Raw genomic sequence first — 57,671 nt, forward strand, 5'->3', positions numbered from 1 at the left:
GGCCCGAACGCTGGCGCGAACCGGCTGATGTCAAACGAATATCAGCCGTTTGGCGCGAGCCATCTGAAGAAACGACGCTTAACTTAGCGGTATTGGGCTCAAGCCTGCACACCAACACTCATACCCGTACCGTGGGGAGCTTGATCACTCCGATTCGGGCTCGGCGTCGGCCGCTGTGTTTTCCTCTTTTACCGCGGCGGGCTGGGGCTCGATCGCTTTTTCCTCGTTCTGGCGACGCTCTTCTTCACGATCCTTCATTTCTTGGGCGAGCGCCTCTTGGGCAGCCTTCAGCTGGCGGTTAGCCGCTTGCACGCGTTTTTTCAGATTCGCGTTCTGCTCTTGGGCTTGAACGAGCTGCTCTTTCGCTTTGGCCGCCGTCTGACTGGCGGCTTTCTCGGCCTTCGCGGCAGCCTGTTTGGCCTTCGCAGCCGCCTCTTTGACCTTTGCCAACTCATTCGTCGTCGCGTCGGCCCGCTTGGTCTGCTCGGCCAACATCACAGCTTGTTCGTCCAACTCGGCTTGCAGCTTTTCCGCCAGTTGCTCGGACGCTGCGAGCGCCTCGTCTTTTTCAGCCGCTTCGGCTTTCATCGTTTCCAACTGCTCACGCAGCGCGACCAGTTCGGTCGTCAGCATGATGTTGAGTTCGCTGGGTTGATCGACGTGCGACGACGTCCCACAGGCTGCGGGGACACACGCGGACTTGCAGGGTCGCCGCAGCAGACGGGCGAGCGGACCGCCACAATCGGCGGCGGCACAATTCGTCACCGCACAATCGGTCACGAGCAGTGCCACGAGGGTGAACGTTGCGGTCAGGGTGGTTTTCATCGTCTTGGCTTGATCGGGGGGGATAGGGGTGGGATGGCCGGCGACACTCCGACGCGGGACACCCCTCTATCCTAATCAGGAATCTCAGATGTAAAGACGGGACGTGAAAGAAGCCCCAACGGACTGAGATCGCCCCCGCGACAAACTGTCGTCACGGCCATGGCGAGAAACCAACGTGGGATCAGCTTTCAGTCGGCCGTGCGGGCACGCCAGACCGAAAGCCGTCTCCCAGGTTGGTGCTTGACAGGCCGACCGGATAGCGAATTGACCGTACCACACTACGGATGCTTCGCTGTCCGGCGACCTTGCCAAGTGCATCATTTGATGAACAGCATTTCCTGGTACGTCGGCAGCGGCCAGATGTCATCGGCCACGACTTCCTCCAGCTTGTCCACCGTTTCACGCAGGGCCAGCATCGACGGCAAGATCGCGTCGCAGCAGTGCCGGCACTCGTCGTCCGGCGTGGTGGCCGAGACGTCGTTGATCGCGTGCTCGAGCGTTGCGATGCCTTCCTGCAAGGCCTTGACCAGCGCCGTCATCGAATCCAACGTGTCGGTATCAAAGTCATAGCCGACGGCTTTGAGGTTGGCACACGTCGATGCCAATTCGTTTTGATACCGAATCGCCGCCGGGAAAATCAGCGTGCGTGCGATCGACAGTGCCAGACTGGCTTCGACACTGACGGTCATGCAGTACTGTTCCTGGTAGGTTTCCAAACGGCTTTCCAGTTCCCGCTCAGACAACACACCGTATTTGCCAAACATCTCGATGGTCTCGGGCGTTGCCAATTGCGGCAACGCGTCGGCCGTCGTTTTCAAATTCAGCAGCCCGCGTTTTTCGGCTTCCTTGTGCCACTCTTCCGAGTAGCCGTCGCCGTTGAAGATGATCGGCGAACACTCCGTGATGATCTCGGAGAGCAGCGTCTGGATCGCGGCGTTGAGTCCATCGGGATTCTTGGCGATCGCTTCTTCCAGCTTCGTCGCGCAGTAATCGATCGATTCGGCGATGATCGTGTTCATGGCGACCAAGGGACCTGAAATCGATTGGTGCGATCCGACGGCGCGAAACTCGAAGCGGTTCCCGGTGAAGGCAAACGGGCTGGTGCGGTTGCGGTCGCCGGCGTCCTTGGGCAACGGCGGCAAGACATCGACGCCTACCTCCAATGTCCCCGACGGCAACGAGCTGTTCGCACCACCGCCCTTGATTTGTTCAAACACGTCGGTCAACTGATCTCCCAGGAAAATCGAGATGATCGCCGGAGGTGCCTCGTTGGCGCCGAGACGGTGGTCGTTGCCGGCACTGGCGACGACGGCCCGAAGCAATCCCTGGTGCTTGTGGACGGCACGAATGATGGCGGCGCAAAAGACCAGGAACTGGGCGTTGTCATGCGGGGTTTCACCCGGATCCAGCATGTTCCCTTGCGAGGAACTGCCCAGGGACCAGTTGACGTGTTTGCCCGAACCGTTGACACCGGCGAAGGGTTTTTCGTGCATCAAGCACACCATGCCATATTTCTCGGCCGTCTTACGCAGCGTCAACATCATCAACTGCTGGTGATCCGCCGCGACGTTGGCCGATTCGAAAACCGGTGCAACCTCAAATTGCCCCGGGGCGACTTCATTGTGACGCGTCTTGACGGGAATCCCCAACTTGAACAGCTCGCGTTCGGCCTCGCACATGAACGCCAACACGCGTTCGGGAATCGCGCCGAAATAGTGGTCGTCAAACTCCTGCCCCTTGGGCGGTTTGGCACCGAACAGCGTTCGGCCCGCATTGAGCAAGTCGGGCCGCGCGTAGTAGAAGTTGCGGTCGACCAGAAAGTATTCCTGTTCCGGGCCGGCCGTCGATGCCACGAACGCGCCGTCGTTGTGGCCAAAGATTTTCAGGATTCGCTGAGCCTGTTTGTTGAGCGCCTGCATCGAACGCAACACCGGCGTCTTCTTGTCCAGAGCCTCCCCCGTCCAAGAAACAAACGCCGTCGGAATGCACAACGTCGTCCCGTTGGGGTTCTCTAAGATGTAGGCCGGACTGGTGACGTCCCAAATCGTGTACCCACGTGCCTGGGAGGTGACGCGAATCCCGCCGCTGGGGAAACTGGATCCGTCGGGCTCGCCCTGGCAGAGTTGCTTACCGCTGAATTCGGAAAGAGTGCTGCCGTCGGAAGTCGGCGAAAGGAAACTGTCGTGCTTTTCGGCCGTCGCACCGGTCAACGGATAGAAGACGTGGGCATAGTGTGTCGCGCCTTTTTCCATCGCCCAGTCTTTGATCGCCGACGCCACGACGTCCGCAATTTCCGGATCGAGCTTCTCCCCTGCATCGATCGTTCGGATCAGCGATTTGAACACGCTTTTCGGCAATCGATCTTTCATCACCGACTTGGTGAAGACGTTGGTCGAGTAGTACTCTTGGGCCGGAACATCGACAAAATCGATCGTTTGCGGGCTCGCAATGCGATTGATGACCGCGGCAACCGCGGTGCGTCTCGGAGTCGATCCGCCGCCGCTCGTGCTGGAGCCGCCGGCGGCACCTTTGGATGGGCTGGTGTCAACGGGATTGGCAAATGCTGTGCTCATGAAAAATCCTGATCATCAGGCGCTGTGAAAAAGTGGGGAAATCGACCAATGGCCTTCCATGATTTCGAACGACGTAAGCTCCACAGAAGGTTCGCCTGAGTGCCTGACGAGCGATTCAACGTGATTCGATAAAGACGGGGGACGCAATTCATTTCCAGTCCCTCCGACTCATAAGGCACGTCTCGTACCGAGGCGGCACGCGACTGCTCCAGCTCCGCGGCTGGGGAACCTAAGAAGTCATTCGCGACCAATTAAGGGCATCAAACAGACCCTTGGGAAAGACTTGCGACGTCGCTGCGGCCAACCAACGCTGACGGGTTGCGGAGAGAATAGGCGACCGCTGCTTGATTTCTGCGCCATCGCATCCTCCCCCATCACCCCATTCTTCCAAAAAGGTGTCGGACACCTTTTTTACTCTCGCGATCCCAAGCCGACGATTTCTAACAACCGCAGCGCGTTGGTCGTGGGGCTGACGCCGGAATGCATCTGATAGTCAAACGTCATCTGCTCGTTGCCCGAAGCGTCCGGTGTGATCGTTTCGCGAAAGTGCACGATCTCCGACACCGCCTGCAATTCCGGTTCGTCGGCAAGCTCCAAATCGTGCGTGCTGATCGCTCCGATCGCGCCACATTGGATCAAATGACGCAAGACCTGGGTGACGGCAATTTGGCGTTCCCGCGAATTGGTGCCCTGCAAGATTTCGTCGAGCAGAAACATCGAGACACAGCGTTTGTTGGATGCCATTGCCCGGGCCCGATCGACGACCCCTTTGAGCCGATGCAGTTCCGCCATGTAGAACGAAACACCTTCGGCCAGATTATCACGGACGCGAATGCTGGTTGCCAATTCGGTCGAAGGCAAACTCAGTGACGTCGCACACACTGGCGCGCCGGCGCCGGCCAAGGCAACGTTCAAACCGACGCTCCGTAGCATCGTGCTCTTGCCCGACATGTTGCTACCGGTGACCAGCAGCACGGTCCCGGCCGGCCCGACCGTGACGTCGTTGCAAACGCGACTGTCATCAGGTAGCAAGGGATGCCCCAGCCCTACGGATTGGAACACCGCCGATTGGATTTCATCCGCGCCGGCGTCGGTCCAGTGCGGAAAGACCCACGCGGGGTTCTCGTCGCAAACCGCCGCCAGCGACATCAGCGTCTCCAGTTCCCCGAACGCGTCAAACCAACGCGGCACCGATTGGGAATAGGTTTTCTGCCAGGCTTCCAGTTTTTGCAGAACTCGAATGTCCCACAATGCGAGAGCCTGCAGCGGCAAATACAGCAGGAACGTGGACGCGGACGATCGCAACGATCCGAGCGATGCGACGCGTGCCAGGGCGTTCATCCCGAGGCGCGCTGACTGTTCCGGGTCATCCAACAGGACGTGATGAAGATGGTCAAGTCGATCTTCCGAAGACTGTTCGTCGGTCTGACCAGCTCCTTCGCTTTCCAACCATTCGGCGGCGGAGAACAGCTCGCGATACGCGTCGACCGACTGACGACTGGCCATCGCGATCGAAAAGATCTGATGCACCGGCCCCAGCATGACCGTGGTGATGACGACGTTGATCACGACCAACCCGATTGCCACCGCGAGCGCGATCTGTGCGACGAAGGTCGGCACCACGCCGATCCGCGAGGCGATCAGCAGCAGGACGGAAACGATCGCCGCCACGGCGGAAGTGTTCGCCCAAGTTGACAGCCAGCCGTTCTTCTCCAGCCACGAATCGGATTGCGACCAGCGGATGAATTCATCAGGGTCTCCGGTTCCCTCGCCGACATGCGCGGCCAGGGAATAAAAACGAAAACGATCTTCTCTCCGCGGCGTCAAACGGCGGACCGCTGCACTGCGGCCCCGCGCGACCTCTGCGTCGGCGACCCCGGTCAACCAATTCGCCAACGTGCGCACTCCGATCGTGGTCCCGGTCATGGAGACCAATTGGAACAGCGAACTTTTGCCGAGCAAATCCAAATCATCGGCGACGTCTTTTTGGTGCTCTTCCAGCTGGACGGTCTTCAACTTCGCCCGCGTTGTTTTCCAATCCAATGCGTCCCAGTCCCGGCGGGTCCGCGCCAGCAATCGCTCGGTCACCTTGTTCGCCCGCGTCTGCTCAGCCATCGCGTCGCGAATCGGTTCGTTCAAAATCGCCGCGACCAGAAAGCCGGCCAGCAAGCCAAACCCGACGACCCAGCCCGGTGTCCCGAGTTGGGCAAAGAACGTGAACGCGAGCACGGCCACCGCGGCGCCGAACAACGCCAAGCGGATCATCGCAAACAGGGAATCTCGTGAGCGAAGTGCTTCCAGCCGTTCTGCCGACGCTTGGAGAAGGCTTTGGTAGCGGTCCGCGGCGGGCTCTGCCGCCTGGCTCTGTGGAGAATCAACCATGTTCGCTTCTTGCTCTTGCTAGACCGTCTGGATTCCGCCGGCAGTCCCTGATTGCCGCACCGCCTCGGATCGTCCCCGCTGGACGACCTTCAACGCAACCCGATCCTGTAAGTTCGGCCGAAAGATAGTCAGCAACAGCAGTGGCAGGAACCACGCGATGTACAACCCGCCGCCATAGCCATGCCAAAACTGAACCGCGACCATCACCGCGGCCGAACAACCGATCAGGGTGCCCAGGTTTTTTGGCGACGGCCAAGCTGCGAACAGCGTGCAAAGAATGCCAAAAGCGACGATCACCGGCAACCGCCAGCGAGGATCCCAGCCCAGCCCCCAAATCCCCCGCGGCTCCTTTGTCGGCAGGAACAACCCAAACATGCGACGCAAATGGTCGACCAGCGAATCGGTGCCGCCGAAGGTCAACAGCATGACCAGGATCGCCAACGTCACGATCACGCCGATGGCAAACCGACGGACGCCACGCTGCCAATAAAAACTGCACCACAACGGCAACAAGAACAACGGGTAATAGACCAGACCGGCCGCCAGCCCCAGAAAGATCCCTGCAAAAACCGGTCGCCGATAATTGAGAACCGCCCACAACAACAGTGCAGCCGGCAGCGCATGATCCACACGACCGGTCATCTGCGCCGTGTAGGGAAGCATCAAATACAACAGCGAGCAACCGACGCCGCTGCGCAAGTTGCCGAAGTGACGATTGCCGATCAACACCAGACCCACGATGATCGCCAAGTGCGCCGAAATCGCCAGCACCTTTGCCAGAATCGTCCAGCTCCGCTTGCTCTGGTCCAACTCATCGGCCGTGGGTTCCTCTTCGCCGCCAAGCGCCTGGCTGACCGGACGCGTCGTGATCGTCGGCAAGCGATGCATCAACGCATACCCCGGGCCCAACTCCGGACCCTGCCAGACGCTCATCCGCGGCGTGCTGGTGGCGACGTTGACCATCATGAAGACAAACAGGCAGATGCTGATGAAGTACAACCCGCCGACGGTCAGGTTGGGGTCCAACAACGGACGCCGCACCATCAGCGGGTCGATCATCAAGCGGATCAAAATCAGCATCTCGACCGCAAACAGCATGATGAACCCGCTGCGTTGCAGTTGCTTGGCCGAAAGCTCGGCATCGGATTCGGTCTGGCCGGGATCCAACGACGTCGCTTCCAACCGCTCATCGAGCGCATGCCGTTCTGTCACCAACGGCAGGTTGGTTTCTTCGTGGATCGTCGGCGGCACGCTGCCGGTTGGGCCCGCCGATTCCGAGCCGTCCGTCTGCATGACATTGACGGTGACCAAGACCGACGCCGAATCTGAAATGAAAGGCCGGCCTGCCGAATCGGAGGGTTCCTGTTCCCGCAAGGGCGAGGGGACGATGTGTCGGGGACGGGCCGACTCGGTGTCCGGATCCGCTTGACCGCGCGTCGCAATCTCACCCGATTCCATCTCCCGGAGATGCCGCCGCCGGCCCTCATGAACCATCAGCAATCCTGGCGCCAGCAAAATCAGCAGGACGATATCCAGATTGCGGATACTCCAGAACCGGTGAAAGACGAAGTACAACCCGATCGTCAGGAACGATGAAAGATAGACCCAGGTCGTCGGGTCCGGCCGCTTGTAATAAAGCAGAAACTCGCTCATGGGACGTTTGCGACGGTGTCCTACCGTCCGCCTCGGTCAAACCCGTTGGAAGAATCGCAGCAAAAGTCGTTCCAATACAATCGCCCTAGCATACGTGCCCCGGCCGGGCGTGAAAACCACCGTCAAAGATCACCGTGAAAAACGGTGTGCCGGAAAAGCTGCCGGCGGACGCCTCGGCGATCACCCGTGCCACGTCAGCAACACCACGCCCAGCAAAATGACGGCGACACACGCCGATTTGGCTCGGAAATTCGCTTCACTGAGCGCTTTTGCCCCAAATCCCAACGCGATCACCACGCTGCTGCGGCGGACGACCGAGACCACCGAAACCAGCGCCTCGGGGTCGGAAAGTGCGACGAAATAAAACCAGTCGGCCAGAATCAACAACGGACTGACCAACGCGATGCTCCACCGCCACTGAAACGGCTGGGAAGTCCGCCCGCCGACGGCGGCGGGCGGACGCTGTGACCCCGCAGAACGTTTCGGCGCATCGAACCGATGCCACCAGATCGCCAGCGGCACCATCACCGGTACCAAATCAATCGTAAACCAGGCCTGCATCGTGACCGGATCGAAGCCAGCCGTCTGCAGCAACCATTTGTCATAGATGGAACTGCACGCCCCCAATAAGGTGGCCGCCGTCATCAAGGCCACCCAGCGGTTGCGCGTGAACCGGATCCCTTCACGACGGCCGACCAACGTGAATCGCCAAAATCCGATCAGCACGATGACGATGCCCGTCCATTGCAGCGGCGTCGGACGTTCTCCGAAAAACAAGATCGCAATCACAATCGTCCAAAACGGGCTCGTGGCGCGAATCGGCGCAGCGATCGAAAGCGGCAAATGCTTCAGCGCCGAAAACGCAAACGTCCATGACGCGCCCACCAGCACGCTTTTCGATGCGATCAATCCATGTTCGCGCCAACTCAGCGGACCGACGACGAACGAGTCAAACGGGATGGTCTCCCTCCAGAACGTCGACCACACCAGCAGCGGCAAATACAGCACCGCACCGATCGAGACACTGACCAGCAACACGATCGGAACCGCATTGGCCTGGACCGACCACTTCTTGGCGGCGTCGTACACCCCTAACAAGACGGCCGAAACGATGCTCAATAAGATCCAATTCATGCGTCAGAGCATGAAGGTAAACCGCGGCGCTGGAAACCACCAAAATTGCAAGGCCGCACCGAGATGCATTGTCCGAGCCCGTAGGTGATGCTGTGCATCACACACGCTCGGAATGTTCCAGCCAACCGCCTTCCGTGCCGAAGCAGGTGGCATGACCCCGACGGGGTGTCCATTGTTAGCGGTAGGGCGCAAGCCCTCCGGTCTTGTAACGCGTCGTCGACGCCGAAACCGGACGGCTCGCGCCGTTCCGCCAACACCAGCGGTGGCCTAGCCCCGACGGGGTCATTGTTAGCGGCAGGGCGCAAGCCCTCCGGTCCGTTAACGCGTTTTCAACGCTGCCACCGGACGGCTCGCGCCGCTCCGCTAACACCAGCGGTGGCATGACCCCGGAACGGGGTCAAAGCCAGTAGCCGGAGGTGAGCGCAGCGACACCTCCGGACCTTCGGCGCCCCGCACGACGCGACCCCGGAGGGTGTCGAAGCAAATCGCGTCTGAACCTGCGGACCCGGCCTGCCGCCCTGAGTGAACGAGCATCCCGATCAACGCTTTCGGCAAGGCGGACTGCCGCACCGCCGGCGGATGGATTCGCTGCGACCCCGTCCGGGGTCGATGGGAATCTCGCGACGGATTCCCCGGAGGTGGCGCTGCGCTGACCTCCGGCTACTCGCTGTCATCCCTCCGGGATATCGGAATCGCTCCGCGATTCGTTGACAGATTTATTAGCGGTAGGCCGCGAACCCTCCGGTCTTGTCGATCTAAAAAAAATAGCACGGTCGCTTTCACGACCGTGCTATCGGTAGATACGGATCACGTTCTGTTCGGACCGCACGCACAGCGCGTTCCGCCTTCAACGCAACCAGCAATCGGCGCTCAGTTGAGCATCTTGTTGACGACTTTCATGACGCCGGCAACGTTGACCTTTTCGGCGCTGTTGAACTTACGTGCCGCGACGACTTTGCTGTCGTTGGCCAGGACGACGGTGATGGCCGCTTTTTCGTCGATCTTGTAGTTGCTCGGTCCGGTCACGTTATCTTTGGCGATGACTACGGGCACGGAGGTCGCGCCGGAGGTCTTGGCGACTTTGGCGGCGGTATCTTTCAGTGCCGAGGCGTCTTCGCCCATCAACGTCACAAAGCCTTTCAGTTCGGCGTCTTCGTTCGCTTTGACGGCCGCATCAATTTCCTTGACCAATTCGTTGAGCTTGCCACCGGTGTCGCGTGCGAACACCATCACCATCGGGCGTGAACCATACTTGCAGCGATAGCAAAGCTGCTCACCTTGCTCGACACCGTCATCCTCGGCACCGGCAACTTTGGTGACGTAGAACGCGCCGATCGAATCGCCGGCCTTCAAACCTTTCGCGGCTTTCTTCTTCGTCTGCTCCTCAGCCGAAACCACCGAGCAAACCAGCAAACCAAAAACAGCCAAAGGCAACATCAAACGAGACATACGTTGAATCTCCAACAGGAAGGGAGGCAAAAAGGGGGGACGTTTTCTCTTTCATTGAGAGGGGTCCCGCGAGACCGCTCTCTCGGAAATGGGCAGAGCATCTTACCATCCGCCAGCACGATCCGCATAATCGCACCCCAAAATCAGAAAAAAAGTGGTGATTAGGTGCAGGTGTCGGTTGCCAGCACTTCGACGGCGCGCCACCGCCGCAGCGTCTCGCCTTTTCTCCCTCACCGGCGAAGTTTCCAACTCCCGCGATCTTGAACCGGTCAATCGGCCCCACTGCGGATTTACAGACCGGTACAATCGACGCCTGTTCAGTTTTATTCTTCTCCCACGGGCCGCTTCACGGACGATTGCCAGGTGTTTTGTCACGGCCAAGGCAAATGACTCGACCGATCCCAATCCGCTCTCGCTCGTCCATCCGTTTCTCCTCACGACGACACCATCGGGCCGTCGCCGGTCGTCCCCTGCGGCTGGAAGTTTTGGAGCGGCGCTGCCTGCTTGCCGCACAGCTTTCCGTTGACATACCATCAGATCGTGACGGAGATTCCCCCGAGGCGGTGTGGACCTCGTTTGACGCCCGCGTTGCGCCGGAACGCGGCGTGCTGGGAAACGATGTCGGCGAAATTTTCTGGGGCGGCAAGACCGTGAAGGTTGTGCAAGGCCAATGGATTGTGCACCTGGACCGACCCGCCGCCCCGCCAAACCCGGACGGGTTCTCAGCCACTTCGACGGCCGAGTCGCGTTCAAACAATCCCTTTGACCGCTATGACACCCGCGGTGCGAGCGACCTTGCCCGCCGATTGCTCGCGCGACGCAACCCGATACGGCGGATCGCGCAGAGCGACAACACCGATCAATGGGTGTATGCGTTTGAAGACGTGATCATGGCCAGAGCGATGCTGGATGCGTTTTCACAAATTCCGGAAGTCCGCCGCGTTGAACCCAACTTTAGCGTCAAACTTGATTTGACTCCCAACGACCCCTCATTCAGCTCACTGTGGGGACTGAACAACGGCTCGGATGTGGACATCGATGCGCCCGAAGCCTGGGAATTGACAACCGGATCCGGCAGTCTGGTCGTTGGTGTCATCGATACCGGCGTCGATTACACGCACCCCGACCTTCGGAACAACATGTGGGTCAATCCGATCGAATGCCCGGCGGGCAATGGGACTTGCGTATAAGACGGCATCGACAATGACAACAACGGCTATGTCGATGACATCTATGGCTGGGACTTTTACAACGACGACAACGATCCGTTCGACGATCACAGCCATGGGACGCACGTCGCCGGAACGATTGCGGCGGTTGGCAACAACTCCGAAGGCATCGTCGGGGTCAACTGGAACGCCAAAATCATGGCGTTGAAGTTTATCGGTCGCGGCGGAACCGGGCGGACGTCGGGGGCCGTCGAAGCGATTCAATACGCCAACATGATGAAACGCGACTACGGAGTCGACATCCAACTGACCAACAACTCTTGGGGCGGCGGCAGCTACTCACAATCACTGTACGATGCGATCGAAGCGAACCGCAGTCAAGGGATGTTGTTTGTCGCGGCGGCGGGGAATGATTCCGAGGACAACGATACAACGCCGCACTATCCGTCCAGCTATGACCATGACAACATCATCGCGGTCGCATCGATCACCTCTTCCGGATCGCTTTCATCATTCTCAAACACGGGACCGACAACCGTCGATGTGGGTGCCCCCGGCTCGAACATCTTCAGTACCGTGCCGGGCGGTCAGTACGGCCGCAAAAGTGGAACGTCGATGGCCAGTCCACATGTCGCCGGTGTTGCCGCATTGGCGTGGTCGACGGACAAGAATGCGAGTTACACCCAGGTTCGCGATGCCGTCCTTGGCGGTTCGGTCGCCTTGCCGTCACTCATCGGCCAGACCGTCACGGGCGGACTGGTCAATGCCTTGGGCGCTGTCGAGCGGATGGGGTTCTTCGCCACCGCCGCGTTTCCCACCGAGTCTCAATTGCTCGACGTCGCCCCCACTCAATTCACGATCGATTTTTCTGACGCGGTGAATCTGGCCAGCGTGAACGCCAGTGACTTGAGAGTCAATTCGATCCCGGCGGACAGCTTCTCGTTTGTCGATAACGACACCGTTGACTTCCAATTCAGCTCGACCCCGGTGACCACCGAAGGCGCACAGACGCTTTCGATCACCGCCGGCACCGTGGCCCAGGCATCGAGCGGCGCTGGAGTGGCCGGATTGGACAATGCGTTCTATTTCGACCCGACTCCGCTGCGTGTTGCACGCACGACTCCCGATGCCGGCGGGCTGCTGTCGGTGTCCGCTCTGACGCTGACGGTCGACTTTACCGAGCCTTTCTCCCCCGGTTCGCTTTCACATCAGGACATCGTGCTGAGCGACGGTCGAGTGGACAGCTACACGATCCTGGATGACGACACGGTCCGCTTTACCTTTGCCAATTTCTACAACGAATCCAACCTGTCCGTTTCGATCGCCCCCGGCGCGATTACCGACCGCGACGGTTTTCCCATCGAAGGATTCTCGCGGACATTCGTGCTGGATCTCAGTTCGATCGATCTCTCTGATCGCTTTGAAACGTTCGGAGCCCCCGGAGTTGGCATCCAGGCCGCAACGGTTTCCGGGCTTTTCCATGAAGCGGGTGACACAGACGAATACTCGATCGAGATGGAAGCCGGGCAGATTGCCGGCATCGTGGTGACGCCTCGATCGGACACGCCGCCGAATGCCAGCCACGCCGACTTGCGGGTCATCGACCCGAGCGGATCTCAAGTCGTGCTCGCCTCGGCCGCACCCGGCGAACCCACGCTGCTGTCAAGCTTTCGTGCCGCCAACGCGGGCACCTATCGTCTCTCCGTGGAAAACATGGCGTCGGCGGCTGGTCAATACGAATTGGAAATCCGCGTGGGATCGGCCATCGAAACAGGCGACTCGGCGACGTCCGGCGCGGGCGGCAATGACTCGCTGGCCAACGCGGAGTCGATCGCGTCAGCTTGGATTGCCGGCCCATCGCACGACCAAGTGACTGTCAGCGGAAGTCTCGATGGCAGCTCGACGCCGGACTGGTATCGATTGAGCCCGCCCGGCGGCTCGCAGGTTTCGTTCCTGCTGCAAGTGCCCGAAGAATCCGACGCCGCGCTCTCATTGCACCGCAGCGACGGATCCACGATCGCGACCGGCATCCGTGACGGGGACGAATTGCAAATCGATGCGGAGCAATCCGCCGTCGGCCAAGACTGGTTTGTTCAGATCAATGGTGTCGGTCCAGCCGACTATGTGTTGTCGGCAATCGTCGACGCGAGTTTTGAACACGACCAGTCGGGCGCTGACCGCAACGGTTCGGTGGTCAACGCGCAAGCCTTTGGCAGCACCGGTCGGATCGTCGGACACGTCGGTGGAACGGGATCGTCGGGCCCGGGAATCGGCATTCAATCGCAATCGATCGACACCTCACCGGTGATGGAACTGATCTCGCTTGATTCTGCTCCCGAGGGCGATCAAATCCGCGACGTCATCTACACGCCCGACGGCCTGCACTACTTGATCGCACATCCCTACAGCCATAACGTGCTGGTCTATGAATCATCGACCGGAAACGTTGTCGCGGACATCGCGACCGGCCGCGTGGTCGATGTCGAAGTGACGCCCGACGGTGCGTATGCGTTGACCGCCAACACCGACAGCGGAACGGTCTCGGTCATCAACCTGACCAACTTCACGAAGGTCGCCGACATCCCCCTCTCGGCCTCGTGGCCGTATCGCGTGCACGTCACATCCGACAGCACTCAAGCGATCGTGGCCAGCGGTGACGACAAGTTCGCCATTGTCTCCCTCGCCACGATGCAGGAAACCCGCGCGTTTTCCGTTCCCGGCCACGGACAGATCTCCTGGCAAACAGGTCTTGAATCCGAGCGATTGTTGCGCCGCTACAGCGACTTCGTGATCTCGGGTGACGATCTCAACATCGCGATTCCGGTCTTGATCGACGATGACGGGTCCGTTGACATCTACCAGCTCTCGACGGGTAACCGATTGGCTTCCATCGCGGTCCCCAACGGCAGACCCAATCTGGCTATCAATTCCGATCGATCACGGGTCTTTGCGACCAGCCGAAACGGTGTGACCGACAGCACCATCACCGAAATTGATTTGTCGACCAACGTCAAACTGCGCGACATTGCGGGTCCCGACCTGTGGGACGATTACACGTTGCTGACGCCGGACGATCAATACCTGGTGGCGGGCGGATTCAACGCGTTGGTCTTCATTGATTTGGCCGATGGCTCGGTCAGCAGTTCCATTGACCAAGGATCGACCAAAGCCTTTGCCTTGACCCACGACGGCCAATTCATCCTCTCGCGTCAAGTGATCGATGTCGCCACGCAGACAAAAGTGGGCAGTCTGCCGACCTTCTTGTGGCACGAGTTGGTCGTGACCAGTCCGACCGAATTGAAAGGGATCCAAGCGTCGACCTGGGCGGATGAAGATTACACGGTCATCGACCTCAGCGGATCGACACCCTCTGTGCTGGCCGATCGCGCGGCCGGGGCGGCGGACGAAGGCGACACGGTGATGGGACTGCAGCTCTCGGCGGATCAGACCATCGCCGTCACCGCCAACTTGGATTCGAATAATTTGTCGGTCATTGATTTGGTTACCAACACCGTCACCCGCTACATCGACCTCGGCTTTGAACCGAACAGCCTGGCGATCACGCCCGACGCAACCTATGCCGTGGCGGCATCGTCCTACGAAGCCAACTATCCCGTTGCATTTGTCAACTTGATCACCGGTGCCGTCGAGGCGACCTTGCCAGTGAGCACGCGACCACGTGACGTTGCGATTTCGAGCGATGGCACGAAGGCCTATGCCGTCTCCACCGGTGCGAACGACTCAGACGCGATCCATTTTTTTGACGTCAACGGTGCCGCGACGCAGGCCACCAGCGTCTTGCCTGTGGGGAACACAGCCAACGGCACGATATCCTCCTTCACCCGACTAACGCTGTCTCCCGATGGCAGCATCTTGGCGGTCCCGGTTTCACGAGATGGCGAACTGGTGCTCGTCGATACGGCCGACGAGACCGAGATCGCCAGGGTCCGCGCCGGTTCGTTTCCCACCGAAGCCATTTTTTCTCAGGACGGGAAAGTCGTTTACGTGCAAAGCGAGAACGGCGGTTCGGTGGCATCGGTATTGGTCGATGGCGCCAACACCTCGATTCGCGGGACGGCCGTCGGCTTGGAACGGAACGTCGCGATGACTCTCGATTCATCGGGAGCCTACCTGTACATCGCCGGGCGCGACGCCGGAGCGATGGCGGTCGTGTACGTGGTGGACGCGTCATCGATGGATCTGGTCAAAACGATTGATCTGGGCACTCGGGGGTCTCCTCGTCGACTTGTTCGGGTCGACGATTCGATCCAAGTCGTGATCTCGCCCTGGGGCTCCACCGACGTCCCCAACGGATTGCCCCAAGACATCCTGGTTCGGGTCTTTGCCGATGGGCCGAATTCATCGTTCATCGATCAGGCAACGCTCGCCGGACAGTCCAGGTTGATCCGACACAGTGATTCACTTCGCAAGACGGTCGTCGCCTTGCATGATGTCGATGCGTTGCAACTCGTTGACTACTCGGGCGTCGATTATGGCGACGAAGACTATTTCCGCTTCCTTCCACAAGTCGGCGATGAGGTGACGATCTATCTGCAAGTGCCTTGGACCGAACCGGGTTTGATCGATAACCCGTTGAACGTCGGATTTGAAGTGCTCGGGCCGGGCGGATCATCGCTGGGCACGATTCTTTTGGACGACAACGTCGACGATCAATTTCAATTCACCGCAACCAGCGATGCCTCGCACACCGTGCGCGTGTTCGCGCGCAACTTAACGTCCGGTGAGTATTTGATCGATATCGCAGGGGTCACCGAATCAGACACGGGGATGGACTTCGGTGATGCCCCCGCTCCGTACCGAGTTCTGGATTCCCAAGGCGGCGCGAAACACGTCGCGACCGGGCCTCGACTCGGCGCACGTCGCGACGGAGAGGCGGACGGTGTGCCGTCGGCGCAGGCCGATGCGGACGATCTGGCCGGCGAAGACGATGAAGACGGTGTCACGCTGGAGAACCTGCGAATCGGATCGAATACAGCGTCCATCGTGGTCGACGCGCAAAACGTCAGCGGACAAGCTTTCATCGACGCCTGGATCGACTTCGACCATGACGGGGTCTGGGGCGGAGCGTTTGAACGGATCGCCGATTCGGTTCCGGTCACTCAGGGGATCCACACGATCGAGTTCATGGTGCCACCCTCGGCGGCGGGCAACGACGCTTATGCGCGGGTCCGCATCAGTTCGACCGGCCAGTTGGCTCCCGGCGGCGAGGCCAGTGACGGCGAAGTCGAAGACTATCGGGTTGCGATTCTTCCGCCAGCCGCTTCGTCGAGCGACTTCACACGCGAGATCATCTTCGAAGATGCGAACGTCCGAGGTTCGAGTCTTGCCGCGGTCGACCTGGACGGCGACGGCGACACGGACATCGTTTTTCCCGATGGACCGTTTTCAAACTTGGTCTGGCTAGAGAATGACGGAACCGGGCGGTTCACATCCAGACAAATCAGCAGCGGGCTCACCGCATCCCGAGTCGCCGTCGGCGACATCGACGGAGACGGACACGTCGATATTGTCGCGGCGTCACCCTTCTCGAACAGGGAAGTCGCGTGGTTTCGGAACGACGGCGCCCAGAATTTCCAAGAAATGACGATCGCTTCTGGAATCAATCAAGTGGAACAACTGGTGCTGGCAGATTCCGACCAAGATGGCGATTTGGACGTGTATCTGATGACGTACCGATCCGACGCGACCGTGTTGCACTTCGAGAATCAAGGCGGCGTCTTCGTCGCGCAGACGCTACTGACAAACGTCTCGGCCGCAAACATGGAAGTGATCGATGTTGACCGAGACGGCGACCTGGACATCGTCGCCGGCGATGACGGACTCAGCTGGTTCGAAAACACCGCAACCGGGTTTAGTCAGGTCGTGCTAGACGCCGGTTATTACTCCCAGGTGCACGCGGCCGATCTGGACGGAGATCATGACATCGACATCGTTGCCGCTGAAGGTTCGGTGCTGAGATTGTTTCTCAACGATGACAACCAAGCGTTCAGCCAAGTGGTCATCGGCAATGTGTTTGCCCCGCGGGCGATCCGCAGCGGCGATCTCGATGGCGACGGCGATACGGACCTGGCCTTCGCTTTGCAAGGCGGCAGCCCCACCGCGCCCCACACGCATTTGTGGCTGGAAAACCAAGGCAATCATCAGTTCGCCCGACACTTGCTGGCCGAAAAACCGCTAGGCGGCAGCGACATGATTCTTGCCGACTTCGATGGTGATTCCGATCTGGACATCGCTTCGGATCGCTATCCCAACGGAATGCATTGGTTCGAAAACATCGACGGCATTGCCCCCAAGATCCTTGCCCAGGCACCCATGGCAGGGACGGCCATGGTCGATCCGAGTGCGAACTTGGCGTTGACGTTTGACAGTGACGTTTTCAAGGGCGCCGGCGATATCCGCATTTTCTTGGCGAGCAACGACTCGGTCCTTGCGACGATCGATGTCGACTCACCCTCGGTGACGATCAACGGCAACGTCGCCACGATCGATCCTCCAGAGGACTTGCCGATCAATGCCGCCGTCTACGTCTTGGTCGAGCCAAGAGTTTTTCAAGACGGGCAAGGCGACGCGTTCCAGGGCATCACCGACGAGCGTTGGACGTTCGAAACGGCCGACACCGGTGTCGATTTCGGTGACGCACCGGATACGGCCAGTGGCGTTGGTCCCGGCGATTATCAATCCACCGCCGCCGACGGTGGCCCCACCAACGTCCTCACCCCCGGACTGTACCTCGGCTACTTTGCCGACGGGGATGACGGGACGAATCAGAATACCGTCGCGACGGCGGATGATCGCGACGCAGCTCGCGACGACGAAGACGGCGTGATGAGCCCTTGGGATTTGATGCTGACGACCGGCGTCGCCCCCACCATTTCCGTGGTCGCGACGAATCTGACGGCACAATCCGCCGAGCTGGTGGGCTGGATCGACTACAACCAAAACGGCCAGTTCGAACCGTCCGAGTCGGCACAAGCCTTCGTCGACATCGGAACGTTGCGGGCACCGATCACGCTGACCTTTCCCGCCGTGCCGAGTTCACTGCAAAGTCCCACGGTGTTGAGATTGCGTTACGGTCACGAGGTGAGCTCGGTCGGGCCCGTCGGCACGGGAACGGCGGGCGAGACGGAAGACCACCTTGTTGCCGTCATGCGGCCGGGTCTGGGTTCGGGAGCGAACACGGTCGAAATTGCCGATCTGGTCGGCGGCGGTCCTGATCTGAACCCCAATGACGCATTCGGTTCATCGGTCGCGGCGATCGGCGATGTCAATGGCGACGGCATCAATGACATTGCGGTCGGTGCGATGCAAGACGACGGTTTCCAAACCGACGCCGGCGCCGTCTATGTACTGCTATTGAACGCCGATGGCAGTGTCAAAACGCTACAGAAAATCTTGCCCGACGGGGCGGGGACCGCGTTCTATCGCGGCAATCGCTTTGGCATCGGTGTCGCACCGGCCGGAGACATCGACCATGACGGGGTACCGGATCTGGCCGTTCTCTCCCAATCGCACGGCGGCAGTGGGACCAGCTCATTGAGCGTCTTGCTGCTCAATGCGGACGGCTCGGTGAAAGAACACGACGATCCGCGATTGTATCTCAATTTCGAATCGATCTCCGTCGACAGGCTTGCCGCGATCGGGGACCTCAACGGCGATGGTCTGTCTGATTTCGCCGTCTCGGATCGAGATCTCAGTGTCAACGGATCGAGCATCGGAGGCGTCCACATCGTCTGGGGCACCGTGGATGGGTATGGTGTTCGGTCTCAATTGATCACCAACACCATCGGCAACGGGCCAGCCTACACACCGACCGACCGATTCGGGTCTTCGATCACGGCGATCGGGGACATTGACGGCGACGGCATCATCGATTTGGCGGTCGGCGCCGAGGGCGACTCCACCTCGCATGCTTCCGGCGGCGCCGTCTACGTGTTGCTAATGAACATGGACGCAACAGTGAAATCCCACCACAAGATCAGTGAGTTGGACGCCCAGTCACCTGTCCTGAAAGATTCCAGCAACTTCGGTTCGTCGATCGCGGCGATCGGAGACCGAGACGGTGACGGCGTCAACGACTTGCTGGTCGGCGCCGCGCGTCACTCATTCAGCGGAGCGGTAAGCTTGGGGGCCGCGTTCGTCGTCTTTCTCAATTCCGATGGAACCGTCAAGGGTTACACTGCGATCGGAGACCAAGCAGGCCACCCGGAATTCGCCACGCTCGAGTCGCTTGCGCCGATCGGTGACATCAACGGTGATGGGCAAATGGACCTGGCGTTTGGAAACCGTCGCGCCGGCGCCGGCAATGAAGGCTCCGTCAGTCTCATGTTTCTCGATGCGATCGCCGCCCCCACCGACATTCTCCTTTCCAGCGACTCGCTGGTGGAATCGGTCGACACCTCACAAATGGATGTCTTGCTGGCAGCGCTGCAGACATTGGATCTGTCACCCAATGACACTCACGTCTATGAATTGGTCAGTGGTGAGGGAGATCATCACAATGCGATGTTCCGCATCGTCGGCGACGAACTCCACCTGCGTCAGCACGCGTTGATCGATTATACGTTGGACGACACGCTGTCGTTGCGAATCAGGGTCACCGATTCGACCGATCAAAGCTTAGAAAAGTCGTTTGACATCCAGGTCTTGAACGTACCCGAGGTGATCCATGTTGACGTCAATGAAGGCCAGATGTCGCGTTCGCACCTGACATCGCTGCGTGTCACGTTCGACGGAATCCTCGCCGAACCGAACCTGGCATCGGCATTTCAGATTCACAACCGAGACCCGCTCAAGGCCGATCCGCAAACCAGCTTTTCCGTCGATCATTCGTCCGGGCGAACCATCGTGACGTTCGGGTTTCTGTCGCAGTTGGTTGACAACGGGAACTATCAGATGGCAATCGACGGCAGCCTGGTTCGCTCCGACAGGGGGATTGTCATGGACGATAATTTTGCCTTCGGTGAGACGGCGACTGATCGATTCTTCCGGCTGTATGGTGATTCCGATGGCGATCGTGACGTCGATGGGCAAGACTACGGCCGCTTCGGCCGGAGCTTTCTAAGGGGTCTCGGAGACTCGGACTACAACCCGCAATTCGACTCCGATTTGGACGGCGACGTCGACGGACAAGACTACGGCCGCTTTGGGCTGAATTTCTTGAAACGGTTACCTTTCTAAAAACACATCCGATTGTTGGTGTGTAGCCTTCAGGCGATTCCCGGTCGCCGCTCCGCGGCGACGATGGGCGGCTGAAGCCTGCACACCAGCGCTGATGCGCGTGCGCTGGGGACCTGACCCCTTTTTCGCGGCTGTTTCAATCGGTCTATGGGGGCAACCTGAATGTCCGTACAATTCGGCTTTCAAACTGCAACACAAACCTGCAATCGATCGCCAAGCGTGAAGGAATCTGCCGATGGGGCATTCGAATCGACTCTCCGTCATCGTTCCCACCCACGGTCGTGTGGATCTGTTTGCCAAGACGCTCGCCTCGATCGAGGCTCAAACCTGTGACGACTTTGAGTTGATCGTCACCGACGACTCGGCGAAACCGGAGGACCAGCAGGCGATCGAAGCTGCCGTCGGTCAGTACCGCGAGTCGACCGGCCGCACCGCCGAGTACGTCTTCACCTCACCGCGTCTCGGCCAGGCCGCCAACACCAATCAGGGAATGTTCGCCGCCACCCGCTCGGTGCTGCGAATTCTGCACAGCGATGACTTGGTGCGGCCGGGATGTTTTCAGTGGGAAATCGACCAATTTGAACGGTTTCCCGAGATCAGTCTGTTGTTCCAGGACTGTCTGCCGTTCCACGAGGAAGACGAGATCCGCTGGATCGAATCGCCCACCCTGCGACTGGTCGAACCGGCCGACTACTTTCGCCAATTCCTCTCGATCGGCACGGCGTTGCCCTCCGGGATGCTGTTCACCAAGGAGGCATTCGACAGCGTCGGCGGGATGCGTGAAGACTGGAGTTTCCTGTGCGATTGGGAATTCTTTGCCAATCTGCTGCTGCGATCCGTCCGACAACGCGAATTCGCCGGCTACGTCACCGCCGGAAATTACGCGTGGCGATTGCACGACGATTCGACGACGACGACGAAATGGCGCCAGCACTACAGCGAACACGCCGATTTGATGAAACAGTGGCGGGAATCGTTAAATGAAAAAGACGTCGACCTGTTCGTCAGCAAAGCCGATTTCGAGAACTTCCTGTTGCGCGGCGACTTGTATCGAAACAAACGACTGATTCAAGATGTGTCCCAGATCTCCAGTGCAGACTTTCGGGCGTCGCTGCCCTGGTTCCGCTCCAATCTCACTGCGTCGCTGCAACGCAAAATCCTTCGCAAGGCCGCTCCCAAGGTCTTGAAGCGACAGATCCGGGCGACTCTGGGCACCACCAAACTCAAAACGGGCAGCACGTCAAACCCGTCGTCATCGACCGAGCCGGACGTGATCACCGGCGACTGGATTCCGGATCTCGTCATCACCGCACTGCACGGCGAACCCGATGCCGCCCCCTGCCGGACCAACATCGTGGTCCCCTACGACAATTCAATCAACCTTTGGCCGATGCGGCAAACCATTGCCGACGCCAAAAAAATTCGGATCACTAATCCCAACCTGAACCGTTTCTATCTGCTGACGGTTTCGGAGTGCCTGAAGTACATCCAGCCCGACGCCGAAATCGAATTCGTATTTCACGACAACCAGCACTTGACTTGGTTCGGACTAAAAGCCGTCATCAACCAGGTCGCCGCCGATCGATTCGAATTGACCTACCAAAGCCAGAACCCGCGCGAAGGCACGGAGAAGGGTTATTCCAAATGGAGTCTCCGCTATCGCTGTCTGCGAGCAGACGCCCCCTGGCATACCGAACCGATGACGGGCTTGACGATCGGCGTGTTGACGCTCGGCGATCGGATGGAAGAGCTGAACGATTTGATCGACACCGCGCGGAGGCATTGTGATGTTCCCTACGAAATCGTGTTGATCGCGCCCCACAAGATCGAAGCCTTTGACGGGCACGATGACGTGCGGCAAATCCAGTTCAGCGAGCGCGACGACTTGGGCTGGATCACACGCAAGAAGAATTTGATCTGCCAAGACGCCGCGTACAGCGACATTGTCGTCTGTCACGACCGCTTCGCCTTCACCGAGTCGTTCTTCGCCGCCTTCCGCAGCTGGGGCTGGGCCTATGGCATCGCCGCGGTTCGTCTGCAATTGCCCGACGGCAAACGCGCCCTCGATTGGGGTGTCGTCCGGGGCGACAACCATAGCTGGTGCCAGGGCGGATTGCTGAACTACCGTGATTACTCGCGATTCAGCTATGTCCCCGGTGGCGTGACGTTGATCCGCAAATCGTTCTGGCAACAGTTCCCCTGGTGCGAAGACCTGTACTGGAATGAACACGAAGACGTCGAATTGTGTCGACGCATTCAACGCAGCGGCGTTAGGATCAGCTTTTTCCCCGGCTTGATGATCACCTCGCGCGATCGCTGGGTTGACGAAAATCCGCTGATCGATTTCTCCGATCAAGACGATCTTTGAACGCCACCGCTAAACCGCTTGCCGCACGGTCATCTCACGGCAGGTTTGCAGTGTCGCGGGATCGATCCCTTTGGCCACGGCAACGATTCGGTTGCGGGTGTGGATCGAGAACGGCTTGATCCCGGTCGCTTGGGCTGCAAAGTGCACCGCTTTGGCCACCGCTTCGCCTTGCGTGTCGTGAAACATCATCAGAAATCGTTCGGGGTGCAAATAGGGCAGCACCGATTTCACGTCCAGGACCGGTTGCTCGCCGAAGTGGCCTCCGTCGATAAACGCGAAATCCAACGTGCGATCTCCCAACAGCTCCGGAACGCCTTCGGGGCTGCAAGCGATTTCGTAGTCGACGACGGATTCGATGTTCAGCGTCGCCGCACCTTCCAACGCGAACTGCAAGCCGCGGGGAAGCTGGTCATACTGTTTGTCTCGGTGCAATTGGCGCAGCTTTTCGACGTGTTCCTGCGCGGTCGCATGATCGTAAATGTAGTGTTCCATTTCTTCTTCGATGTAGGCGTCGGCACTGATCAAGTGGCCGCCGGTCTTTTCGAATGCCGTGGCAAGGAAGAAGCTGCTGAACCCGAACGCCGTCGCGATTTCGTACCCGCTTTTTAATTCATTCGCCGCGACCAGGTAGTGCATCATCATCCCCTCTTCGAACGTCAACGAATAGGGGAATTTCCGATCGGGCAACTTGTACATCCAATCCAACTCGTCGAAGGCGATCTGGTGCGGAAAGAGCACCGGCCCGAGTTTGTCGGTGATCGGAACCAATCGTGGACGCAGTTCCTCGGCCAGCTTCACGCGGATCGGATGCCAGGTGGGCAAGACGGCCAGGTTCTGAGCTTCGCCTCGCAGGTCCGCGACTTCTTTTTGGCACTGAGCCAGACGTTCTTGAAACGCCCCCAACTCCTGCTGTAGACGCTCGGAAATGGGGGCCGTCTCGCTCCGCTCGGGCAAGGCTGCCGCATCGCGCTCCAGTTCACTCCGCAACTGCTGAAGTTGCTGTTCGGTCGATTCTTGGTGCTGCGTCATCCGGGTCTTCAGCCGCCTGCTGCGGCGCAGGTTTCCGATGGCCAATCCCAGCGCGAGAAAAGCCACGACCGTTGCGATAGTGAGGGTGGAGAGCATGGGGACTGAGGCGGCGACGGGAGAGCGTTGAAGTAGAACGCGTGGCAAGCGGGATGGGCATCAAGCTAACGGGCCTTGCGTGTCTGCCGCAACGTCACTTCCCGCGGCGGCTGACGCCTGCATCGTCTTGCCAGGCCGATCCCCGAGAACGAAGCGGTGACGCGCGAACCGACCACCGCCAGAGACCACCGCCACCGGACACGCGAAACCGCTACGCCGCTGCGGTCTCGTCGTGGAGACTGGTCAGTGCGTCGTGAACCCGTTGGCGACGCAATTGATCCAGCGTGACCGACGGCTCGACGCGGCGGGCGTACAATTGCATCCATTGGGCGAAATGACACAGGGCCATGTTGCCGTTGTCCCACACCATGCTCAACCGTTGGTCGACGTTGTAGTTGTACTTGGGCCAAAACAGATCGATCATGTCGCGATCGATGACGAGAAAGCGATCCGCCAACATTTCCCACCAGGCGTGCAGATCGTCGACGGCTTTCGCCCCCGTTCGCTGCAGATAGCTGCGACACAGTACGATTTCTGGGGTCGCCTGCTGCAGCATTTCGTCAAACTCGTCGCACACCCGAAACGTCATTTCGGGGCCACACAAGTCAGGCGACCAGTAGGACAACAGATCGTCGGTCGTGCCGAACATCAACAGATCGGCCGGATGGCAGGGGACGTACAATCGAGTGGCAAAATCCAGCACCATCAATCGCTTCTGCTGGCCGCTGGCCGCGTCGACGGGAAACTGGTTCAACAAGTCGCGGCAAAACTGGTCGGCTTCGGCCAGATGAATCCGGGTATCGGCGCGGGTCTTCATGGCGTATCGACAACCCAACCGTTGGGCCTCCTGCAACCCACGCCGCGTCGACACGATTTGTAGATTCAAATTGTGCGGTCCCGGATGCTGTGGTTTTTCACTCGTCACCACGGTGACCCCCAGCGATTCAATCTGCTCGCGTTGCTCCGGCGCGACATCGTTCCAAGTGGACAGGATCAACCGCGAATGCGGCATCGTCTGGCGATACAACTGCAGCGTCTGAATCGTCAGTTCGTCGCGTGGGACGACGGGCCCCTGAACGACCACCGCGATCGACTCGTCGGCGTCCTGGCCTGACGCAGCTGGGGTCAAGACCACCGTGCTGGCCGCGGCCTGTTTGGGATAATCACGAAAAACGCGCCACCAACCGCCGTCCAGATCCGCCTCTCGGGAGAGGCGTTCGATCAACCGGCGATAGCGTCGAAGCCGCTCCGACGGTTCGCGGGAGACGAGGTTGACGAACCAGCAAATCCATTCCCATTTCCACATCGTGATACTCGTGACCGATGAACAGTGTGCAGCTTGGGGCGTCCCTCAGGCCGCTTCGCGGCCGCGTATGCAATGCGTCTTCTCTGCGGCAGCCTGGATTCGTGACTCGAATCCGCGACGCACGAATTGCTCCAGGTCCTCGGGGGTCCCCAGTCCGTGCATCACGTCCCCGGCATCACCGATCGATACCGTTTCCACATGTTGTCCGCCGCGGATCAATCGGGAATAGACCGGAGCGACGTAGAATTCATTCTTGGATCGATCGTTTTCGCGGATCATGTCTTTGGCCGCTGAGACGAAATCCGCACCGTGGGCAAAGTTGTAGATCCCCACGGTGGCCTCGCTGGACACCACCTCTTTCTCGATCACGCCGACGATCTCACCCCGGTCATCGCGTCGGACGTAAGACCACTTCGGCGAATCATCAGTCATGGTCATCAAGAACGCATCGATGCCGCGTTGCATACCGACGTTCAAGTAGTCGTCGATGGACGCATCGATCCATTGATCACAGTTGGCGATCATCAGGGGCGACTGGTTGTCGATGCCGTCACTGGCCAACAGCACGGTGCAAGCGGCGCCCGCGGTGACCCGGTCGAGCGTGCGGATTTCACACCCCGGCGCGGCGTCGCGCAAGATCGACTCCAGCGGATAATCGCTGATGTGCGAGGACTGGCACAGAAAGAAAAATTTATGGTCGCAGGCCGGCCGCAGGTTATCAATCACGGTGCGAATCATCGGCACACCATGAACGGGGATCAAGGGCTTGGGATCTTGATAGCCGGCTTGTTGAAACCGTGAACCATGCCCCGCCATCGGGATCACAATATTAAGCATCCGGAGACCTCCTTGAATCGTCCGCATCAATAAACTTGTCGTTAGGTACGCTCGGTGTTTTGAGCACCACGGTCGTGGTGGGCTCCAAAGCCTCGAAATCGGTCGACTGACCGGGGTCGATCTGAACGATGTCGCCGGAAACATACTCTCGGCCGTTCATTCGCACGCGTCCCGACGCGATCACCGTGTACTCGGTCGCGACGGCGTGATAGTGGCTTGGTTCGTGGTCACCCGCACGATAAATCTTAATCGCGACTTCAACGTCGTCGTTGGCAATCAAAGCGGGTTGAAAGTGCCCGACCAACCATCCGCCGACAAAGTCTTGTAATTGGTGTTTGGTCACGTCCGTGGTCGCTTCGCAGCTTGCGGGGTCTGCCATGCCTGTCTCGTCTCGGTGGGTCAATGTGGTGCAACGGCGAGTCGATCGCCTTTGGCCTCATGGCGTGCGGTATATCCGATCCGCCGCGCCGGCGGCAAGGTTGATCGTAAAGTGGCGAATGCTGTGTCAGCGTTAAATGTTCGGGTTGCGTTTGTCGAGCGGAAAAGGGGTCAGGTACCCAAAACCAAATGGCCCGAGGGGTGCTTCGCATTTTTGGTACCTGACCCCTTTTCCGCGGCACTCAAGGTTTAAAAGTTGACGCACCACTACGCCGCCGCACGCTCCGATCGTGGGTCGGCGGCCGCCTTGGGACCAGGTTCCACCGAAATCTGCTGGCCTTCGAAACGCAGCACGATGTCGGCGATGTCCAACATGCCTTGGCGGTGAGTCACGAAAAACACCGTGCGATGCTGGCACTGATCCCGAATGGTGTCAAAAATCAGACGCTCGCTCTCGACATCGATTTGGCTGGTCGCTTCATCGAGAATCAGAATATCGGGATCTCGGATCAAGGCTCGCGCCAGGGCGATACGCTGGCGTTGGCCCCCGCTGAGTCGGTGACCGTCCTGGCCGATGACGGTCTCGTAGCGATGGGGAAGCTCGTTTTCGATAAACGATTCCGCGTGGGCCGCCTTGGCCGCTGCCAGGATCTGCTCCCGCGTCGCCCCGGCCATCCCGTAGCCGATGTTGTAATACAGGTCTTCGTTGAACAGTTCGGTGTTTTGCGTCACCAACGCAATTCGGCTCCGCAAATCCTTCAATTTCATCTGTCGAATGTCGGTGTCGTCGAGACACACGCGACCGGCCTGCGGATCGTAGAACCGACAGAGCAGATTGATCATCGACGATTTCCCCGATCCGTTGGCCCCCACGACGGCCACGGTACTGCCGTGCGGAATCTCCAGCGACACGTCACACAAAATCGGATTGCCCTCTTCGTAGGCGAAATGAATCCCTTCCAGTCTGAGGCTGCGGTGCGGCCGCGACGCGGTCACGGCGTCGTCCGCCTCGGCGATTCGGCTGGACTGGTCCAACATCGGATACAACAAATTGGCCGCGACGGCTCCGGTATTGATGCCGTCGATCACCGAAGCGAGCTTTCGCACCGGATCGCTGGCCCCGACCAACATGCCAAAAAAGACGATCATCGACGCCGGGCCGAGCGGCTGGCTGGTGATCTGGATTCCAAAAATATCGGTCGCACGATTCATCACCAAGTAAGACCCGGCGACGATCGCCGTGCTCATCATTCCCAGTGCTAGCAATTCTGTGAGCGGACGGTTCAACGCGTTGAAGCTGACGATTCGCATCGTGAATCGCTGCATATCCAGGGTCGCCTTGTCAAACCGCTCCTGTTCGTGATCTTCGCGGCAATAGGCTTGGACGGTTTTAATGTTATTGAGCGATTCGAGCATGACGTGATGAAGCCCCATCGCCCGTTCCAGCAGGCTTTGGCAGACGCGTTTGAGCGATCGGCTGACCACGTACAGCAACCCGAACACGAGGGGAACGACCAGCAGGGTCAACAACAGCAAGCGGGGACAGATGATCGCCGCCCCGATCAAACAGGACGCCAATTTCAGTGGCTCACGCACCGCACCGCCGTAAACACTGGTGATGCCATTTGACAGCATATTGGTCGTGTAAGTGATGTGCGCGACAAAACCGCTGCTGGTGTAGCCGGCGAAGCTGGCTTGGTCCAGCCTCAGCGCCTTGGAGAAGATTTTGGTTTGAATCCGCCGCGTGATACGGGCAGCGATGAGGGCCACGATGGCGGTGTTGGCAAACTGGAAGACGTGCTTCAGCGCGGTGCACAATAAGACGCCCAGCATGACGTACAAGACGGTCTGGAATGGATCCTGGGGCAGATACTTTTGGACATAGGGTTGGATTTTCAGGGAGGAATCGAGGCCTGCTTGTTCGGCATTTTTGCGTGATTGCAACAGTTCCAGCTGAATCGCCGGGTCGACGCCGGGTGCGGGATTGTTGCGGACGTCGATCATTTCGCGTTCGATGGCCGCGATCCGCAGCTTGCTCTCGGCGATCTCGCCTTCGACCCAATCTTGCAGCGATTCGCCGACCATCGTGACTTTGATGACCGGGAAGAGCGCGCCGATATTCAATCCCCAGATCGCGCCATTGCCGACCGCGCAGAGGGTTGCGACAAGTAACAGAGGCCAGAAACCGAAGGCATCGGCAAGTGCTCGACCAAAATTCTTCATCAGTGCTTCTTCTCGTTGTGCAATTGCAGCTAAAGACGCGTCGACACAGAATGTCGCCACATCGATCGAATCTGCCGCACTTTTAGCGAAGATCACCACACGACTTCAATCGGAATGTTAGGACAATGATTGAAATGGAGCGTCTTGCCCATCGCGGGCTCTGGAACGAAGCGTCCGAAAAGAACAGCCGGGTGGCGTTTGAGCGAGCGTTTGCCGCGGGATTCGGCGTCGAAACGGATCTCCGCGACCACGACGGCACGGTGGTGATCAGCCACGATCCGCCTGGCGGGGCGAGCGAACCGGAAATGAGTTTCGAAGATTTTCTAGCCCTGTATCGCCGGTGCGACGCTTCGGGAACCCTGGCATTGAACATCAAAGCGGACGGGTTATCCGCCAACGTGCATCAATTGTTGAAAAAATATCAGTTGGGCAGGTATTTCGTCTTCGACATGGCGATCCCAGATCTGTTGGCGTATTCAAAACTCGGCATGCGTTGCTTTTCGCGGCAAAGCGAGATTGAAATTCCGACGTTGTTGAAAAATTTTTCGCCATACTCACCGATCGAGGGGATCTGGCTAGATTCGTTTTCGTCGATTTGGTATCCCACCGATCTCGTTCGCGAACACTTGGCGTCGGGACTGGACGTTTGTCTGGTTTCACCCGAGTTACACGGCCGAGACCCACAGCCCTGGTGGGACGAATTACGAACGTTTCTTGAAACGACACCACCGGATAGAGACCCGCGACCAGGCAGGTTGATGTTGTGCACAGATTTTCCCAACGAATTTTGATCGGCTGCCAGGGAGGGCAACGTAAGTGATCAAGGCAATCATCTTTGACATGGACGGCGTCTTGGTTGATGCCAAGCAGTGGCATTTCGAGGCGCTTAACACCGCTCTGGAACTGTTCGGGTATCGCATCAGCCAATTCGAACATCATCAACGCTTCGACGGTCTACCGACACGCGAGAAGCTCCGCATCCTGGCCAAGGAAAACGGCTTTCCGCACACGCTCAGTGAGTTCGTCAACGAGATGAAACAGCACTGCTTGTTGGAAACCGCCGAACGACTTTGTCAGCCGAATCCGGTCCACCTCGAAACGCTCGAAACGCTGCGGACCGAGGGCTACGACTTGGCGTTGGCATCCAATTCGATCCGACGCTCCGTCGACCGATTGATGCAATTGACCTCGCTCAATTCGCTGCTCTCGTTCACCCTCAGCAACGAAGACGTCTCGCAGCCCAAGCCGAGCCCGGAAATCTATACCTTGGCCATCAAACGCCTGGGCGTCTTCCCCAACGAATGCCTGGTGGTCGAAGACGGTGACTACGGAGTGGCTGCAGCGAAAGCGGCCGGCGCCAACGTGCTCCGTGTCGAAACGGTTCGCGACGTCAATTACAAGAACGTGCGAAATCGTATCGAAGAAATCAAACGCGAATCCGGCCCCAAGACTTCGGTCGCGTAGCGACCGAAAACGCGCCAGCCGGACGGTCTTCCAGACGGACACCGGACGGGTCGCGCCGTTCCCCTCGCGCCGTTCCCCTCGCGCCGTCGGCTCGACCTAACTCGCATTGCGAGCGTAGCAGCGCGACGACATCAGCAGCCCGCCGGCGAATACCATCCACATCATCCAGGATGCCAGTTCCGGTGCGACCGGACCGCCGCCCGAGATCGTGGACGAGATCCACGACGCATAGGACGAGACCTTGATCGACCCCGCCAGATCACCGTAGTCCGCATCCAGATTGCCGTCCACGCTGGCGATGAACGAGTGCACGCCGGCCAAGACCTCTCCACCGCCAAAGTCCATGAACACGGCGCCCCCGCTGTCTCCGCCGGCGATCAGGTATTCGAGATCCAGCTGCGTTGCCGTTCCGAAAAAGTTGTCGCCCGCCAATCCGCTGTCGAAATCTTCAAAGAGGATGTCGTCGCTGTAGCCGGTGACGGAACTGCCGTCGACGTCCACGATATTTTGACCGGCTCGTTTGGTGCCCGCCGGAGCGGTGATCCCGGTCTGGCCGTTGCCCGTGACCCCGTATCCGACGTGGGTTGCCGTTTGTCCCACTTCCGACGTGTTGGTGTTGATGGTCGCCGGCGTCACGCTCAATTCGCTCGTGGCCAGTCGCAACAGGGCGATATCGGTTCCCGTTTGAAGATCGCCCGTCCAGCCGGGAAACACAAATCGCTCGGCACCCACGTGGATCCCGCCGCCGCTATCGGTCAGATCAAACGTCCAATCACTCGCCGACAATCCCACTTCATCCAAGCAGTGCCCGGCCGTCAGGATCCAGTTTTCTTCGATCAGCGTGGCCGAGCAGATCATCGAACTCCACGTCAACGCGCCGACCGCGGGATAGCTGGCGGCCAAACTCGTGTAACTGGAATCGGCGCGATCGTGACGAATCGTGCCGCCGGTCGCGGTTTGCATGGCCCCCAGGCCTAGCAACAACAAGAGCCCACTCCACACGCGTCCCGGCGGACGCCCTGGGGGACGGATTCGCAGTTCAACGAGGCTTCCTGGATTGATGGCCGTGCGCATGGTTGGGGTTTGATTCGAGGTGGGTTCAATTGGAAGAAGGGGCCGGAGTCGAGCGCTGTGTCACTCGGGGCGGCGATGAGTCGACGGAACGTTCCGGAACCGCGTCGACCGATTCAGCTGCATCGACGGTCAGCCCAACGACTTGCCGAATCACCCGCTGAGCCTCCGCCGTCATCCCGCCGGGGTGCCGCATCGAGACGAGTAATCGCTGGAGCGTCGGATGACCGGCCAGTTGAAAGCGAGGATATTGCGGTGCCCGCCAGTGCGACCCATCGTGCCAAGCGTAGGCGATCGTCAGGGCGGGTTGATCCACTTCCCGCGGCTGCAGCGTTTGGCAACGGAACTGGTCCGGCTGGTCCGGCATGTTCCAGACGACGGGCTCACTGTGCGCGCGGAATTCCGTCCGCGCATAGCAGGTCTCCGGCAGGTGGCTTGCCAGCGGACCTCCCGGCCCGGCGATCAAGGTCACGACGACGACCTGCTTGGTCTGGCGATGTTGATAGACACGTCGCCAGTGATCTCCCGCCTGCAGAATGTCCAGCTCACCGGGCTGTAATTCCCATCGCTCGGTCAGTTCCCATTGGCCCAGCGTCTCGGCCAACTCGAACGCGCATCGCGGCGTCACTTGGGTCCGCGCAGCCGATGTCGCCAGACAACTGACCAGGGCGAGCGAGCAACCCAGCACCGCGGCCTTCGTTCGTGTCAACTTGACGTTCATCACGCTTCGCCACTCCGTTGCATGATGGGCCGTGTCGTCAATTCATTTCGGCGAATGAATTCATTTTGCAGCCTGACCCAGGCACGCTGTTCGCTGAGATGCAGTCGGCCTTTGCGAAGCTGGTCGACCTGAACCGACTCGAAGGATTCCCGGGCTCGATCGCGATCGCCGACCGCCAAGTAAGCGGCTGCCAAGTGCAGGTGTGTCGTCGGGGCACCACCACCAGAGCCGGCCAGGGCACGATTGAACCACTCCAGTGCGTCTGCGGCACGATTCATCCGCACCAAGATCCAACCCTTGGTGTCCAAGAATTCGGGCACCGGACCGGTCTGTTTCAAAACGTGATCGATGTGTCGAAGTGCCTGTTGGAAATCACGCCCTTCTTCGGCCAACAACATCGCCAAATTGTTTGCGGCGACGACGTGATCGGGGTGCCGGGTCACGGCACGATCGAGCAATTCCATCGCCGCAGTCTTGCGCTGATGGTGCGTGTGCCATGCCACAATCGCCATCAGAAGCGTCGGATCATCGACCGCCTCGGTCACGCTGCGTTCGATGATCGGTTCCAAAGTCGCCTGGTGTGCGGGAGACAAATCGTCGGTGCTGACGGCGATGACGGCAGCCGTATGAGCCCTCAAAGAGGTGTTCACCGTCCACCGTGGATCGGCAACCAACGCGATGGCCTTGTCGGCATGACCATGACGGGCCAACGCAATCGCCAGCGCCGCGACAGCTTCAACGCCACGTTCGGCGACGGTGCGATAGTGCCGGATCGCCAGATCGCCTCGGCCGACCCGTTCATAGGCCTGGGCAACGATCTTGTCCGAAGGGACGGCCAGCTCGTCCGAAGGGACGGCCAGCTCGTCCGAAGGGACGGTGGTTTCGCCACCACGTCGTTGCCGCAGCGCAATCTCCTCGATCGCACCGCGGACTCCATATCGGTTGTGGAGCACGTCGACCAGTTCCAGCCAGATTTCGTTGTCATACCCCAACTCCGCCAACGCGCTGCGATAACAGCGTTCGGCGGCCGGCGTGTTGCCGGCCGATCGCCAAGCTCGCGCAGCCGCCGTCCATTGATCGGCTGAACCATCGCCGCCGGCTTGACTCTGGCCGTTGGCAGCACCAGCGCCGCCGGCAGCACCAGCGCCGCCGGCAGCACGCCGTTCGAATTGCCGGGCGGCTTGGGCATATCGGCCCAGCCGAACCAGGCATTGGACCTGCAGCGTTTCCAACGCGGGCAACCACGCGGCGGCCCCCGCAGCGGACGAAGCCGTCGACATCGCGACCAACGATTGGCAACGCCCGATCGTCTTGAGCGCGGCTTCGTGGCGGCCGGCGTGGGCATCCAGCCGGGCTTGAACGAGCATCCAGCGGATCCGCAGGTCCCGGCTGACGGGTTGAAACCCTTGGTTTTCCTGTTTCAACAATTGCCCCGCCAAGACCGCCGACTCCGCGGGACGCTCCGCTTGAAACAGCGCCTCGGCCAGCTTGATCCCCAGTCCCATCGGGCGATCGCCCGCCAACCGCCACGCCCGCAGGTACGCGGCGGTGCACTGCGGCCACTGTCCCTGGCTGGCACAAACATCACCTAACATGATGTAGGCCGCGTGGTGATTGGGCGTCCGCTCAATCGCCATGGCCAGAAACCGTTTCGCATCGTCGTGACGGTGCTGCAACACGGCTTCGCGTGCGCTGGCCAGATAAATCGGATACGCCACCGCGGCCGGACAGTGGTCGTCGATGCTCAACCGGGCCCGTTCGATGGACGGGGGTTCCGTGCCAAACACCTGGGCGAACCGCCACGCCTGCAAAAATGCGTGCGCCGACCCGACTCCGCTGGCCGCGTCGGCGATTGCCGGTTCGATCGCATTGACCACACGACGATCCATCGACTCGTGGTGATCGCAGCAATACGATGCCAGCTCGATCACCAAACGATCTCGCCACGGCGACGTGGGACCGAATCGATCCATCCATCGGTTCAAACGATCGACGGTGACCAAGGGGTGACGGGGGCGTGAGCCGTTGGGAAATCGCAACATCGCCTCCACGCACAGTCGCAATGAATGCGCGTCGCGTTGATCGATGGCGTAGAGACGTTCGGCGCTGCGGCAGGCCGATTTGGCCTGATCGAGCTCCAACGCCAACTCCAAATGGGTTCTCAAGGCGCCCACATGCGATGGCGATTGCTCAAGGACCGATTCAAGTTGGTAAAAGGCCTGCATGGACTCGTCGACCGAGTCAGCGTCTTGGAGCGACGCCCAGGCATAGCGATAGCGCGCATCAACCCGCTCGGGCTGCAGCTGCAACAACGTTCGGTAACACGATGCCGCACGATCCCAATCGGCATTCGATTCGTGGCCGCGCGCCTCGGTCAGGGTTTCGCTGATGATGCGATTTCGCTTCGCCGCATGATGCACGATCGCGACACCGACGATGCCGGCGACAACCAGGGGAACGCCCCCCACCACCACCAGGGACTTCCCCCATCGTGGCCATCGTCTGCCGAGCGCAGGAGAGCTTTGTCCGGACGGACCTTCAGGGTCGCTCCGACCGGAGGGCTCGCGGCCTGCCCGGAGATCCGTAGCAGAACGGCGCGAGCGGGCTGTCGTTTGAGTCGATGTTCCGAAATCAGCGTGATCATGCCACCCCGACGCGTGAACGAAGGGCGCCGCGTGGCCTCTTGCTAACGCGTGCGGGTCTAAATCGACAGCCCGCGAGCCGTCCGGTCGCACCCAACGATCAAACGTGAACACAGCCCTGACCTTGCCCAGCCAAGCCCGAAACGCGAAAAAGAGTAAAGCCGACAGGGGCACCGCCAACCAATCGCCCAGGTCATGTGCCCACGTCGTGTACGACTCCGTTTGGTAGCGGTCCGCGATCAAGGCGACGGCCGAAATCCGGGTGGCGTTGGCCACAATGGCCGCCGGGAACGCCAGCAACATCACGGCCGCCAAATCCCACGCAACGCCCCACCCCGGCTTGCCGGGACCTTGATCCCGCCCGGACGGCGAACGGGAAAGGAAGGTGATGATGGTCCCCAGTGCCGCGACCGCGACGGTCATCCGCAGCCCACTGCAATCCCGCGTGATCCCGACTCCGCCGCTTGCCATCATCAGCGTGTAGCCGTCGGTCACCGCAAAAGTCGACGTCAGACTGAGCAGGTAACAACTGCCCCACGCGGACAACCACTGCAACGATTGATTTGCCAGCATTTCCAGCTGGAACGGAAGCGGGATCATGAATCCCAAGAAGCCGATCGCCGGCAAACTCCAGACCAACACTCCCCGGCCTGCCAACAGTCCAACCATTCCGCCCAGATACAGCGGCAGGGTCCAACATTGTAGTGTTGGAAGATGGAAGTATCCGCCTAGCGATAGCAAGCCCTGCGCGACTACAAGCAACCCCAGTCCAGGGCCCCAGGGCTTGTCGATCGCCGGCAAGGTCGATCGCCGCTGCCACAACAGCCAGAGTGCAATCGGCAGCACCGCCGGCCCATGAGAATAGCTTGTATTGGAATGCCACTGTTGAAACAGATGCCCTACGACCTGACGGTAGCTGCAAACAGCCAATACCACCCAAACCAGGATCAGCGTCGGCAAATGCCGAGCCGATATGCCTCGCCAGCCGCGGCATGTGCCCCTTCGGGGAGCCTGCAGATTGGATTGCACGAGTGGATTCTATGGGACATGGGAATGGACACAGTTTTTCTGTCCATCGGCCTCACCGCGACAACAACGCGATCGAATCGTTTTTCGCCCGCAGACCGCGACGTTTCCTCAAGACCGGATTGGAAGAAGGAACCCGGAAAAGCGTGCAGATCGACACGTCGCCCCATCGATGTCGCTTGAGGCATTTCCGGGACAATTCTGTGTTTTTTCCAGAACGGAGAAAAGATATGCCGGTTAGGCAGACGATAGGGTGGGTAAGCCTCACAGCACTCGGTAGAAAACGGCAATGATCAAACAACTTCGCAAGCCTCGGCGACTAAGCCATTTCATCATCCGGACCGTCGTCATGGTGCCGTTCGGTTTGGCTCTGGTTTCATTGCCCGAGGCAGCCCCCGCCCAGGCACCGACGCAGGGATTCGGCGGCGGGTCCAAACGCGCGTCCTCGGCGCCCTACCAACAGCGTTTGTCGCCCTATCTCGACTTGCTACGCAGCGACAACAGCATTCTGAGCCCCTATCACTCTTTTGTTCAGCCGCGGCAGCAACTGCGGCTGAATCAGAACCGACAAGCCGAACAGCTTCGCAAATTAGAACGAACGATCCAGCGATCGACAGCCCCGACGGCCCAAAGCGAACGAATGCAGACGGGACGCGGTGGGACATTCAACAATTACCTGCACTACTACCAATTCAACTCCGCCTTCCAACGGTGACCGCTTGGTCGACGGCTCCGTTGCCCCCGGTGTCGTGATTCCTGCCCCGCCCCACATCATTGCAATCATCAACGTGAACCTCGCCGTCTGTTCTCTGCGACACCTCGCTCTCGTGCTGCTATCGGCATGCGCGATGGCCAGTACCGGGTGCCAATTGGTGCAGAGGGTTGACGCTCCGCTTGAGTTGCCGGCGTTGCTGGATGCGAATTGCGATTCCGATGGCGCGGTAGCGTTTGTGCCTCGTGAATTGGACAAAGTGACCACGCCGATGTATCGCATCGAGCCGCCGGATATTCTGACGATTGATGTCCAGCAAAACGTTTCTCAGCAACAACACGCGTTGCAGCCGGGTGACATCGTCTTGCTCACGGTGACGGGGACCTTTCCCGAGGAACCGATCGAAGGCGAATACCAAGTTGAACTCGGCGGCGTGATCCAGCTCGGCTTCAGCTATGGAGCGGTCGAGGTGATGGGCGTCGGGGTCGAACAGGCGAAGCAGCGGATCGAAGACCATCTGAAAACACAATTGCAGCAGCCGCTTGTTTCGATGTCGTTGCGCGGGGTTGCGGGAATTCAACCCATCGCCGGTGAGCATCTCGTCGGCCCCGATGGCACCGTCACGCTTGGCCAATACGGCTCGGTCCGATTGGCCGGCATGACCTTGGACGAGGCACGCCTGGCGATTTCCGCCCAGATGTCCACGGAGTTTTCCGATCCCAAAGTCTCGGTGTCGGTTTATGCGTACAACAGCAAAGGCATTTATGTCATCACCCAAGGCGGCGGGCTGGGCGATGAATTGGTTCGGTTGCCATTCACCGGCAATGAAACGGTGATCGACGCGTTGAGCCAAATCAATGGGCTCAGCTACGTCTCGTCCAGTCGCATGTGGGTCGCCCGCCCCAACCGCGAACAAGGCACCAGCGTGATGTTGCCCATCGATTGGGAGGGCATCACACAACTGGCCGATGTCAGCACCAACTATCAGCTGTTGCCGGGTGACCGAATTTTCATCGCGCACAACAAGATCATCGCTTTCGATTCCGCGATCGCAAAATTCACGTCGCCACTGGAACGCATTCTGGGATTCACTCTGCTGGGCACAGGGACGGCGTCACGGTTGTCCGGGAAAGTGCTTGACAAGACCAGCGGAGGCGTCGGGTTCGGCCAATAGGCTCGACACGCAACTCATGAACCAGCGGTCCACCCCATCGACGCGAACCACGATCGGCCACCTCGTACTGGCGGGGCTGGCGATCACACTGGCCGGTTGCCAGTCGTGCCTTCCGGGCCGACGTTCCAAGACCATCACGCCAGCCGCCTACGATTCGATCGTCAACAATGCAGGCTATCGCGAGACCACTTGGACACCCTTGGATCCCTGCGACGCCTGGCAGTCGCCGGTCCGACACGAACACGTCGACCAGCAGTGGTTCGAACACGTCGGCGCGGAAACGTTGCCCAACCCGATCGAGCAGATCAGCCACGAAGTCCCCAGCGAACTGGCGAACGTCGACCTGGCGAACATCGACCTGGCTGCCGTTGACCCACAGCTCGAATCCGGTCCAGCCGACGAACCGACGGACAGCGTGGCCCAAAGCAGTACGGCCCCAGACAGTGAATCAATCGGCACCGCGTCCGCATCGGTCGCAACCGGGAAGTGGTACGAAATCGAATCCGGCCCGAGCGAAGAACTTGAACACGTTGAGATCGAGTATCTCCGTTAGTCGCGTGACGAGCCACGCGTGGCAGGGAAGCAAGCAATCAGATGGCAACGGCGGTTTTTGACACCACCGATCACACCTCTCTGCCCCGCATCGACACGGACGTCGATGATCGGCACGGCTGGGGGTTTGCCCTGTTGCTGGCGACGACGGCGACCCTGTTTGTCCGCCCGGCGGACCTGGTGCCGGCCTTGGACAAGTGGCCGATCTATCAAGTACTGATCGTCGCCTGTCTCGCCGTCTCGGCCCGGGCGTGTGCCAGGCAACTCAGCCACGGCAGACTGGTCCACCGCCCGATCACGGCGGCGTTACTGTTATTGGTCATCGCGGTCGGAATGTCGCATCTTTCGCACGGCTTTGTCTGGGCGGCAAGGATGTCGATGTTGGAAGTCAGCAAGTTGATCGCCCTGTACGTGCTGATCATCGGACTGATCAACACGCCGACGCGGCTGCGGTTTTTCGTGAAGTGGCTGACCGTTGCGATCACGACGATGGCATCACTGGTGTTGTTGGACAAGTTCGGCATGGTGTCGATCGCCGCACTGGAATCGATCCAAGACCGCGGTGTCATCCAAAACGGTGTCGTCGAGCAGGTGGAACGCATTCGTGGGACAGGCATCTTTCAAGACCCCAATGACTTTGGATTGATCCTCGTCATGGGACTCGTTTTTTGCGTCTCGTTCCTGACCAAACCTCGGACCGGATGGGTGCGTTATGGCTGGCTCGCACCGACAGGTGTTCTGTTGGCTGCGTTGGCGATGACCCATTCACGTGGTGCACTGCTGTCGTTGATCTGCGCGGTGTCGACGGCGTTGTGCTATTTCCGCGGAGGAAAATATGGCGCGTTGGCGTTGCCGGGATTGTCGTTGTTGGCGTTGGCGTTTTCTAGCCGCATGTCTGACTTCAGCGCGATCAATCAAGGGACGGGCCAAGACCGCATTCAGATTTGGTCGGAAAGCTTGAGCATTTGGCGGCAATATCCGTTGTTCGGTTTGGGCGAAGGATTGATCGCCGATGAAATCGGCGTGGTGACTCACAATTCGTTTCTGCATTGTTACGCCGAACTGGGCTTTTTCGGCGGCACCACCTTCGTCGCCTGTTTTTTGGCTGCCGGGTTCGGCCTCTGGTCGCAACGGCGTCCGCGATCGAAACCGCCCGAAGAGGAGATGCCGGCGGCCCAAGCGGCTCGCGAACATTCTCGGTTGTGCGGCTTTCTGTTCGCGGCCTTGATGGGTTGCATCGCCGCCATGCTGACCATCTCGCGACAGTTTGTCGCCCCCACCTACTTGATCCTGGGACTCGTCGCGGCCGCAATTTCCATGCCCGCCAATGCGTCGATCCCCGGTCTGGCAACCGGGTTGCGAATCGGCAACCGGTTCTTGCTGTTGTCTCTCCTCGCCAGTGCCGGCTCACTGTTGCTGTTCTACATGACCATCCGTCTTTTTGTCCGCTGGTGATTTCAAACTCAAACATTGACTTTGATGAGTAGTTTCCGTGTCATCTCTCGAAACATTCTGAGCAACTGGGTGGCCTACGTCATCCAGGTGGCGATCACGTTTTTCTTGACGCCATTCGTGTTGCACCAGATCGGTGATGCGCGTTACGGCGTTTGGACCATCGTGATCAGCATCACGGGATATTACGGACTGTTGGATCTTGGTTTGCGTGCCGGGATGACCCAGTACATCACCCGGTACTTTTCCAAGGGTGACTTCGACCGCATGAATCGTGCCGCCAGCAGCGGGTTCGCCCTGCATCTCGGCTGCGCCCTGTGTGCGTTGGTTGCCACCTTCGCGACCGCAGTCGCCGCGCCCGCTTTCTTTTCCTTGCCTCCCGCGTTGGAGACCGAGGCCGTTTGGTGTGTTCTGATTCTAGGCTGTTCGACGGCAATCCAATTATTGTTGTTCCCGTTTTCGGTCGCCCTGACGGCCAAGCAACGCTTTGACCTGATCACCGTCGTCAGTCTTTTCTGCCGAATCGTGTCGGCCACCGCGACGATCCTTGTATTGATGGCCGGATACGGATTGATCGGTGTGTGTGCCGCCGGCGCGGTCGGAAACCTTCTCGACTACGCACTCCGCTGGGCGGTCGGCTGCCGCGTCCTTCCCGAACTCAAAATCTCTTGGCGGTTGGCGAGTTGGGCCGGTTGCCGCGAATGCATCGGCTTCGGATTCTGGAGCGCCTTGCTCGCCGTCAGCCACCTGGTGATCAGCTTTTCCGACGCGTTGGTGATCGGAATTTTCATGCCCGTCTCGGCGATCGCCTACTTTGCCTTGGCCAACAACTTGATGAAGTACTTTGCCAACATCTTCGTTCCCGTCAGTCAAGTCTTCTATCCCGCCGCGACCGACCTCGATGCGCACAACAATCTGACGGGGCTACAGCAGCTCTACCTGAAAGGCTCGCGAATGCTTTCCTTGGTCGCGGTCAGCGCGGCATTGATCACGGGGATCTGGGCCAGCGGTTTCTATCGATTGTGGATCGGCGACAAGTACGTCCAAACGGACATTTATCACTCCGTTCCGCTGCTGTTCCAAATCTTGCTCATCGGCGCGTTGTTCACCGCCGCAACCGGGATCGGTTCCAAGATTTTGCTGGGCCGTCGCCGATTCAAGGGCCTGACCTGGTTGATGTGTGTTGAGGGCACCATGAATCTAGCCATCAGCGTCGCACTGATCCAACCGTTCGGATTGCTGGGCGTTGCGATCGGAACCGCGTTGCCCGCCGTCCTGTGCCGTGGCATCGCGCACCCGATCATCGTCTGCGCCGACCTGAAACTTGATTTCAAAGACTACAGCCGCCAGATCCTTTGGCCGACCGTTGTCGTCACCGTGCTGCTGGCGCCGTTGGTATTCGCCGTGCACCACATCACCGATCAAAGCAATTGGACGGAGTTGATCATCGGCGGATTGCTGGCAACCCTGATTGCCGTCGTCTTGGCCTGCAGCTTCGGACTGAACACCTCTGATCGTCAACGCTACCTTTTCCCCACTCTTAGACGGATGGCGAGAATCCGCGGCGTCTTGGAGGCCAAACCTTGATTCCCATCCACGAGAATCGTCGATCGCTCCTTGTCAGCGAAAGGAAGACCAACCGATGAGTCATTTTGCAGCGACCTGCCGTCGAATCTCGCGAGCACCACGAACACTGGTGTCCCGCGTGCTGTCGCGGCAACGTTCCACCGCGACCAAACGCGATCAATGGTTCGTGGACTACCACAGCGACCACGCTCGGCAGGTGGTCGGGTTGCGGGACAAGACCGATGAACGTTTAAAACTCTTTCGCGTCGAAGACATCGCAGGAAAACGTGTCCTCGACGCCGGATGCAACATGGGTGCGATCGTCAACCATTGCATGAAATTGGGTGCTCACCAGGTCACCGGTTTGGACTTTGATGGCGCCGCGGTACAACGCGCCCGGGGACTTTACAGCGACCCCACATCGGTCTTTCGATGTGACGACCTGGACAATCCGCTGGCGGCGCTCGAGCCGCACGACACCGTCATGTTCCTGTCTGTCTACGGCACCAAGGAACTGGAAGACCGCAATTCCATCCTCAGCCGGTTGGCGGGGTTGTCTCAAGTGATGTACTTCGAGGGCCATCATGGCGACGACCCGCGCGACTACGCTTGGGTGTTGCTGAAATTTGGCGGGTTCCAAACCATCGAGTTTCTCGGCTACACCAACGACGAACTGCGTGAAGATTCCGTCGGACGCCCTTTCTTTCGCTGTGACCGGAAACCGCGCGACGTCGGCTTCCTGGCCGGTTTTATCGCCGACCATTCACACATCGATGCCACGCTAAAGGTCGCCGTGGTCGGCCGCTCCGGCGCGGGCAAGAGCCACTTGGCGCGACAGCTGGCGGACGATCAACGCTGCGAGGGTGTGACGATTCTGGACGACGTGAACGATCCGGGTCGCATTCATGCCGCCCAGCGACTCGTTCTGTTTGACTATCGCGCGGGCACCTACATCGATCAAATCGACGCCCTGTTCTTCTTGGACGTCGACGAGAACGTTCGCTTGAAACGCTTTGCCAGCGACCCCGTTCGACAAGACGACTACAACGCGCTGCTGCGCACGCCGCCGGTGCGTTCAAACTTTTTGAGCTTCTTTCGGATCGAGGCACAACAAGATGGCTAGCGAGCATGCCGAAGCCGCCCCAGCGATCGTGACCGGAGCGACCAGAACACCGACCACACGCCCCCATCCAGGTCGCGTCTCGGTGATCATCCCCACGTACAATTGTGCCCGCTACATCGACGACGCGTTGCAGTCGGTGGCGATCCAGTCTTATGACGACTGGGAAATCGTCGTGATCGATGATGGATCCACCGATGAAACACTCGCTGTCGTTGCCCGATCCGGCGTTCCCTGCACCTACGTGATGAACGAGCGACACAAAGGCCCCGCGGGGGCTCGCAACCACGGGGTCGGCCTGAGCAGCGGTCAATACATCGCCTTCCTCGATGCCGACGATGCGTGGCTGCCCAACAAGTTGGCCCTTCAAGTTGCCGCACTGCAAGCCGATCCAAAACTGCTCGCCCTCGGTTCGATCATGATTCCCTGGGACAGCACGCCGCCCCAAATCGACAAGACGACCACGGTGCGACGATACAGTTTTTCCGAAATGGTCGTTCGCAATCGGCTCGGAACGCCGACGGTCGTCTGTCGGCGTGACGCGCTGTCGAAGGTCGGCCTGTTCGACGAATCGATGAACATCGCCGAAGACTACGAATTGTGGCTGCGGTTGAGCCGGATCGGTGCGGTCGGTCGTCTGGAAATGCCGCTGGCCCGATTCCGACAGCGGCCCGACGGTGCCAGTGCGGGCAACCGCGACCGCACCTTTGATCTGGACATGCGTTTTGCCCGCTCGCTTGCGAACCGATATCCCGATGTACCGGGGATACGCCGTTTGGTCCAACAGGGGCTCTCGGCCAGAGAGTTTGAACGTGCGATTGAATTGTGCGATGTGGAAAAACGCTATTGGCAAGCCCTTCGCGCGACCGCCAATTCGATTCGCAATTGGCCCTGGACCAATCCCCTCGGCCTGGGCCGCCCGCTGACACGCCTGCGACGCGTTCGGCGCATCGTTCTGGACGCCCTGCATGCGCAATGCGGCGCAGGAGTTTGACCGATGGAATCGACGACACCAACCCAATCAGCCCCACACATCGTGGAACTCGACGCGTTGCGGGGAATCGCCGCGATGGCGGTGCTCTGTTGCCATCTGCCGCGCGGATTCTGGTTCGGTGCGACGGGCGTCGATTTATTTTTTGTCCTCTCCGGTTTCTTGATCACCGGCATCATTCAACGCAATCACGATCAGCCACGGTTCTTACGCGCGTTCTACTGGCGCAGAAGCCTGCGGATCCTGCCGCTCTACTATCTGGTGATCTTGATGGCGTATGCCGTCAACTTGCTCCGCGCCACGCCCGCGGACACATCGGGCTTTGGCTACTACTTGGTCTATCTGCAAAACATCCATCAGTATTGGGGCGGCGAAACACCGCCGGTGGACCTGGCATTGGGGCACACGTGGACGTTGGCGATCGAAGAACAGTTTTACCTGTTCTGGCCCGTCGCGCTGTTGCTGCTGCGAGGTCGTGCGAAATGGTGGCTTGCGGGACTGTTCGTCGTGCTGCCGATTCTGTTGCGCGGCCAAGGATTGCCCAAGACCGTCCTGCTGGGACACACCGACAGCCTCGCCATGGGCGCGTTTCTGGCTTGGATCATGATTCGCACCGAATCGGTCAAACGCGAACGTCAGGCCGTTTGCTACGCGTCGATCGCATTGGCCAGCTTTCTCGCCTATGGGGCGATGTACTGGCAAATGTGTCGGCAAAACCCGGCGTTCACCGGCGGCGAGTACCTGCAGCTGACCCTGCCGGTCGCCGTCATCAGTCTGGCCTATTTCGGCGTCATCGGACTGTTCGTGTGCATGACCGGAAGCCGACCGCTGGCGCTGTTTCGAAACCGATACCTGGTCCAACTGGGGACGATCAGCTACGGCTTGTACCTGTACCATTTGGTGTTGTACGAAAACCTGGACACGCTGGTGAAGTTCCGCTGGAAGTTGGGCGACCCCTGGTGGCTCGACGTGACCAAGGTGATCGTGTCATTGGCCGTCGCCGCGCTGTCATGGCGGTTCTTTGAACAGCCGATCCTGCGTTTCAAAGATCGCTTCCGCTACAACGACGCATCGGTCGTCGCCAGTCAACCAGTGCCATCACTTGCGACCGCGGGAGCCCCGGCCCATGAATAGAATCTGCGTCGCCTCCTCTGGACTGGGACACGTCGCCCGCGGAATCGAAGCCTGGGCCGATGATCTGGGAAACGCGCTCGCCGCGCGTGGCGAACACGTCATCCGGTGCAAGGGTGCGGGCAAACCCGAATCCGACTTCGACCGCGTCGTCCCCTGCTGGACCCGCGACGCGGTCAAGACCCGTGCGCTGCTGCGGTCGATGCCGCCCGCGCTCGGCTGGCGGATCGGGATGGGCAGCGGATACGCGATCGAACAGACCACCTTCGCACGTAATCTGATCAAGGTACTGCGGACCGAAGACATTGACGTCTTGCACGTCCAAGACCCCTTCGTTGCCACCCAGGTGCAGAAAGCGTGGCGCCGCGGCCGCATCAAAACACGCACGATTCTGGCCCACGGAACCGAAGAATCACTGCGATTTCAACACCAGATCACGTACCTGCAACACCTCGCGCCGTGGCATCACCAACAAGCCCGCGATGCCGGTTTTGACAAAGACACGTGGACAACCATTCCGAACTTCATCGACACCGATCATTTCCATCCCGGAGACGGCGGACCCTTGCGTGCGGAATTGAACCTTCCACGCGAAGCGCTCGTGGTGTTGGTCGCCGCGGCGATCAAGCGGCGGCACAAACGCATCGATTACGTGATCGATGAATTCCACGCCTTGCTCGACCAGCACCCCGACCTGCCCGCCTGGTTGGTCATCGCCGGCGGTCGCGAATCAGAAACGGACGAACTGATCGCGATGGGTAAGCGGCGTCTGGCTGACCGCGTTCGATTCCTGGTTCGCTTTCCGAGAACCCGGATGGCGGACTTGTACCGCGCCGCCGATGTGTTCGCGCTCGGCAGCCTGAAAGAGATGATGCCGATCGCGCTGCTGGAAGCCACCGCCAGTGGTCTGCCTTGCCTGGTTCATCAGCACCCTGTCATGCAGTGGATGATCGGTCCGGGTGGCCGGTCGCTCGAACTTTCCCAACGTGGTGGATTGACCACCGCGCTGGCCCAGTTGCTGACCGATCGGTGCAAGAGACAACGCCTCGGTGTCGCCGCACGGCAACATTGCTGCGATCGGTTCGGCACCGAGGTGGTCGTCGATCAGATCCTGCGTTATTACCGTCAGGTCACCAACGACACGAGGGCGGCCGCATGAGTAATCCCACCGTCAGCGTCGTGATCCCGGCCTACAACGCCTCGGCCACCATCGCCCGGGCGATCGACAGTTGCCTGGCGCAAACGATCCCGTTGTGGCAAATCATCGTGGTCGATGACGGCAGCAGCGACGGTCTGGCCGAGTTGGTCCGGACGCGTTACGCCGATTCGGTCACTCTGATTCGCCAGACCAATTCCCGGACCGCCGCCGCCCGCAATCGGGGTCTCGACGCGGTCACCGGTGACTTCGTCGGCTTCCTCGATGCCGACGATCATTGGGAACCAGGCAAGATCGAACGCCAGCTTTCGATCTTTGCAACGCATCCCGAAGTCGACGTTGTCGCGGGGCGGTTCTTTTGTCAGTCGCCCGGATCGCCGCGGACACTGAATGCATCCAAATCAAACCGATGGTACGACCGCCCCGTGCAAGCCAGCGGCGCCGACGCGTTCTTGCTCGGCACGCTGCACTGGACCGGGACGGTGTTGGTCCGGCGCAGCGCCCTTGGAAACCTGCGTTTCGTGTCGGGTTTGGAACCCGCCGAAGACCGTGATCTGTGGATTCGATTGGCGGCTAACCATCCCGTTTATCTGGATTCCGAGCCGCTGGCGACTGCGGTGTTGGAGCCGGGCAGCCTGTCCCGCGGCAGCATCGAGGTCGACTGCACCAAGATGCTGGAGGTCATCCAACGCCATCGATCGCTGTTGAGTCTGCCTGCGCGGTTGTTTTGGACCTCGTACGTGCGTTATCGCTGGGCGGCGATGGACCCCAAGCCCTCCACGGCGCTGCCGATGCTGATCCGTTCGGTTGCCAGTTGGCCATTCCCGTTTGCCGGAATGCCCGCGATGAAGCGTCTGGGCAGACTGAAGCGATTGCTGGTCTTGCTACGGCAGTCGATGATGCGTCCGAGTCAACCTGAAGGAGTGTCGTGATGCGTGACCGAATCAAAACCACCGTTCGATGGTTGTGGCAATGCCACCTGCCGGTGACCGCGATCAATCGGCCCGTCTTTGCCACGCTGTACCGAATCCACGTCGCCGCGCGAGAGCTGGTCGGTTGGGCGGCCCGGTTTTTTTGGTACGAACCACTCTTTCGCAGCCAGTGTGATGTCGTCGGGAATCGATTTCGCATGGAGCAGTTGCCGTATTTAGTCGGCCGAGGCAAGCTTTCGATCGGTGAGGGTGTCAGGCTGTCGGGAAAATCCTCGTTTGCGTTCAGTTCGCGGCACTGCGATTCACCTTCCCTGTCCATCGGAACCGGCACATTCATCGGGCACAACTGCGCCATGGTTGTCGGCCGCCGCATCACGATCGGCAACCATTGCCTGATCGCCGGAGGGGTTCGCATCAGCGACTTTGATGGGCATCCCATCGATGCGGCCGATCGTCGAAACGGACTGACGACGCCTTCGGAAAAGGTTTCCCCCGTCTCGATCGGTGACGACGTATGGATCGGCCACGGGGCGATCGTTTTGAAGGGAGTCCGCATCGGCGATCGTGCAATCGTTGGCGCGCGGGCGGTCGTGACCAGAGACGTTCCGGCGGACACCATTGTGGCGGGCAATCCCGCTCGGCATGTCAAATCGCTTTCTCCCGGTGTCGTCGCCTTCTTTACCGAGGACGCCGCATGATCGCACAACATGTCGTTCACATTTCGCTCGGTACACACGTCGGCGGGATGGAAAAACTACTCGTCGAATTCGCCCGCTTTGCCGATCGCTCGCGTTACGCGTTGACGTTCGTCTCGCTGCAACCGCGCGGCGATTTGGCAGCGGAGATCGAATCGAATCGCTGGCCCGTGATCGCGATGGACAAGGGCGAGGGGTTGAAGCCCCGGCTCGTTGCACAACTCGCCAAAACCCTTCGCCGAATCAAACCCGACGTCGTCCACACCCACAATACCGCGGCCTATGTCTACGGAGTCGCCGCGGCTCGGATCGCCCGCGTGCCCCGCATCATCCACACTCGGCACGGTCAACGGTTCGATTGCTCGCGTCGCCAGACGACCCTCTTTCGCGGCCTGTCCCGTTGGGTGGATCGAGTAGTCAGTGTGTCCAACGACGGGGCAAGGCTCACGATCGAAGAAGGCATCTCGGCGGAAAAAACGGCCATCATTTTCAACGGCGTCGACCTGGAACGATTCACGCCCGTCCACGACCGACCACGCGGCCGGGCCGTCGTCGTGGCGAGGCTGAGTCCTGAAAAAGACATCGCGTCACTGATTCAGGCCATCCACGTCGCCAAACATCGCCACTGTCGACTGGCCTTGGACATCATCGGTGACGGCAGCGAACGACATCGTTTGGAAACACTCACCCAATCATTGCAATTGTGCGACCAGATCCGCTTCCACGGCATCCGCGAGGACATCCCCGCCGTGCTAACGCAAGCGTCCATGTTCGTCTTGCCTTCGGTCACCGAAGGCATCTCGTTGACGTTGCTCGAAGCGATGGCAACCGGATTGCCCGTCGTCGCTTGCGACGTCGGCGGCAATCCCGAAGTCGTTGCCGATGGGCGAACGGGAATCCTGGTGCCGCCGCGTGATCCCACCGCGATTGCCGGAGCGATTCAGCGATTGAATGAGGATCCACTGCTCGTCCGCCGGTTCGGCAGCGAGGGACGTGCCCGTGTCGAAGCCAAATTCTGCGTTCGAAAGATGGTGCATGCCTACGAGAACCTTTACTCCACCGAGGCGGCATGATGATCGATTGGGCCTATCAAAAATGGATCCTGCCCGCATTCGAGTCGGGACTCAAACGACGCAAAACGTTTCATCATTGGCGCGAATTGGAAACCAGCCAGTGGTGGACACCGCAGCAAATCGAATCCTTGCAAGTGCGCCGACTGCGTGGCTTGCTGGCGTACTGCAACGCACACTCGGCCTGGTATCGTGATCGCTGGGCGGATCACGGAATCGACGTGGATGCCGTCTCGTCCTTGGATGATTTGAGATCCCTGCCGATCACCACCCGAGAAATGATCCGCGACAACGCCGATGCCGTTCGATCCCACCACCCGGCCATCGCGTTCGTTTCCAAGGCGACCGGTGGATCCAGTGGCGCCCCGTTGCGGTTCTTGATCGAACGGGACGCCAACGACCGACGCGTGGCGGCGGCCTTTCGCGGATACGGCTGGGCGGGGGCCTGTCCGGGCACCAAGCAGTCGCATCTGTGGGGTGTGAATCTGAACAAGCTGTCCCGGCGCCAGCACTTGAAAGAGTGTTTGTACGCCCGACTGCTCTATCGACGTGACATGCTGAACAGCTTCGAGATGTCAGAATCCAATGTCAGCGGTTACGTCAAACGACTCAATCGATATCGGCCCAAGGTCTTGGTGGCTTACGCCAATCCGCTGTTTGTCTTGGCCAGAGCGATCGACGAACGCGGTCTTCAAATCCACCAGCCCGAATCGATCATCGTCGGGTCCGAGAAACTGTACGATCATCAACGGGATTTGATTGAGCGGGCCTTTGGGTCACCCGTCTTCGAAACCTATGGCTCGCGCGAGTTCACGCTGATTGCCGCCGAGTGTGATCGTCACCGGGGCTTGCATGTGACAAGCGAAAACTTGATCGTCGAAGTGGTCGACGACGATGGCAATCCGTCCGCAGCCGGCGAAGAAGGTCAAATCCTGGTCACCGATCTGTTCAACACCGCAATGCCGTTTGTGCGTTATGCCATTGGTGATCGTGCGGTCGCGGGTACGGGGGGCTGCGATTGTGGTCGCGGATTGCCGTTGCTAGAAAAAATTGTCGGGCGCCAGATGGATGTGTTGCAATTGCCCGACGGCCGCCACCTGCCCGGCGCGTTCTTTCCCCACATCATCAAAGACATCCCCGCGATTCGCCAATTCCAAGCCGTCCAGATTCGGCGCGACGTGATCCGATTGCAACTCGTCGTGGACGACCACTGGAACGCCGACGACCGCAATGCACTACGCCGGCGGATCCTTCAAACGATCGGCGATTCCTCGCAACTGGAAATTCAACGGGTCGATCAGATTCAACTGACTGCAGCGGGTAAGCTGCGTGTCGTCATCGGCTACTCAGGCCCCCACAGAAGCCACCCATCCAGGATCGCGGGATGAAACGTGCGACGCTGATTATCGCGATTGTGTATCTGCTGTTGTTGATCATCGGCGCAGCGATGATGCACACGCGTCTGAATTCGCATTGGCTGGTCACGCTCTTTTTGTTCTCTCCACGCTGGGTGGTCGCGCTGCCGTTGTTGTTGCTTGTCCCCTTCACCCTGCTGCTGCGACGGCGATTGACACCGATTTATTTGATTCACAGCTTCATCATCCTGATTCCGATTCTCGGCTTTCAACTGCCGCGTCGAAGCCCAAATCCGGTCGACAAATCGCGAACCCTTCGCGTGCTGACGTGCAACGTCGGCGGCGGCACCCTGGATGACCGGCAACTGATCCAATTGATTCACGACAACCAAATCGATGTCGTGATGCTGCAAGAATGCTCCCAAGCGGTTTCCGAACCGTTGTTCCAGAAACTGGGCTGGCAACGCCGCCAAGTGCACCACATCGTGATCGGAAGCCCGCTTCCGTTGGGTCCATCGCGCGTCCTCGGCCGGCAATCGGACGACAACTTTAGAGCCGTCGCCGGGATCGGTTGTGAACTGGACTGGCACCACGGCAGTCGCATCCAATTGGCTTCATTGCACCTGCCCACGTTTCGTCCCGCCCTGGAAAAACTACAGCACCTGGATTTCGATCAAGGGCCGGTTGCGATCGAACAACTGGGCCAAATGCGTCGCGGACTATCCAGACAGGTCGTCGATGCGATCGATGATTCGAAACTTCCCACCATCGTCGCGGGCGATTTCAACGTTCCCGTCGAAAGTGCCTTCTATCACGATTTCTGGAGCCATTTCCAGAATGCATTTTCGATCGCCGGCGGCGGATGGGGGTACACCAAATACACACGCTTTCATGGCGTCAGAATCGATCACGTCCTGGCGGACCATAACTGGACCGTCCAAGACGTCCACGTCGGCCCCGACTTGGGCGGTGATCATCGCCCCGTGATTGCCGAATTGGCCAGGACGACCGCACCATGAACCTGTTGTACATCGCCACCACCTATCCGACGCCCACCAGCCCTCGCCAGGGGATGTTCAATCGCAACCTGGTGGACGCGTTGCGAGTCAACCATCGGGTGCGAGTGGTCGCGCCCATCCCTTGGATGGAACGCATTCGGAAATCGGAATCAACGTCGGGCACGACCGCAGATCCCTCGCCTGAAGTGTTCTACCCCACCTACTTTTATCCGCCAAAGTTATTGCGGGCTCGCTACGACTTTTTTTATTGGCGTTCGATTTTTCCTGTGCTGAAGCAGATTCAAAACACGTTCACACCGGATCTGGTGATGGGCTATTGGCTGCATCCCGATGGACGGGCCGCGGTTCGAGCCGCCGAGTATTTCCGGGTGCCGTGCGTCGCCGTTTCCGGCGGCAGTGATCTGCGGCTTTTGCCCCAGCACCCCGCTCGTCGCCGCGCGATTCAAAGCGTGCTGTCCGACGCCCAGCGGTTGGTCGTGGTCAGCCGCGACTTGGCCGCGCAAGCGATCGGGCTGGGCATGCCGCCCGAAAAGATCGATGTCGTGTATCGCGGCGTTGATCATCGTTGCTTTCATCCCAGTGATCGCGGTGACGCCCGCGACGTTTGTGGATTGCCCCGTGACGCCATCGTGTTGATGTGGTCAGGGCGATTGGAATCGGTCAAGAATCCGAAGCTGCTGTTGCGAGCGACCCAGCGCTGGCATCTGAAATGGGGCGACCGGCTGCGGATCCTGATCGCCGGCGACGGTTCGATGCGAAACGAATTGATCAAGCTACGCTCGCGACTCGGGTTGGATCACTGTGTCCGATTCGAAGGCAATCTCAGCCAACAAGCACTGGCCGCATGCTACAACGCGGCCGACGCGATGGTGTTGACCAGCCACAGTGAAGGGGTCCCTAACGTCTTGTTGGAATCAATCGCCTGCGGCGTGCCTTTCGTGGCAACCGACGTGGGCGGTGTTTCCGAAATCGCGTCTCCGGGTGTCGATCGGCTGGTCCCCGACAACGACCTGGATGCCCTGGTCAATGCCGTCGTCGGGCAAATCGAGTCTCCGAGCGATGCCGAACGCGACTTCGTGCCCGACGGCTTGACGGAAATGGCGTCACGATTCGAAGCGGTGTTTGACCGAGTCGTCTCGTCGCGGAATGCGAATACGGGCAAGGCGGCATGATGAATCTCGTTGAGCGACGGATGCTCTTGATCAGCTACGCTTACCCGCCGACCGGCGGGGGAGGCGTACAGCGCAGCGTCAAGTTTGCAAAATACTTGCCCCAGTATCGTTGGCGACCAACCGTTCTCACCGCGGCGGATCCGTCGGTTCCCGTTCGCGACAATGATTTGTCGATGGAATTGGACCCGCAGACGACGGTGCTCCGCGCCAGAACGCTCGAACCGTCTTACCGAACCAAGCAAAAATTGATCGCGACGGAGGATCCGTCATCGGTTTCGTTCAAACGATGGATGAAGCAATGCGTTCGAAAGGCGGGCATGTCGTTGTTGCAACCCGACCCACAAATTTTATGGAACCTCTGCGCCGCGCGATTGGCGACACGAACACTGCGTCAGATTCCACATGACGTCGTGTACGTGACGGGACCACCGTTTTCGTCGTTCTTGCTCGGACGAACCCTCAAACGCCGTTTCGGATTACCCCTTGTCTTGGATTTTCGCGATGAATGGCTGTTGGCCAGCCGGCACTTTGAAAACCATCAACGATCGGGAATCGCCTACCGGCAACAACGCAGGATGCTGGGCAAGGTCTTGCGGGCTGCCGATGCGGTCGTGGCAACGACACAAGCGAGCGCCGATGAACTCGCCGGCCAGATCCAAGAAACGGGCGGCCGAGCTTCGGTGCACTGCATCTACAACGGTTACGACGAAGACGACTTGACGGCCCTGCGTCCCGTCTCGAATCCGCCCGACCGGTTGCGGATCGTGTACACCGGAACGCTTTGGAAGCTGACCGACGTTTCACCGGTCGTGCAGGCGTTGATACAACTCGCCGCGGCAGATCCCGATTCCGCCTCGCGAATCGACTTGATCATCGCAGGCCGACGCACGCCACATCAAGACGCCCTGGTCGCAAAACTGGATGCAACAGCCGTCAACGTCCAACGCCACGATTATCTGCCGCACGGCAGGTCATTGGAATTGGCTGCGTCGGCCGACGTGCTGTTGTTGCTGTTGGCCGATGAACCGGGCGCCGAGCGTGTGGTGCCGGCCAAACTGTTTGAATACCTGGCGCTGCGAAAGCCGATCCTGTCGATTTGCGGCGACGGCGAAACCGCCTCGTTGATCGATCAACACGGGCACACCTATCGGTTCTCTCCCGGACAACCCGATCGCATCGCCGCGTGTTTGTCGACGTTGCTCGCGAAGCGGCCTTGCCCGGCAACGTGTGATGCGGACGACCTCGGCCGATTCTCACGCCGTCGGCAGACGAGCCAACTGGCAGAGGTCATGGACGCGGTCAGCCGGTGAACGGCTGATGTCCTTTTTCCCTCATGGGATCCCAGCAGATTGAGCGTCGAAGTCGGCCCCCGAATGACGAACTTAAAGGGGGTTCGATCGTTGCCGTCACGTCGTGGCCCCTCTCTGGATCCTTGCAGTGCACGCTGTTCTTGTCTTCACCTTCCTCGGTTCCGTGCTGGGGTTGTTTTATGCCTACGTCGGTTATCCCATCCTGATCGCGATGCTGGCCCGAGTGCTGGGCCGCGACGATCCGCCGACGGTTTCCGACCGGGCGGACGACCTGCCCGAGATCACGGTCTTGATCGCCGCCCACAACGCCGCGAATCACCTGACCGAACGCATTGAAAACATCTTCGCCTGCGACTATCCGCCGGAGCGATTGCACGTTCTGATCGCCTCCGATGGCAGCACCGATGCGACGCCGCGGCTGGTGTCGGGATTCAACGACGTCCGCGTCAAAGCCCTTTCCTTTCAAACCCGCCGTGGCAAGGCTGCCACGTTGGTCAGCGCCGTCCAATCTGTCACCAGTCCCGTGATCATCTTTACCGACGCGACGACGCGTTTTGACCGCGATTCATTGCAGCGATTGTCGCGACATTTTAGCGATTCGGCGGTCGGCGTGGTCGCCGGTCGAGTCACGATGGTCGATGGGCAAGGCGGACCGAGCGAATCACTGTACTGGAAACTGGAAAACAAGATTCGCGGCTTCGAAGCACGATTGGGAATCACGTTGGGAGCCAGCGGGGCCATCTACGCCATCCGGCGGTCGATGTTCGTCGCCCCGTCTCGCCCCACCATCAACGATGATCTGGTTCTGCCGATGCTGGTGCGGATGACACATCAATGTCGACTGGTGTTTGATCCCACCGCGCGGGCGTATTCACCCAGTACCGGCGGGATCCGTTGCGAGTTCCTACGTCGTCAACGAATCGGTCTCGGCGCGATGCAGTGTCTGCCGACGCTGCGTGCTTTGTTGCGGTGGAAAAACCTGGACCAAGCGGCCGCGTTTGCCTCGCACAAGCTGATCCGTTGGTTCGGTCCGTTCCTGCTGATCGCTGCCCTGGTCAGCAACCTGATCCTGGCGACCGAGCCCCGCTTCCAAGGCCTGCTGCTGTTGCAAGCGTTCGCCTACGGAGCAGCCGCGTACGGCCTGGTGACATCGCGTCGCTCGCTCGCCTCGCGTTTGGCGCGAGCCGGCACGTCGTTCGTCGTTATGAACGCCGCCATCGGCGTCGGGATCTGCCGGTATATGATCGGACATGATACAGTGATTTGGAATCCAACCGAACGATCGAGCTGGAGCCACATCCCAGCGACGTCAGAAATGGTCCAAGCAAGCGAAAAGCGTGCGGCGTAGGAACAGGGCTCGCCAGTGCTGAAGATCCGAGGGATGGGACTGATGACGTTCGCCCGCGCCCATCGGGCGGGACAGCGGTCGCTGCCAAAGCCCACGCATGTGTTCGTCTGTGTCACCGACCATTTCGAGCCCGAGCGTGACCGAGCACCGTTGGAACTGCAGCGACGCCGCGTGGATCGTTGGCTGAGCGACTACCCGCGAACGGTCGATGGCTGTTGCGACTCGCGCGGCCGACCGCCACAGCACACCTTTTTTTATCCCATCGAGTGTTACCTGCCCGAGCATTTGGAAAAACTCGCGACGCTGACGCGGTCGGGCTACGGGGACGTGGAGGTGCACTTGCATCACGACAAGGACAACGCCCAGTCCTTGCGTGAGCTTCTGTTACGTTCGACCGAAACCCTGCACGCACGGCACGGGCTGCTGCACCGAGATGCGTCCGGCCGAATCCGCTATGGATTCATTCACGGCAATTGGGCGCTTGACAATTCGCACCCCGACGGATGCCACTGCGGTGTCAACGACGAACTCACGGTCTTGCGCGAAACGGGGTGCTACGCCGACTTCACCATGCCCGCCGCCCCTCACCCGGCGCAAACACGAACGATCAACAGCATCTACTACGCCATCGACGACCCCCAGCAACCGAAGTCGCACGACACCGGGATCCCGGCAACCGTCGGTGCGGCGCGACCGCGGGACGGGTTGCTGATGATCCAGGGCCCGGTCGTGGTCACGCATCGGAGGCCTTGGCAAAAACCGCGGATCGAAAATGGTAACGTCGCCGGTTCGCAACCGCTCGCGGAACACCGGATCGACGACTGGCTCAAAGCACGCGTCATCGTGTCCGGTCAGCCCCAGTGGCAGTTCGTCAAGCTGCACACGCACGGCGCGCTGGAAGCGAACACCGACGTGTGGTTGAGTCCACAGGCGACGAAGTTTCACGCCAGCCTACGCGAAACGGCCGATCGTTACGGATTCAAGTACTACTACGTGACCGCATGGGAAATGGCGGCGCTCGTCGCACAGGCCGAACAGGGGTTGACCGAACCGGTCTTCGACGAGCATCGGCTCGCGAATCTGTAGCCGGCTCGGGCATGTTACGGGGCCGTTTGGCGCTCACCCATCATTCTGCCCCGAATGATTCTGCCGTCCCTCCCCAGATCCCCAACGATTTCCTAGGGAAGGTGGCTGAGTGGAGAGGTAGGAACATTTTGGGGCAACGCTGTGAAGCATTTCTTAGCGGCAGGGCGCGAGCCCTCCGGTGTTTTGGCAAAGATGAAGGACCGGAGGGCTCGCGCCCTACCGCTAAAACCTCAAGAAATCGTCTTACCCGTTTTCCGTGACGGCAAAAAACGCGAAGGCCGCTTACGCCACGTTTTGCGTCAGCTCGATCGCCGATTCTTGCGGTGGTGCCGAATCGGGGTTCTCGCTCTTCAACGGCACCGGCTTCAACGGAACCGGGCCAATCATCGGCGCGGCAGCCGTGGGAACACGATCCCGCGATTTCGCTCTCAGTTTGAACCACAGCTGTCCTGCGATGTATGGCAGCGTTGCCGCGAGCAGTTTTAGATCCTGGAACAGGCTGGCCGTGCGAATGTACTGCAAATCACACGCGACTTTCTGGGGAATCCCCACGATCGATTCGTCATACCCCAATTTCAATTGCGCCAGACCCGTGATGCCGGGCCGTACCCGAGTTCTTCGCAAATAACCCGGCACTTCTTCCGCCAAGGTCGTCACAAATTCGGGGCGTTCGGGGCGAGGGCCGACCAGACTCATCTCGCCCGCCAGCACGTTGATGAGTTGTGGCAATTCATCCAGATGACAACATCTCAGCCAGCGACCCGATCGGGTCACCCGCGAATCGTTGGGACTGCTCCAGACCGGGCCGGTGTTCTTTTCGGCACCGGTCCGCATGGTGCGAAACTTCCAGATTCGGAAGTTCTTGCCGTTCTTTCCCACACGCACTTGGCGATAGAACAGGGGACGCCCATCGCACACGAGAACGATGAACGCCACGATCGCCATGATGGGGATTGCGACCACCATCAACGACGCGGTGATCGCCCATTCAACCAGCGGCTTGGCACGAAAGTACTTTGTCGGCACCACCGTCGGCTCGTCTGTCGGCTCGTCTGCCGGCTCGACCGTGACCGTAGGCGGCACTGCGGAGACGGTTTGATGCGGCGGATGGAGGAACAAGTCTGAATCCGCCGCAAGCGCCACGAGTGAAGGTACCGGGGAGGGCAAAGTGGGTTCTGTCATGAATGAGTCACGTCCTCGGTTTTCGCTGTCATGGTGTCAGACTCCTTTGGTCCACCCTGGGGTTGTCCGTCTACCCGGACCCGACGCAGTTCATCCTGCAATGCGTCGATTTCCAGACAGAGTGCCGTTTCGCGTTGGGTATCGTCCGCTGCGGACGAAGCTGTCCGATCGGTCCTGGATCGATCGGGTTGCAGACGCAGCCCGCACTTGCCCGTGCCTGAATGAAAGATGGAGCCGCTGAGCGTGATTCCCGTTTGGCGGGCCGATTCCTCGCACAGCACCAGTTGATTCCAGCGGCTGTCATCGACGAACACGGCAAACACACTCGAATCGACTTCTTCGGCAAGCAACGCACCCTCTGTCGAACCCATCCATGACGGGCCGTTGACGATGATCGCGTCGTAGCGTGACCGCATGGCGTCGATCACGTGCCGCAAGGTTCTCGGGTCGATCCATGCGTGATCGGCGTTCAGCGTCCCGATCGGCATGAAGTCCACCTCGCTGTCATTTGTCGCCACCAACAGCTCCGCGATCGTCTCCACTGCGGGGGCCTGGTTGCCGACGGAAAGTTGCCCAATGCCGTCGGATCGCGATGCCCCGAGTGCGCGACTCAGCTGTCCCCGGTCGGTATCGCAGTCGATCAACAACACTCGACGATGGAAACTTCCCAGTACGACTGCCAGTTCTTGAGAGACCAGGTGCCGCGACTCGTTCGCGACGCAGCTGGTGACCATCAGTGTGACGCTGTCCGCGGAATCCTGGTTCCGTAAAAAGATTCTTGCCGCCGCCTCTCGCACCCCACCACTGGTTTGTTTTTGCCGAAACCCGAATCCGAACTTGGACTGCGTGGCCGCATAGGAATTCGTGCCGAAAACGGGCAAGCGCGATCGGGAAACCAGATCGCGAGGGGACCGCACGCGGCAATCCCGCCATTCCAGGTACCCGACCGCGAACATGATCAGGATCCATCCGCCCGCCCCGCTGGCGGCGGCCGCCTTCAGCTGACGGGAATGGTTCGCTTGTGTGGGCAGCGTGGCCAGGGACTGCAGGGCGACGCGGGGTTGCGATTGACCTTCGATTCTGAGTTCCTGCAGCGTTTTCCAC

38 protein-coding genes and 2 pseudogenes (1 of these 40 running past the window's edge) are annotated in these 57,671 nt (G+C 59.7%); 24 read left to right on the top strand and 16 right to left on the bottom strand.

Going from position 1 to position 57,671, the window contains the following annotated elements; genetic code table 11:
* Window positions 1-144: 144 nt before the first annotated feature.
* From NZK35_RS09860 to NZK35_RS09885, 6 genes are all read right to left on the bottom strand, one after another.
* Complete coding sequence (locus NZK35_RS09860; RefSeq protein WP_259632369.1) at window positions 145-825, bottom strand: hypothetical protein; 681 nt, start codon at window positions 823-825, stop codon at window positions 145-147.
* Between the two features lie 317 nt (window positions 826-1,142).
* Window positions 1,143-3,398, bottom strand: a complete 2,256-nt coding sequence (locus NZK35_RS09865; protein ID WP_259632370.1) for a glutamine synthetase III family protein — start codon at window positions 3,396-3,398, stop codon at window positions 1,143-1,145.
* A gap of 411 nt (window positions 3,399-3,809) precedes the next feature.
* Complete coding sequence (locus NZK35_RS09870) at window positions 3,810-5,780, bottom strand: MutS-related protein (RefSeq protein WP_259632371.1); 1,971 nt, start codon at window positions 5,778-5,780, stop codon at window positions 3,810-3,812.
* 18 nt (window positions 5,781-5,798) lie between these two features.
* Window positions 5,799-7,433 (bottom strand): hypothetical protein, encoded by a 1,635-nt coding sequence (locus NZK35_RS09875; RefSeq protein WP_259632372.1) that lies wholly within the window; start codon window positions 7,431-7,433, stop codon window positions 5,799-5,801.
* A 180-nt stretch (window positions 7,434-7,613) separates the two neighbouring features.
* On the bottom strand, window positions 7,614-8,567 hold the full coding sequence (locus NZK35_RS09880; protein WP_259632373.1) for an EamA family transporter: 954 nt from the start codon (window positions 8,565-8,567) through the stop codon (window positions 7,614-7,616).
* Between the two features lie 870 nt (window positions 8,568-9,437).
* Window positions 9,438-10,016: a hypothetical protein gene (locus tag NZK35_RS09885; RefSeq protein ID WP_259632374.1), complete on the bottom strand. Its 579-nt coding sequence runs from the start codon at window positions 10,014-10,016 to the stop codon at window positions 9,438-9,440.
* Window positions 10,017-10,402: 386 nt separating this feature from the next.
* On the opposite strand from NZK35_RS09885, the gene NZK35_RS09890 reads away from it, so the two are divergent.
* The 3 genes from NZK35_RS09890 (at window position 10,403) to NZK35_RS09900 (ending at window position 22,751) form a co-directional block, all read left to right on the top strand.
* Window positions 10,403-11,206, top strand: coding sequence for a S8/S53 family peptidase (locus NZK35_RS09890; protein WP_259632375.1), 804 nt, complete (start codon window positions 10,403-10,405; stop codon window positions 11,204-11,206).
* Window positions 11,207-11,212: 6 nt separating this feature from the next.
* A complete protein-coding gene (locus tag NZK35_RS09895) occupies window positions 11,213-20,383 on the top strand; it encodes a S8 family serine peptidase (RefSeq protein ID WP_259632460.1) in 9,171 nt (3,056 codons plus the stop codon).
* A 235-nt stretch (window positions 20,384-20,618) separates the two neighbouring features.
* On the top strand, window positions 20,619-22,751 hold the full coding sequence (locus NZK35_RS09900; RefSeq protein WP_259632376.1) for a glycosyltransferase family 2 protein: 2,133 nt from the start codon (window positions 20,619-20,621) through the stop codon (window positions 22,749-22,751).
* Between the two features lie 9 nt (window positions 22,752-22,760).
* On the opposite strand, the gene NZK35_RS34665 is transcribed toward NZK35_RS09900, so the two are convergent.
* The 5 genes from NZK35_RS34665 to NZK35_RS09925 form a co-directional block, all read right to left on the bottom strand.
* Window positions 22,761-23,846 carry a class I SAM-dependent methyltransferase gene (locus NZK35_RS34665; RefSeq protein ID WP_259632377.1) on the bottom strand — a complete coding sequence of 362 codons (1,086 nt, stop codon included), beginning with the start codon at window positions 23,844-23,846 and terminating at the stop codon, window positions 22,761-22,763.
* A gap of 241 nt (window positions 23,847-24,087) precedes the next feature.
* Entirely contained in the window at window positions 24,088-25,182 is a 1,095-nt protein-coding gene (locus NZK35_RS09910) for a WavE lipopolysaccharide synthesis family protein (RefSeq protein WP_259632378.1), read from the bottom strand.
* A gap of 45 nt (window positions 25,183-25,227) precedes the next feature.
* Window positions 25,228-26,019 carry a glycosyltransferase family 2 protein gene (locus NZK35_RS09915; protein ID WP_259632379.1) on the bottom strand — a complete coding sequence of 264 codons (792 nt, stop codon included), beginning with the start codon at window positions 26,017-26,019 and terminating at the stop codon, window positions 25,228-25,230.
* Window positions 26,012-26,398 carry a cupin domain-containing protein gene (locus NZK35_RS09920; protein WP_259632380.1) on the bottom strand — a complete coding sequence of 129 codons (387 nt, stop codon included), beginning with the start codon at window positions 26,396-26,398 and terminating at the stop codon, window positions 26,012-26,014. Before NZK35_RS09920 ends, NZK35_RS09915 begins: the two co-directional genes overlap by 8 nt.
* Window positions 26,399-26,664: 266 nt before the next feature.
* On the bottom strand, window positions 26,665-28,620 hold the full coding sequence (locus NZK35_RS09925; RefSeq protein ID WP_259632381.1) for an ABC transporter ATP-binding protein: 1,956 nt from the start codon (window positions 28,618-28,620) through the stop codon (window positions 26,665-26,667).
* 134 nt (window positions 28,621-28,754) lie between these two features.
* On the opposite strand from NZK35_RS09925, the gene NZK35_RS09930 reads away from it, so the two are divergent.
* Together NZK35_RS09930 and NZK35_RS09935 are read left to right on the top strand one after the other, a co-directional pair.
* Window positions 28,755-29,411, top strand: coding sequence for a PI-PLC domain-containing protein (locus NZK35_RS09930; RefSeq protein ID WP_259632382.1), 657 nt, complete (start codon window positions 28,755-28,757; stop codon window positions 29,409-29,411).
* 25 nt (window positions 29,412-29,436) lie between these two features.
* Window positions 29,437-30,084, top strand: coding sequence for an HAD family hydrolase (locus NZK35_RS09935; RefSeq protein WP_259632383.1), 648 nt, complete (start codon window positions 29,437-29,439; stop codon window positions 30,082-30,084).
* A 96-nt stretch (window positions 30,085-30,180) separates the two neighbouring features.
* On the opposite strand, the gene NZK35_RS09940 is transcribed toward NZK35_RS09935, so the two are convergent.
* From NZK35_RS09940 to NZK35_RS09950, 3 genes are read right to left on the bottom strand one after another with little or no spacing between them, the layout of a single operon-like run.
* Window positions 30,181-31,158: a S1 family peptidase gene (locus tag NZK35_RS09940; RefSeq protein WP_259632384.1), complete on the bottom strand. Its 978-nt coding sequence runs from the start codon at window positions 31,156-31,158 to the stop codon at window positions 30,181-30,183.
* A 25-nt stretch (window positions 31,159-31,183) separates the two neighbouring features.
* Complete coding sequence (locus NZK35_RS09945) at window positions 31,184-31,876, bottom strand: exosortase-associated EpsI family protein (protein ID WP_259632385.1); 693 nt, start codon at window positions 31,874-31,876, stop codon at window positions 31,184-31,186.
* Complete coding sequence (locus tag NZK35_RS09950) at window positions 31,876-35,478, bottom strand: archaeosortase/exosortase family protein (protein ID WP_259632386.1); 3,603 nt, start codon at window positions 35,476-35,478, stop codon at window positions 31,876-31,878. The genes NZK35_RS09945 and NZK35_RS09950 overlap by 1 nt, the downstream gene beginning before the upstream one ends.
* Before the next feature lie 355 nt (window positions 35,479-35,833).
* On the opposite strand from NZK35_RS09950, the gene NZK35_RS09955 reads away from it, so the two are divergent.
* From NZK35_RS09955 to NZK35_RS10040, 19 genes and pseudogenes are all read left to right on the top strand, one after another.
* Window positions 35,834-36,259, top strand: a complete 426-nt coding sequence (locus NZK35_RS09955; protein WP_259632387.1) for a hypothetical protein — start codon at window positions 35,834-35,836, stop codon at window positions 36,257-36,259.
* Between the two features lie 4 nt (window positions 36,260-36,263).
* Window positions 36,264-37,430, top strand: a complete 1,167-nt coding sequence (locus tag NZK35_RS09960; protein WP_259632388.1) for a polysaccharide biosynthesis/export family protein — start codon at window positions 36,264-36,266, stop codon at window positions 37,428-37,430.
* Between the two features lie 16 nt (window positions 37,431-37,446).
* The gene (locus tag NZK35_RS09965) at window positions 37,447-37,983 is read left to right on the top strand and encodes a hypothetical protein (protein WP_259632389.1); all 537 of its coding nucleotides are present in this window, start codon (window positions 37,447-37,449) and stop codon (window positions 37,981-37,983) included.
* 41 nt (window positions 37,984-38,024) lie between these two features.
* On the top strand, window positions 38,025-39,437 hold the full coding sequence (locus NZK35_RS09970) for an O-antigen ligase family protein (protein WP_259632390.1): 1,413 nt from the start codon (window positions 38,025-38,027) through the stop codon (window positions 39,435-39,437).
* A gap of 24 nt (window positions 39,438-39,461) precedes the next feature.
* The gene (locus tag NZK35_RS09975) at window positions 39,462-41,021 is read left to right on the top strand and encodes an oligosaccharide flippase family protein (RefSeq protein ID WP_259632391.1); all 1,560 of its coding nucleotides are present in this window, start codon (window positions 39,462-39,464) and stop codon (window positions 41,019-41,021) included.
* 55 nt (window positions 41,022-41,076) lie between these two features.
* Window positions 41,077-42,123, top strand: a complete 1,047-nt coding sequence (locus NZK35_RS09980) for a class I SAM-dependent methyltransferase (RefSeq protein WP_259632392.1) — start codon at window positions 41,077-41,079, stop codon at window positions 42,121-42,123.
* On the top strand, window positions 42,116-43,114 hold the full coding sequence (locus NZK35_RS09985) for a glycosyltransferase (RefSeq protein ID WP_259632393.1): 999 nt from the start codon (window positions 42,116-42,118) through the stop codon (window positions 43,112-43,114). Before NZK35_RS09980 ends, NZK35_RS09985 begins: the two co-directional genes overlap by 8 nt.
* 3 nt (window positions 43,115-43,117) lie before the next feature.
* Window positions 43,118-44,245, top strand: coding sequence for an acyltransferase family protein (locus NZK35_RS09990; RefSeq protein ID WP_259632394.1), 1,128 nt, complete (start codon window positions 43,118-43,120; stop codon window positions 44,243-44,245).
* Window positions 44,238-45,401 (top strand): glycosyltransferase family 4 protein, encoded by a 1,164-nt coding sequence (locus NZK35_RS09995; protein WP_259632395.1) that lies wholly within the window; start codon window positions 44,238-44,240, stop codon window positions 45,399-45,401. The genes NZK35_RS09990 and NZK35_RS09995 overlap by 8 nt, the downstream gene beginning before the upstream one ends.
* Window positions 45,398-46,330 (top strand): glycosyltransferase family 2 protein, encoded by a 933-nt coding sequence (locus tag NZK35_RS10000; protein WP_259632396.1) that lies wholly within the window; start codon window positions 45,398-45,400, stop codon window positions 46,328-46,330. The genes NZK35_RS09995 and NZK35_RS10000 overlap by 4 nt, the downstream gene beginning before the upstream one ends.
* A 197-nt stretch (window positions 46,331-46,527) precedes the next feature.
* Window positions 46,528-46,734, top strand: a pseudogene (locus NZK35_RS34905) (hypothetical protein); the annotation flags it as partial.
* Window positions 46,735-46,833: 99 nt separating this feature from the next.
* A pseudogene (locus tag NZK35_RS34910) lies at window positions 46,834-46,965 on the top strand (sugar O-acetyltransferase); the annotation flags it as partial.
* Window positions 46,966-47,024: 59 nt separating this feature from the next.
* On the top strand, window positions 47,025-48,098 hold the full coding sequence (locus tag NZK35_RS10010) for a glycosyltransferase (protein WP_259632398.1): 1,074 nt from the start codon (window positions 47,025-47,027) through the stop codon (window positions 48,096-48,098).
* A complete protein-coding gene (locus NZK35_RS10015; protein WP_259632399.1) occupies window positions 48,095-49,483 on the top strand; it encodes a phenylacetate--CoA ligase family protein in 1,389 nt (462 codons plus the stop codon). The genes NZK35_RS10010 and NZK35_RS10015 overlap by 4 nt, the downstream gene beginning before the upstream one ends.
* Window positions 49,480-50,469 carry an endonuclease/exonuclease/phosphatase family protein gene (locus tag NZK35_RS10020; protein ID WP_259632400.1) on the top strand — a complete coding sequence of 330 codons (990 nt, stop codon included), beginning with the start codon at window positions 49,480-49,482 and terminating at the stop codon, window positions 50,467-50,469. The genes NZK35_RS10015 and NZK35_RS10020 overlap by 4 nt, the downstream gene beginning before the upstream one ends.
* Window positions 50,466-51,641, top strand: a complete 1,176-nt coding sequence (locus tag NZK35_RS10025; protein WP_259632401.1) for a glycosyltransferase — start codon at window positions 50,466-50,468, stop codon at window positions 51,639-51,641. The genes NZK35_RS10020 and NZK35_RS10025 overlap by 4 nt, the downstream gene beginning before the upstream one ends.
* Window positions 51,638-52,951, top strand: coding sequence for a glycosyltransferase (locus NZK35_RS10030; protein ID WP_259632402.1), 1,314 nt, complete (start codon window positions 51,638-51,640; stop codon window positions 52,949-52,951). Before NZK35_RS10025 ends, NZK35_RS10030 begins: the two co-directional genes overlap by 4 nt.
* Window positions 52,952-53,078: 127 nt before the next feature.
* The gene (locus tag NZK35_RS10035; protein WP_259632403.1) at window positions 53,079-54,299 is read left to right on the top strand and encodes a glycosyltransferase family 2 protein; all 1,221 of its coding nucleotides are present in this window, start codon (window positions 53,079-53,081) and stop codon (window positions 54,297-54,299) included.
* Window positions 54,300-54,314: 15 nt separating this feature from the next.
* Window positions 54,315-55,385 carry a hypothetical protein gene (locus NZK35_RS10040; RefSeq protein WP_259632404.1) on the top strand — a complete coding sequence of 357 codons (1,071 nt, stop codon included), beginning with the start codon at window positions 54,315-54,317 and terminating at the stop codon, window positions 55,383-55,385.
* Between the two features lie 282 nt (window positions 55,386-55,667).
* On the opposite strand, the gene NZK35_RS10045 is transcribed toward NZK35_RS10040, so the two are convergent.
* Window positions 55,668-56,567, bottom strand: coding sequence for a sugar transferase (locus NZK35_RS10045; protein WP_259632405.1), 900 nt, complete (start codon window positions 56,565-56,567; stop codon window positions 55,668-55,670).
* On the bottom strand, window positions 56,564-57,671 hold the end of the coding sequence (locus NZK35_RS10050) for a GumC domain-containing protein (RefSeq protein WP_259632406.1). Its footprint extends 1,253 nt past the window's final position; only the last 1,108 of its 2,361 coding nucleotides appear in the window; its start codon lies beyond the right edge, outside the window; the stop codon is at window positions 56,564-56,566. Before NZK35_RS10050 ends, NZK35_RS10045 begins: the two co-directional genes overlap by 4 nt.

Source organism: Stieleria sedimenti (assembly GCF_025060895.1).
In the GTDB taxonomy this organism is placed as follows: domain Bacteria; phylum Planctomycetota; class Planctomycetia; order Pirellulales; family Pirellulaceae; genus Stieleria; species Stieleria sedimenti.

Coding starts and splice junctions, on each gene's coding strand:
- NZK35_RS09860 (WP_259632369.1), bottom strand. CDS start 825: ATGAAAACCACCCTGACCGCAACGTTCACCCTCGTGGCACTGCTCGTG.
- NZK35_RS09865 (WP_259632370.1), bottom strand. CDS start 3,398: ATGAGCACAGCATTTGCCAATCCCGTTGACACCAGCCCATCCAAAGGT.
- NZK35_RS09870 (WP_259632371.1), bottom strand. CDS start 5,780: ATGGTTGATTCTCCACAGAGCCAGGCGGCAGAGCCCGCCGCGGACCGC.
- NZK35_RS09875 (WP_259632372.1), bottom strand. CDS start 7,433: ATGAGCGAGTTTCTGCTTTATTACAAGCGGCCGGACCCGACGACCTGG.
- NZK35_RS09880 (WP_259632373.1), bottom strand. CDS start 8,567: ATGAATTGGATCTTATTGAGCATCGTTTCGGCCGTCTTGTTAGGGGTG.
- NZK35_RS09885 (WP_259632374.1), bottom strand. CDS start 10,016: ATGTCTCGTTTGATGTTGCCTTTGGCTGTTTTTGGTTTGCTGGTTTGC.
- NZK35_RS09890 (WP_259632375.1), top strand. CDS start 10,403: ATGACTCGACCGATCCCAATCCGCTCTCGCTCGTCCATCCGTTTCTCC.
- NZK35_RS09900 (WP_259632376.1), top strand. CDS start 20,619: ATGGGGCATTCGAATCGACTCTCCGTCATCGTTCCCACCCACGGTCGT.
- NZK35_RS09910 (WP_259632378.1), bottom strand. CDS start 25,182: ATGTGGAAATGGGAATGGATTTGCTGGTTCGTCAACCTCGTCTCCCGC.
- NZK35_RS09915 (WP_259632379.1), bottom strand. CDS start 26,019: ATGCTTAATATTGTGATCCCGATGGCGGGGCATGGTTCACGGTTTCAA.
- NZK35_RS09920 (WP_259632380.1), bottom strand. CDS start 26,398: ATGGCAGACCCCGCAAGCTGCGAAGCGACCACGGACGTGACCAAACAC.
- NZK35_RS09925 (WP_259632381.1), bottom strand. CDS start 28,620: ATGAAGAATTTTGGTCGAGCACTTGCCGATGCCTTCGGTTTCTGGCCT.
- NZK35_RS09930 (WP_259632382.1), top strand. CDS start 28,755: ATGGAGCGTCTTGCCCATCGCGGGCTCTGGAACGAAGCGTCCGAAAAG.
- NZK35_RS09940 (WP_259632384.1), bottom strand. CDS start 31,158: ATGCGCACGGCCATCAATCCAGGAAGCCTCGTTGAACTGCGAATCCGT.
- NZK35_RS09945 (WP_259632385.1), bottom strand. CDS start 31,876: ATGAACGTCAAGTTGACACGAACGAAGGCCGCGGTGCTGGGTTGCTCG.
- NZK35_RS09955 (WP_259632387.1), top strand. CDS start 35,834: ATGATCAAACAACTTCGCAAGCCTCGGCGACTAAGCCATTTCATCATC.
- NZK35_RS09965 (WP_259632389.1), top strand. CDS start 37,447: ATGAACCAGCGGTCCACCCCATCGACGCGAACCACGATCGGCCACCTC.
- NZK35_RS09970 (WP_259632390.1), top strand. CDS start 38,025: ATGGCAACGGCGGTTTTTGACACCACCGATCACACCTCTCTGCCCCGC.
- NZK35_RS09975 (WP_259632391.1), top strand. CDS start 39,462: ATGAGTAGTTTCCGTGTCATCTCTCGAAACATTCTGAGCAACTGGGTG.
- NZK35_RS09980 (WP_259632392.1), top strand. CDS start 41,077: ATGAGTCATTTTGCAGCGACCTGCCGTCGAATCTCGCGAGCACCACGA.
- NZK35_RS09985 (WP_259632393.1), top strand. CDS start 42,116: ATGGCTAGCGAGCATGCCGAAGCCGCCCCAGCGATCGTGACCGGAGCG.
- NZK35_RS09990 (WP_259632394.1), top strand. CDS start 43,118: ATGGAATCGACGACACCAACCCAATCAGCCCCACACATCGTGGAACTC.
- NZK35_RS09995 (WP_259632395.1), top strand. CDS start 44,238: ATGAATAGAATCTGCGTCGCCTCCTCTGGACTGGGACACGTCGCCCGC.
- NZK35_RS10000 (WP_259632396.1), top strand. CDS start 45,398: ATGAGTAATCCCACCGTCAGCGTCGTGATCCCGGCCTACAACGCCTCG.
- NZK35_RS10010 (WP_259632398.1), top strand. CDS start 47,025: ATGATCGCACAACATGTCGTTCACATTTCGCTCGGTACACACGTCGGC.
- NZK35_RS10015 (WP_259632399.1), top strand. CDS start 48,095: ATGATGATCGATTGGGCCTATCAAAAATGGATCCTGCCCGCATTCGAG.
- NZK35_RS10020 (WP_259632400.1), top strand. CDS start 49,480: ATGAAACGTGCGACGCTGATTATCGCGATTGTGTATCTGCTGTTGTTG.
- NZK35_RS10025 (WP_259632401.1), top strand. CDS start 50,466: ATGAACCTGTTGTACATCGCCACCACCTATCCGACGCCCACCAGCCCT.
- NZK35_RS10030 (WP_259632402.1), top strand. CDS start 51,638: ATGATGAATCTCGTTGAGCGACGGATGCTCTTGATCAGCTACGCTTAC.
- NZK35_RS10045 (WP_259632405.1), bottom strand. CDS start 56,567: ATGACAGAACCCACTTTGCCCTCCCCGGTACCTTCACTCGTGGCGCTT.